37 protein-coding genes and 1 riboswitch (1 of these 38 running past the window's edge) are annotated in these 48,333 nt (G+C 71.4%); of the genes, 26 read left to right on the top strand and 11 right to left on the bottom strand.

Going from position 1 to position 48,333, the window contains the following annotated elements; translation table 11 throughout:
- Positions 1-229: 229 nt before the first annotated feature.
- Positions 230-366: riboswitch (guanidine-I (ykkC/yxkD leader) on the top strand.
- Between the two features lie 52 nt (positions 367-418).
- The 8 genes from D3A59_RS12300 to D3A59_RS12265 all read left to right on the top strand — a co-directional run bounded on the left by D3A59_RS12300 (position 419) and on the right by D3A59_RS12265 (position 11,183).
- Positions 419-1,420, top strand: coding sequence for an ABC transporter substrate-binding protein (locus D3A59_RS12300; RefSeq protein WP_119155228.1), 1,002 nt, complete (start codon positions 419-421; stop codon positions 1,418-1,420).
- A 7-nt stretch (positions 1,421-1,427) separates the two neighbouring features.
- A complete protein-coding gene (locus D3A59_RS12295) occupies positions 1,428-2,210 on the top strand; it encodes an ABC transporter permease (RefSeq protein WP_119155227.1) in 783 nt (260 codons plus the stop codon).
- Positions 2,211-2,217: 7 nt separating this feature from the next.
- Positions 2,218-3,108: an ABC transporter ATP-binding protein gene (locus D3A59_RS12290; RefSeq protein WP_205665178.1), complete on the top strand. Its 891-nt coding sequence runs from the start codon at positions 2,218-2,220 to the stop codon at positions 3,106-3,108.
- A gap of 130 nt (positions 3,109-3,238) precedes the next feature.
- On the top strand, positions 3,239-3,937 hold the full coding sequence (locus tag D3A59_RS12285) for an urea amidolyase associated protein UAAP1 (protein WP_205665181.1): 699 nt from the start codon (positions 3,239-3,241) through the stop codon (positions 3,935-3,937).
- Positions 3,938-3,969: 32 nt separating this feature from the next.
- Positions 3,970-4,614, top strand: coding sequence for an urea amidolyase associated protein UAAP2 (locus D3A59_RS12280; protein ID WP_205665180.1), 645 nt, complete (start codon positions 3,970-3,972; stop codon positions 4,612-4,614).
- A 108-nt stretch (positions 4,615-4,722) separates the two neighbouring features.
- Complete coding sequence (uca, locus tag D3A59_RS12275; RefSeq protein ID WP_119155223.1) at positions 4,723-8,370, top strand: urea carboxylase; 3,648 nt, start codon at positions 4,723-4,725, stop codon at positions 8,368-8,370.
- The gene (atzF, locus tag D3A59_RS12270) at positions 8,367-10,196 is read left to right on the top strand and encodes an allophanate hydrolase (protein ID WP_119155222.1); all 1,830 of its coding nucleotides are present in this window, start codon (positions 8,367-8,369) and stop codon (positions 10,194-10,196) included. The genes uca and atzF overlap by 4 nt, the downstream gene beginning before the upstream one ends.
- Before the next feature lie 111 nt (positions 10,197-10,307).
- A complete protein-coding gene (locus D3A59_RS12265; RefSeq protein ID WP_119155221.1) occupies positions 10,308-11,183 on the top strand; it encodes a TorF family putative porin in 876 nt (291 codons plus the stop codon).
- A gap of 31 nt (positions 11,184-11,214) precedes the next feature.
- Here D3A59_RS12265 and D3A59_RS12260 read toward each other — a convergent pair whose 3' ends face one another.
- The 5 genes from D3A59_RS12260 to D3A59_RS12240 all read right to left on the bottom strand — a co-directional run bounded on the left by D3A59_RS12260 (position 11,215) and on the right by D3A59_RS12240 (position 14,877).
- Positions 11,215-11,433 carry a hypothetical protein gene (locus D3A59_RS12260; RefSeq protein ID WP_119155220.1) on the bottom strand — a complete coding sequence of 73 codons (219 nt, stop codon included), beginning with the start codon at positions 11,431-11,433 and terminating at the stop codon, positions 11,215-11,217.
- A 129-nt stretch (positions 11,434-11,562) separates the two neighbouring features.
- Positions 11,563-12,987 carry an NAD(P)(+) transhydrogenase (Re/Si-specific) subunit beta gene (locus D3A59_RS12255; protein ID WP_119155219.1) on the bottom strand — a complete coding sequence of 475 codons (1,425 nt, stop codon included), beginning with the start codon at positions 12,985-12,987 and terminating at the stop codon, positions 11,563-11,565.
- A complete protein-coding gene (locus D3A59_RS12250; protein WP_119155218.1) occupies positions 12,988-13,332 on the bottom strand; it encodes an NAD(P) transhydrogenase subunit alpha part 2 in 345 nt (114 codons plus the stop codon). It lies immediately after the preceding gene.
- Positions 13,333-13,387: 55 nt separating this feature from the next.
- A complete protein-coding gene (gene panD / locus D3A59_RS12245; protein ID WP_119155217.1) occupies positions 13,388-13,750 on the bottom strand; it encodes an aspartate 1-decarboxylase in 363 nt (120 codons plus the stop codon).
- A gap of 11 nt (positions 13,751-13,761) precedes the next feature.
- Complete coding sequence (locus D3A59_RS12240) at positions 13,762-14,877, bottom strand: Re/Si-specific NAD(P)(+) transhydrogenase subunit alpha (protein WP_119155216.1); 1,116 nt, start codon at positions 14,875-14,877, stop codon at positions 13,762-13,764.
- 174 nt (positions 14,878-15,051) lie between these two features.
- Here D3A59_RS12240 and D3A59_RS12235 point away from each other — a divergent pair, with 174 nt between their 5' ends.
- The 4 genes from D3A59_RS12235 to D3A59_RS12220 all read left to right on the top strand — a co-directional run bounded on the left by D3A59_RS12235 (position 15,052) and on the right by D3A59_RS12220 (position 21,025).
- Positions 15,052-15,543: an NUDIX hydrolase gene (locus D3A59_RS12235; protein ID WP_119155215.1), complete on the top strand. Its 492-nt coding sequence runs from the start codon at positions 15,052-15,054 to the stop codon at positions 15,541-15,543.
- 16 nt (positions 15,544-15,559) lie between these two features.
- Positions 15,560-16,657: a tRNA 2-thiouridine(34) synthase MnmA gene (mnmA, locus tag D3A59_RS12230; RefSeq protein ID WP_119155214.1), complete on the top strand. Its 1,098-nt coding sequence runs from the start codon at positions 15,560-15,562 to the stop codon at positions 16,655-16,657.
- Positions 16,658-16,802: 145 nt separating this feature from the next.
- On the top strand, positions 16,803-17,882 hold the full coding sequence (locus D3A59_RS12225) for an efflux RND transporter periplasmic adaptor subunit (RefSeq protein ID WP_157991510.1): 1,080 nt from the start codon (positions 16,803-16,805) through the stop codon (positions 17,880-17,882).
- The gene (locus tag D3A59_RS12220; protein WP_119155212.1) at positions 17,879-21,025 is read left to right on the top strand and encodes an efflux RND transporter permease subunit; all 3,147 of its coding nucleotides are present in this window, start codon (positions 17,879-17,881) and stop codon (positions 21,023-21,025) included. Before D3A59_RS12225 ends, D3A59_RS12220 begins: the two co-directional genes overlap by 4 nt.
- A 15-nt stretch (positions 21,026-21,040) precedes the next feature.
- Here D3A59_RS12220 and D3A59_RS12215 read toward each other — a convergent pair whose 3' ends face one another.
- From D3A59_RS12215 to D3A59_RS12210, 3 genes are all read right to left on the bottom strand, one after another.
- On the bottom strand, positions 21,041-21,859 hold the full coding sequence (locus D3A59_RS12215) for a carbon-nitrogen hydrolase family protein (RefSeq protein ID WP_119155211.1): 819 nt from the start codon (positions 21,857-21,859) through the stop codon (positions 21,041-21,043).
- A 104-nt stretch (positions 21,860-21,963) separates the two neighbouring features.
- A complete protein-coding gene (locus tag D3A59_RS25390; RefSeq protein WP_157991509.1) occupies positions 21,964-22,134 on the bottom strand; it encodes a hypothetical protein in 171 nt (56 codons plus the stop codon).
- 90 nt (positions 22,135-22,224) lie between these two features.
- A complete protein-coding gene (locus D3A59_RS12210) occupies positions 22,225-26,334 on the bottom strand; it encodes a YhdP family protein (protein ID WP_272868071.1) in 4,110 nt (1,369 codons plus the stop codon).
- Between the two features lie 166 nt (positions 26,335-26,500).
- On the opposite strand from D3A59_RS12210, the gene glnE reads away from it, so the two are divergent.
- The gene (gene glnE, locus D3A59_RS12205; RefSeq protein WP_119155233.1) at positions 26,501-29,260 is read left to right on the top strand and encodes a bifunctional [glutamate--ammonia ligase]-adenylyl-L-tyrosine phosphorylase/[glutamate--ammonia-ligase] adenylyltransferase; all 2,760 of its coding nucleotides are present in this window, start codon (positions 26,501-26,503) and stop codon (positions 29,258-29,260) included.
- A complete protein-coding gene (gene rrtA, locus D3A59_RS25385) occupies positions 29,257-29,916 on the top strand; it encodes a rhombosortase (protein ID WP_157991507.1) in 660 nt (219 codons plus the stop codon). Before glnE ends, rrtA begins: the two co-directional genes overlap by 4 nt.
- 6 nt (positions 29,917-29,922) lie before the next feature.
- On the opposite strand, the gene D3A59_RS12195 is transcribed toward rrtA, so the two are convergent.
- The 3 genes from D3A59_RS12195 to corA all read right to left on the bottom strand — a co-directional run bounded on the left by D3A59_RS12195 (position 29,923) and on the right by corA (position 32,917).
- Positions 29,923-30,327, bottom strand: coding sequence for a VOC family protein (locus D3A59_RS12195; RefSeq protein ID WP_119155208.1), 405 nt, complete (start codon positions 30,325-30,327; stop codon positions 29,923-29,925).
- 49 nt (positions 30,328-30,376) lie between these two features.
- Positions 30,377-31,246, bottom strand: coding sequence for a ferritin family protein (locus D3A59_RS12190; protein WP_119155207.1), 870 nt, complete (start codon positions 31,244-31,246; stop codon positions 30,377-30,379).
- Positions 31,247-31,954: 708 nt separating this feature from the next.
- On the bottom strand, positions 31,955-32,917 hold the full coding sequence (gene corA / locus D3A59_RS12185; RefSeq protein WP_119155206.1) for a magnesium/cobalt transporter CorA: 963 nt from the start codon (positions 32,915-32,917) through the stop codon (positions 31,955-31,957).
- A 319-nt stretch (positions 32,918-33,236) separates the two neighbouring features.
- On the opposite strand from corA, the gene D3A59_RS12180 reads away from it, so the two are divergent.
- The 12 genes from D3A59_RS12180 to D3A59_RS12125 form a co-directional block, all read left to right on the top strand.
- On the top strand, positions 33,237-35,162 hold the full coding sequence (locus D3A59_RS12180; RefSeq protein ID WP_119155205.1) for a type IV pili methyl-accepting chemotaxis transducer N-terminal domain-containing protein: 1,926 nt from the start codon (positions 33,237-33,239) through the stop codon (positions 35,160-35,162).
- Between the two features lie 41 nt (positions 35,163-35,203).
- Entirely contained in the window at positions 35,204-35,884 is a 681-nt protein-coding gene (locus D3A59_RS12175) for a response regulator (RefSeq protein WP_119155204.1), read from the top strand.
- A gap of 174 nt (positions 35,885-36,058) precedes the next feature.
- Complete coding sequence (locus D3A59_RS12170) at positions 36,059-37,348, top strand: MFS transporter (RefSeq protein ID WP_119155203.1); 1,290 nt, start codon at positions 36,059-36,061, stop codon at positions 37,346-37,348.
- 39 nt (positions 37,349-37,387) lie between these two features.
- Entirely contained in the window at positions 37,388-38,770 is a 1,383-nt protein-coding gene (locus D3A59_RS12165; RefSeq protein ID WP_119155202.1) for a NarK family nitrate/nitrite MFS transporter, read from the top strand.
- Between the two features lie 98 nt (positions 38,771-38,868).
- Positions 38,869-41,022: a molybdopterin oxidoreductase family protein gene (locus D3A59_RS12160; RefSeq protein WP_205665177.1), complete on the top strand. Its 2,154-nt coding sequence runs from the start codon at positions 38,869-38,871 to the stop codon at positions 41,020-41,022.
- Positions 41,023-41,052: 30 nt separating this feature from the next.
- Positions 41,053-42,966 (top strand): DmsC/YnfH family molybdoenzyme membrane anchor subunit, encoded by a 1,914-nt coding sequence (locus tag D3A59_RS12155; protein WP_119155200.1) that lies wholly within the window; start codon positions 41,053-41,055, stop codon positions 42,964-42,966.
- A gap of 128 nt (positions 42,967-43,094) precedes the next feature.
- On the top strand, positions 43,095-44,030 hold the full coding sequence (locus D3A59_RS12150; protein ID WP_119155199.1) for a sodium-dependent bicarbonate transport family permease: 936 nt from the start codon (positions 43,095-43,097) through the stop codon (positions 44,028-44,030).
- Positions 44,031-44,034: 4 nt separating this feature from the next.
- A complete protein-coding gene (locus tag D3A59_RS12145; protein WP_119155198.1) occupies positions 44,035-44,337 on the top strand; it encodes a P-II family nitrogen regulator in 303 nt (100 codons plus the stop codon).
- Positions 44,338-44,482: 145 nt separating this feature from the next.
- The gene (locus D3A59_RS12140) at positions 44,483-45,169 is read left to right on the top strand and encodes a hypothetical protein (RefSeq protein WP_119155197.1); all 687 of its coding nucleotides are present in this window, start codon (positions 44,483-44,485) and stop codon (positions 45,167-45,169) included.
- Positions 45,169-45,735: a FlgO family outer membrane protein gene (locus D3A59_RS12135; protein WP_119155196.1), complete on the top strand. Its 567-nt coding sequence runs from the start codon at positions 45,169-45,171 to the stop codon at positions 45,733-45,735. The genes D3A59_RS12140 and D3A59_RS12135 overlap by 1 nt, the downstream gene beginning before the upstream one ends.
- Positions 45,736-45,966: 231 nt before the next feature.
- Positions 45,967-47,232 carry an NAD(P)H-dependent flavin oxidoreductase gene (locus D3A59_RS12130; RefSeq protein ID WP_119155195.1) on the top strand — a complete coding sequence of 422 codons (1,266 nt, stop codon included), beginning with the start codon at positions 45,967-45,969 and terminating at the stop codon, positions 47,230-47,232.
- Between the two features lie 120 nt (positions 47,233-47,352).
- Positions 47,353-48,333, top strand: the 5' portion of a protein-coding gene (locus D3A59_RS12125) for an aminopeptidase P family protein (RefSeq protein ID WP_119155194.1). The gene runs 840 nt beyond the window's last position; only the first 981 of its 1,821 coding nucleotides appear in the window; it begins with the start codon at positions 47,353-47,355; its stop codon lies off the right edge, out of view.

Raw genomic sequence — 48,333 nt, 5'->3', positions numbered from 1 at the left:
CTCGGCGCTATCCATTTGGCTGCCGCCGTCGTTTGGCTCAATTGATGACGGGCCTTAGTTCACCCCGTATGCGGATGCACCACGAAGAGGCCCGAGAAGGCACCAGGGACGCGTGAAACGCACCTTGCTGGTGCCGCAGCCGCGTCCCCGCTCCCGGAACGGCCTGCCCGGGCCCTGGCATCGGCCTTGCGATAAAGGTCGGCGAGAGGGACGGGCACGAACCGTTTCTTCGAAGGATGGCTAGGGTTCCGGTTCTGCGCGTCGTGCAATGAGCGACGACGGCAGGGCGACTGGTCCGAGAGCCATCGGCCTGCGGCGGCCGTTTCACCGGCGCAGGCTCCACGGCGGGACAAAAGCCCGGGAGGTCCGCTTCGACAGAAGTGCCCTCTCGCCTTTGTCCTCAGTTCTGGAGCCTGTCATGCGTCGAGTTCTGCAATCCCTCATCCGGAGCCTGTCCCCCCGCGCGGTGCTGGCCGGCACCGCCCTCGCCTTCGCCGCAGCGGCGCCGCTGCCGGCCGCGGCCGAAGTGCGCGTCGGCGTCTCCGACTGGCCGGGCTGGGTCGCCTGGTACGTCGCGCAGGAGAAGGGCTTCTTCAAGAAGCACGGCGCCGACGTCAAGCTCGTCTGGTTCGCCAACTACACCGACTCGATCGCGGCGCTGTCCTCGGGCCAGCTCGACGCGAACTCGCAGACCTGGTCCGACACGATGGGCCCGCTCGCCAAGGGCCTGCCGCTCAAGGCCGTGCTCGTCAACGACAACTCGGCCGGCAACGACGCGCTGATGGTGAGCCCGAAGATCAAGTCCTTCGCCGAGCTCAAGGGCAAGAGCGTCGCGCTCGAGCAGTACAGCATCTCGCACTTCGTGCTCGCGATGGCGCTGGCGCAGAACGGCATGAAGCCCGCCGACGTGAAGATCGTCAACCTGTCGGCCGGCGACGCGGCCGCCGCCTTCATGACCGGCCGCGTGGACGCCGCGGTGGTCTGGAACCCCTGGGTGCACCAGATCCAGCAGAGCGGCAAGGGCCGCGCGCTGTTCACGTCCAAGGACCTGCCCGGCCTGGTCCCCGACCTGCTCGTCGCGCAGGAGAAGGCGATCCAGACCAAGCGCCGCGATCTCGTCGGCATGATCCGCGCCTGGTTCGACACCGAGGAGTTCATCCGCAAGCAGCCCGACGAGGCGGCGAAGATCATGGCCAAGGTCGTGAGCCTGTCGCCCGCCGAGTACAAGGTCTTCCTGCCCGGCACCCGCTTCTTCGACGTCGCCGCCAACCGGGCCGCGTTCGACGCCAAGCAGCCCACCTCGCTCGCCGCCGTGGCGCCGACGATCAGCGACTTCCTGCTGCAGCACAAGCTCATCGACGCCCGGCCCGACGCGGCGCGCGGCCTCGACGGCTCGCTGCTGCTCGAAGCGCTGAAGTGAGGCCGTGATGCTGGCGATCCGCCAAGCCATTCCGCAGCGCCTGTACTGGGCGCTCGCGATCGCGGGCCTCCTGCTGCCGCTCCTCGCCTGGGCGCTGCTCGCCGCGCTCGGCCAGGTCGACCCGGTGTTCCTGCCGGGCCCGGGCAAGGTGCTCGAGCGCCTGCGCGGCTGGGCCTTCGACGACGACCTGCTCGGCGACACCGCGATCAGCGTGATGCGCGTCGTCTCGGGCTGGGCGTTGTCGGCACTGATCGCGCTGCCGCTGGGCCTCTTCATCGGCACCTGGCGCGCGGTGCAGGCGCTCTTGGAGCCGCTGACCGACTTCATCCGCTACATGCCGGCGGTGGCCTTCATCCCGCTCGTGATGCTGTGGGTCGGCATCGACGAGGGCGCGAAGGTGGCGATCATCTTCCTCGGCACCTTCTTCCAGATGGTGCTGATGGTGGCCGAGGACGTGCGGCGCGTGCCGATGGCGCAGATCGAGGCCGCGCAGACGATGGGCGCGACGCGCACCGAGATCGTCGAGCGCGTGATCGTGCCCTCGGCCAAGCCGGCGCTGCTCGACACGCTGCGCATCACGATGGGCTGGGCCTGGACCTACCTCGTCGTCGCCGAGCTGGTCGCGGCGAACTCGGGCCTCGGCTTCGCGATCCTGAAGGCGCAGCGCTTCCTGCAGACCGACAAGATCTTCGCCGGCATCCTGCTGATCGGCCTGATCGGCCTCGCGATCGACCAGGCGTTCCGCTTCGCGCACCGCCGCGCGTTCCCCTGGCTGAAAGGACGGCACTGAGATGGACATGAGCACATCGGCCGCGCTGCTGCAGCGCGATGGCGCGCCGGCCGCCGCCGGCTCCGCGCTGATCGAATGCAGCGGGCTGTGGAAGTTCTACCCCGGCTCGGACGCCCCGGCCCTGCAGGACGTGAACCTGCAGGTGCGCGGCAACGAGTTCGTCACGCTCGTCGGCGCCTCGGGCTGCGGCAAGTCCACGCTGCTGCGCACGATCGCGGGGCTGGAGACCTACAGCCGCGGCGGGCTGAACGTGGACGGCCGGCCGGTGAGCGGCCCCGGGCCCGATCGCGCGATGGTGTTCCAGCACTACAGCCTCTACCCCTGGCTCACCGTGCTCGACAACATCCGCTTCACGCGCCAGCTCAAGGCGCACACGCGGGACCGCACCAGCGCGGATGTGGAGGCCGCCGCCGGCCGCGCCGACGCGCTGCTGCGGCTGATGGGCCTGACCGCGGTCGCGAACGCCTACCCGAACCAGCTGAGCGGCGGCATGCAGCAGCGCGTGGCGATCGCGCGTGCGCTGATGAGCCGACCGCCGATCGTGCTGATGGACGAGCCCTTCGGCGCGCTCGACGCGCAGACGCGCGAGGTGATGCACGACCTGATCGCGCACGTGCACCGCCAGGAGAAGAGCACCATCGTCTTCGTCACGCACGACGTCGAGGAGGCGATCTACCTCGGCCACCGCGTCGTGCTGATGGCGCCGCGCCCGGGCCGCATCGACAGCATCCACGAGGTGCCGCTGCCCGCGCGCCGCACGCAGGACATGAAGCTCGCGCCCGAGTTCCTGGCCCTCAAGAAGACCATCCTCGACCGCATCCGCGACACCTCCGGCATGAAGACCGACCTGGAACTGCTGGAGAAGCTCAGCGCCCAGGCCGACGGCGCCGGCCTCTGACGCGCCACTCCCTGGAGTCCCCGACATGGAAACCTGGCTCGACACCCCCGACAACCCCTCCCCCGCCGAACCCGTGGACGCGGTGGCGCACTGGCAGCGCTTCGCGCCCGAGCTCGAGCCCGCGCGCGTGATGTGGAGCGAGATCGTGCCCGGCGGCGGCCACTGGTCGGCCGTGATGCCGCGCGGCAGCCGGCTGCGCATGGTCGCGCTCGAGGCCGGCGCGAACCTCGGCATGGTGCTCTATTCGGCGCGCGAGAAGCTCGAGCGCTACTGCATGCCCGACTCGCTCAAGGCGCAGCACACCGCGCACTACACGCGCGGCCACGTGCTGATGAGCGACATGGGGCGCGCGCTCGCGTCGATCACCCGCGACACGGTCGGCTGGCACGACCCGCTCGGGGGTCTGCTCGACGCCGAGCGGCTCGCGCAGCAGTACGGCACGCGGCCCTTCCAGACGCATCGCAATGCGATGTACCGCAGCGGCAAGGACGGCCTGCTGATCGAGATCGGCAAGCACGGCCTGAGCAAACGCGACCTGATCGCGCCGGTCAACTTCTTCTCCAAGGTCACGGTCGATGAGGAAGGGCGTTTTCATTTCGTGCCCGGCCACGCCGACGCCTTCAGCGAGGTCGAGTTGCGCTTCGAGATGGACACGCTGATCGCTTTCTCGACGGCCCCGCATCCGCTCGACCCCTCGCCGACCTACGCGCCGAAGAAGGTGGGGCTGGCCGCCTGGCGCTCGGGACCGGCGCCGGCCAACGACTTCTGCCGCCGCTTCCGTCCGGAGAACGCGCGCGCGATCCACAACGCCGACCTGCTCTACCTGTGATGGAGACGACCGCGATGACCACCGCCGCCGCCATGCGCCTGCACGAGAGCACGCTCGACCCGCTCGATGCCGTGCACGACCACACCCTGCCCGCCGGCGAGCCCTATCTGCTGGCAATCGAAAAAGGCCAGACGCTGCGCATCGTCGACCTGGAGGGCAACCAGGCCGTCGACGTGATCTTCTACAACCGCGACGAGCCGGCCGAGCACTACAGCGCCACCGACACGATGCTGCGCCAGGGCGGCATCTACCTGACCACCGGCTCGGTGCTGGTCTCCAGCGAGGGCCGCCCGATGCTGACCATCGTCGCCGACACCTGCGGGCGCCACGACACGCTCGGTGGCGCCTGCGCGGCCGAGAGCAACACGGTGCGCTACGCGCTGCAGAAGAAGTTCATGCACAGCTGCCGCGACAACTACCTGCTGGCCCTCCAGCACGCCGACATCGGCCTGGGCAAGCGCGACCTGGTGCCCAACGTCAACTTCTTCATGAACGTCCCGGTGACGCCCGAGGGCGGGCTGCAGTTCGCCGACGGCGTGTCGGCGCCGGGCAAGTACGTCGAGCTGCGCGCCGAGATGAACCTGTTGATGCTGGTGTCGAACTGCCCGCAGCTCAACAACCCCTGCAACGCCTACAACCCGACGCCCGCGCGCTTCCTGCTGTGGAACGCCGCCTGAAGAAGAAGGCCTCCTCACCCGGCACCTAAATGCCGGCCGGCCGGGACGACCCGGCCGCGATCGAACTCCCGGGCGGGACGACCCGCCAGCGCCCAACGAGGCCGCCCCATGTTCGACACCGTCCTGATCGCCAACCGCGGCGCCATCGCCTGCCGCATCATCCGCACGCTCCGCTCGCTCGGCCTGAAATCCGTGGCGGTCTATTCCGAGGCGGACGCCGACTCGCGCCACGTCGCCCTCGCCGACGAAGCCGTCTGCATCGGCCCGGCCCCGGCGGTGCAAAGCTACCTCGACGCCGAGCGCATCCTCGCCGCCGCCAAGGAGACCGGTGCCGGCGCGATCCATCCCGGCTACGGCTTTCTGTCGGAGAACCCCGGCTTCGCGCAGGCCTGCGAGGAGGCCGGCATCGCCTTCGTCGGCCCGACCCCGGCGCAGATGCGCGCCTTCGGCCTGAAGCACACCGCGCGCGAGCTCGCGCAGGCGCATGGCGTGCCGCTGCTGCCGGGCAGCGGCCTGCTCGCCGACGCGGCCGAGGCCCGGCGCGAGGCCACGCGCATCGGCTATCCGGTGATGCTCAAGAGCACCGCCGGCGGCGGCGGCATCGGCATGCGGCTGGTGAGGAGCGAGGCCGAGCTCGACGCCGCCTGGGAGGCGGTCGAGCGGCTTGCGCGCGCCAACTTCAAGGACGCGGGCCTGTTCCTCGAGAAGTTCGTCGAGCAGGCGCGCCACATCGAGGTGCAGCTCTTCGGCGACGGACGCGGCCAAGTGGTGGCCCTCGGCGAGCGCGACTGCTCCGCGCAGCGGCGCAACCAGAAGGTGATCGAGGAGACGCCCGCGCCGCATCTCGCTGCCGACACACGCCGCGCGCTGCTCGACGCTGCTGTCCGTCTCGGTCAGGCGGTGAGCTACCGCTCGGCCGGCACGGTGGAGTTCGTGCTCGATGCGGCGAGCGGCGCCTTCTACTTCCTGGAGGTGAACACGCGGCTGCAAGTGGAACACGGCGTGACCGAGCAGGTCACCGGCATCGACCTTGTGGAGTGGATGGTGCGCCTCGCGCGCGGCGACTGCTTCGAGCTGACTGCGCCCGTGCCGCGCGGCGCCTCGATCCAGGTGCGGCTCTACGCCGAGGACCCGGCGCGCAACTTCCAGCCCTGCGCCGGCCTGCTCACCGAGGTGGCGTTCCCGCAGGATGCGCGGATCGAAACCTGGGTCGAGACCGGCAGCGAGGTGCCGCCGCACTACGACCCGATGATCGCCAAGCTGATCGTCACCGCCGACACGCGCGAAGAGGCCGTCGCGAAGCTGCAGGCCGCGCTCGCCGCGACGCGCCTCGCCGGCATCGAGACCAACCTGCGCTACCTGCGCGCGCTCGCCGGCCACGAGAGCTTCAGGCTGGGCAAGGTCCTCACGAGCACGCTCGGCGGCATCCAATGGAAGCCGCGCGCGTTCGAGGTGCTGGAGGCGGGCGTGCAGACCACGGTGCAGGACTGGCCCGGCCGCATCGGCTACTGGGACGTGGGCGTGCCCCCCTCGGGCCCGATGGACGAGCTCGCGCACCGGCTCGCGAACCGGCTGGTGGGCAACGCCCTGGAGGCCGCGACGCTCGAATGCACGCTCAGCGGCCCGACGCTGCGTTTTCATTCCGACGCGGTGGTCGTGCTGACCGGCGCGCCGATGCTCGCGACGCTCGACGGGCGGCCCTTCCCGCTGTACGAAGCCCGGCAGATCGCGGCGGGCAGCACCTTGAAACTCGGCGCGGTCGGCGGCGCCGGCGCGCGCAGCTACCTCGCGGTGCGCGGCGGGCTCGACCTGCCGCACTACCTCGGCAGCCGCTCCACCTTCACGCTCGGCCAGTTCGGCGGCCATGCCGGCCGCACGCTGCGCTGCGGCGACCTGCTGCACTTCGCGAACGAGACGGCCGGCGAGCCGCAGGCCGCGCTCGCGCCCGCGCTGCGCCCGGAACTGAAGAAGCACTGGGACATCGCGGTGCTCTACGGCCCGCACGGCGCGCCCGACTTCTTCACGCCCGCGGACATCGAGTCGGTCTACGGCACCGACTGGGAGGTGCACTACAACTCCAGCCGCACGGGCGTGCGCCTGATCGGCCCGAAGCCGCAGTGGGCCCGCGCCGACGGCGGCGAGGCCGGGCTGCACCCCTCGAACATCCACGACAACGCCTACGCCATCGGCGCGATCGACTTCACCGGCGACATGCCGGTGATCCTCGGTCCCGACGGCCCGAGCCTCGGCGGCTTCGTCTGCCCGGGCGTGGTGGTCAGCGCCGAGCGCTGGAAGCTCGGCCAGCTGCGCCCCGGCGACACGCTGCGCTTCCGCTGCGTGAGCCTCGAGGAGGCACAGGCGCTGCAGGACGCGCAGGACGCGCTCGTGGGCTCGCTTGCCGAGCCGCTGCCGGCGCTTCCGGCCGGCGTCGCCCCGGCAGAAATCTCCTCGGCCCTGAGCCCGGTGGTCTACAGCGAGGAGGCCCAAGGCGAGCTGCCCGCGATGGCAATCCGCCAGGCCGGCGACCGCTACCTGCTGCTCGAGTACGGGCCGCTGGTGCTCGACCTGGAGCTGCGCTTCCGCGTGCACGCGCTGATGCAGGCGCTGCAGGCCGAGCGCGATGCGGGGCGGCTGGCCGGCATCGTCGACATGACGCCCGGCATCCGCTCGCTGCAACTGCATTTCGACCCCCGGCGCCTGCCCCGCGCGGAGCTGCTGAAGAAGCTGATCGCCGCCGAACACGCCTTGCCGGCGGTGGACCGGATCGAGGTGCCGACGCGCACCGTCTGGCTGCCGCTGTCCTGGGACGACCCCGCGACGAAACTCGCGATCGAGAAGTACATGCAGTCGGTGCGCCCGGACGCGCCCTGGTGCCCGAGCAACATCGAGTTCATCCGCCGCATCAACGGCCTGGACTCGATCGAGGAGGTCTACCGCACCGTCTTCGACGCGAGCTACCTGGTGATGGGCCTGGGCGACGTGTACCTCGGCGCGCCGGTCGCGACGCCGCTGGACCCGCGTCACCGGCTCGTGACGACCAAGTACAACCCGGCGAGGACCTGGACGCCGGAGAACGCGGTCGGCATCGGCGGCGCCTACATGTGCGTCTACGGCATGGAAGGCCCCGGCGGCTACCAGTTCGTCGGCCGCACGCTGCAGATGTGGAACCGCTGGCGCGACGCACGCCAGGGCGCGCTGGAGTTCGAGGCCGGCAAGCCGTGGCTGCTGCGCTTCTTCGACCAGGTGCGCTTCTTCCCGGTGTCGCAGGAGGAGTTGCAACGGATCCGCCGCGACTTCCCTGCCGGCCGTTATCGCCTGCGCATCGAGCCGGGCCGCTTCAGCCTCGGCGACTACCGCGCCTTCCTGGCGCGCGAGGCCGGGAGCATCGCCGGCTTCAAGGCGCGCCAGCAGGCCGCCTTCGACGCCGAGCGCGAGCGCTGGCGCGCCGCGGGCCATGCCGAGTACGTCGGCGAGGCCGAGGCGCCGGCTGCCGCCGAGGGCGGGGAGTTGCCGGAGGGCGCGCGCGCGGTCGCGAGCAGCGTGCCGGGCAGCGTTTGGAAGCTGCTGGTGGCCGAGGGCGACGAGGTGGCGGAGGGCCAGACGCTCGTCGTCGTCGAGTCGATGAAGATGGAATTCGCCATCACCGCGCCCTGCGCGGGACGGGTCTGGCGCGTGGCCTGCCGCGAGGGCGGCGCGGTCGGTGCCGGGCAGGACGTGGTGGTGCTGGAGACGCTGGAAGAAGAGGTGGCCGCATGAAGCCGAACGAACTGTCCTTCGACATCGCCACGCTGCGCGCGGCCTATCTCGCCGGCAGCGTGACGCCGGCCCAGGTGGTGAGCGAGGCGCTGCGCCGCATCGGCGACGACCCGCACCGTGCCTGGATCCGCGTGCTGCCCGCCGGGGAGCTGCAGGCGCGCGCCGCGGCGCTCGCGGACCGCGACCCGGCGACGCTGCCGCTCTACGGCATCCCGTTCGCGGTCAAGGACAACATCGACCTCGCGGGCGTCTCCACCACCGCCGCCTGCCCGGACTACGCCTACGTGCCGGAAAAGAGCGCCTTCGTCGTGCAGCGCCTGATCGACGCCGGCGCGATCCCCGTCGGCAAGACCAACCTCGACCAGTTCGCCACCGGCCTCAACGGCACGCGCTCGCCCTACGGCGCCTGCCGCAACGCCTTCGATCCCGGATACGTGTCCGGCGGGTCCAGCTCCGGCTCGGCGGTGAGCGTCTCGCTCGGGCAGGTCGCCTTCAGCCTCGGCACCGACACCGCCGGCTCGGGCCGCGTGCCCGCCGCCTTCAACCACCTCGTCGGATTGAAACCCAGCCTCGGGCTGCTGTCGGCGAGCGGCGTCGTGCCCGCCTGCCGCACGCTCGACACCATTTCCATCTTCGCGCTCACCGCCGACGATGCGCACCGCGTCTTCTCGGTCGCCCAGGGCTTCGACGCGGCGGACGCCTACGCGCGCCCTGCCGAGCCGCACGGCTTCGACTTCGGTCGCGCGGCCGCTTTCCGGCTCGGCGTGCCGCGCCGCGATCAGCTGGAGTTCCTCGGCGACGCCGCCTATGCCGAGGCCTTCGACGCGGCACTCGGGCATGCGCGCGCCCTCGGTGCCGAACTCGTCGAGATCGACTTCGCCCCCTTCCTGGAAACCGCGCGGCTGCTCTACGGCGGCCCCTGGGTCGCCGAGCGCTACCAGGCGATCCGCGACTTCATCGACGCACGGCCCGAGGCCGTCTTCCCGGTCACGCGCGAGATCACGCTCGGCGGTGCCAGGCTGCTCGCGGCCGACGCCTTCGCGGCGCAGTACCGGCTGCGCGCGCTCAAACGCACCTGCGACGCGGTGTGGAACGAGGTCGATGCGGTGCTGACGCCCACCGCGCCGACGCACCCGACCATCGAGGCGATGCTCGCCGAGCCGGTGCTGCGCAACACCGAGCTCGGGCTCTACACCAACTTCATGAACCTGCTGGACTACGCCGCAATCGCGGTGCCGGCCGGCTTCACGCCCGGCGGCCTGCCCTTCGGCGTGACCCTCTTCGCGCCGGCGCACCAGGACGTGCCGCTGCTGCATGCGGCCTCGCGCTGGCAGCGGGCGCTGTCGGGCCGCGCCGCGACGCTCGGCGCCACGGGCGTGCCGCTGCCGGCGGCGGCCGAGGTGGCGCCCGCGCTGCCCTCGGGCCAGGTGCGCGTCGCGGTCTGCGGCGCGCATCTCGAAGGCCAGCCGCTGAACTGGCAGCTGACGCAGCGCGGCGCGCGCCTGGTCGCGCGCACGCACACCGCGCCGGTCTACCGCTTCCACGCGCTCGCCGGCGGCCCGCCGCTGCGGCCCGGCCTCGTGCGCGCGGCCGAGGGCGGCGCGGCGATCGAGGTCGAGGTCTGGGAGCTGCCGGCGCGGCACTTCGGCAGTTTCGTCGCCGGCATCCCGGCGCCGCTGGGCATCGGCAAGACGCTGCTCGCCGACGGCAGCAGCGTTCCGGGCTTCATCTGCGAGCCGGCCGGCCTCGACGGCGCGCAGGAGATCACGCAGCACGGCGGCTGGCGCGCCTTCCTCGCGGCGCGAGCAGCCGCCCCCCACTCATGAGCTGACGCGCCCTCGCGGCGCCCTCCTTCCCCGATCCGACGCGCCTGCACGAGCGGGCGCGGCGGAGCGGCTCGCCCCGGTTTTTCCCATCGTCCCCACGGAGCATCCACCATGAAGAAGACTTCCGCACTGTGCCTGACCCTGCTCGCCGCCTGCGGCGCGGCCCGTGCCGCCGACGGGCAGGCGCCCTACACCCTGAGCGGCCACGTCGACCTCGTGTCGCGCTACGACCTGCGCGGCGTGACGACGACCTACGGCAACGGCGCGCCGCTCGGCAACGCGCTGGCCGACGCGCCCGAGTCCGACAAGCCGGTGCTGCAGTGGGGCGCGGACTTCGCGCACGACAGCGGCTTCTACGCCGGCTACTGGGGCTCGCAGATCAACTACTCGTACAAGCAGCTCGGCCGCTCCTACCGGGACGCCACGATCACCGACTTCCAGACCGACAAGTCGATCGAGAACGACTTCTACGCCGGCTACGGCGGCAGCCTCGGCGGCCTCGGCTACACCGCCGGGCTGACCTACTACCACTACATCAACGGCGTGGCGAGCAATGCGCCGGAGACCAAGCTGGGCCTGTCCTGGGGGCCGCTGGCGCTCTCGGCGCAGACGCTGCTGCGCGACACGGTGTGGGGCAACAAGGGCGACACCTACTGGTCGGCGCTCTACACCCGCGAGCTGCCGTGGAGCCTGAAGTTCACCGCCAGCCTCGGCTTCTACAGCTACGAGAAGGAGGGCCGCTACCTCGGCACGACCGACACGCGCGACGGCAGTGCCTGCGCTGCCGGCGAGGCCTTCGTCGTCAACGACTGCTACGCGGGCAACGCACCGGTGTCGAGCGGCTTCCGCCACCTGATCCTCGGCGTCTCGCAGCCGATCGCCTCGACGCCGCTGACGTGGGGCGCGCAGGCGATCGTCGGCGGCAAGAACCGCTTCGGCATCTCGCAGAAGGACAGGTTCGTGCTGTCGCTCGCCTACGGCTTCTGAAGCGCGCGGGTGCTACGGCCTGCCGCCGCGCTCAGGCGTCCCCGACGTTCACGGTGACGCGGCCGCTGCCGGCGCAGTCCGGGCAGACGCCGGCATCGAGCCAGCCGCGGCCGGCGCAGCGCCCGCAGACGTCCTCGGCGCTCTGCGGCGTGCCCGGCGGCACCTCGTCGCCGGGATGGCCGCCGGGGTTCGCGGCGGGCGCCTCGATGGGCTGCGGGGCTTGCGGATCGGGAAGAGTGGCTTGTGGCATCGTCGGACCTCCTCGCCGCTTGCGGCAAGCCCCATGCCCCGGACCCCGGCTGCGGGCCCGGGAAAACCCGCAAGAAAAAAAGCCGCGGCGGCATCGCTGCCCCGCGGCTTCGTGCGGACGGCCTGCGCCTCAGTCGAGCGCCTTGACCATGTCCTCGACGACCTTCTTCGCGTCGCCGAACACCATCATCGTCTTGTCCATGTAGAACAGCTCGTTGTCGAGGCCGGCGTAGCCGGCGGCCATCGAGCGCTTGTTGACGATCACCGTCTTGGCCTTGTAGGCCTCGAGGATCGGCATGCCGTAGATCGGGCTGCCCTTGGTCTGCGCAGCCGGGTTCACCACGTCGTTGGCGCCGAGGATGATCGCGACGTCGGCCTGGCCGAACTCGCCGTTGATGTCCTCCATCTCGAAGACCTGGTCGTAGGGCACCTCGGCCTCGGCCAGCAGCACGTTCATGTGCCCCGGCATGCGGCCCGCGACCGGGTGGATCGCGTACTTCACGGTGATGCCCTTGTGGGTCAGCTTCTCGGCCAGCTCCTTTACCGCGTGCTGCGCGCGGGCGACGGCCAGGCCGTAGCCCGGGACGATCACCACCGTCTCGGCGTTGCCGAGGATAAAGGCCGCATCATCCGCGCTGCCGCTCTTGACGGGACGCTGCTCCTGCGCGCCGCCGGTGGCCGCCGCCGTGTCCCCGCCGAAGCCGCCGAGGATCACGTTGAAGAAGGAGCGGTTCATCGCCTTGCACATGATGTAGCTCAGGATCGCGCCCGAACTACCCACGAGCGAGCCCGCGATGATCAGCATCGAGTTGTTCAGCGAGAAGCCGATGCCGGCGGCCGCCCAGCCCGAGTAGCTGTTGAGCATCGAGACCACCACCGGCATGTCCGCGCCGCCGATCGGGATGATGATCAGCACGCCGAGGACGAAGGCCAGCGCCAGCATCAGGAAGAACGCGGGCCAGCTCTCGGTGAACATGAACACCAGGCCCAGCGCGACGGTCGCGAGACCGAGCACCAGGTTCAGCATGTGCTGCCCCGGGAACACCACCGGCGCGCCCTTGAACAGGCGGAACTTGTACTTGCCCGAGAGCTTGCCGAAGGCGATCACCGAGCCGCTGAAGGTGATCGCGCCGATCGCCGCGCCGAGGAAGAGCTCGAGCCGGTTGCCGGCCGGGATCGGCTCGCCGGTGCCGGTGATGCCGAAGGCCCAGGGCTCGGCCACCGCCGCGACCGCGATGAACACGGCCGCGAGGCCGATCATGCTGTGCATGAAGGCGACGAGCTCGGGCATCTTGGTCATCTCGACGCGCTGCGCCATCACCGTGCCGACGCCGCCGCCGACCACGAGGCCGGCGAGCACGTAGCCCGTGCCGAGCGCCTTCATGTCGCTGAGCTCGACGATCAGCGCGCCGGTGGTCAGCACGGCGATCGCCATGCCGGACATGCCGAAGATGTTGCCGCGGATCGAGGTGGTCGGGTGGCTCAGGCCCTTGAGGGCCTGGATGAAGCAGACGCTGGCCAGCAGGTAGAGCAGCGTGACGACGTTCATCGACATTTACGCACCCTCCTTCGCGGCCTGGGACGGCTTCGCCGCGGGCGCGGCGGCCTTCGGGGCCTTCTTCTTGAACATCTCGAGCATGCGGCGCGTCACGAGGAAGCCGCCGAACACGTTGACCGCGGCGAGCGCGACGGCGAGCGTGCCCATCGTCTTGCCGAGCGTCGTCTCGGTGAGCGCGGCGGCGAGCATCGCGCCGACGATGACGATCGCGGAGATCGCGTTGGTGACGGCCATCAGCGGCGTGTGCAGCGCCGGCGTGACGGTCCAAACCACGTGGTAGCCCACGTAGATCGCGAGCACGAAGATGATCAGGTTGACGATCACGGGACTGACGGCGTCCATCGCGTTTACTCCTCCGGTTGCGGTTGTTCTTCTGAAGCGGCCCGGGCTCGGGAAATCAGAGCTTGCGGACTTCCTTGATGCGGTTGCCCTCGTCGAGCAGCACCACCTTGGGCTTGTGGTCGCGCGCGAGGTCCTCGCTGATCGGCGCGTAGGTGCAGATGATCAGCAGGTCGCCGACCTGCGCCTTGCGGGCGGCCGCGCCGTTGAGCGAGATCGCGCCCGAGCCGCGCGCGGCCTTGATGATGTAGGTCGAGAAGCGCTCGCCGTTGTTGACGTTGTAGAGCTCGATCTGCTCGTACTCGCGCATGTCGGCCGCGTCCATCAGGTCCTCGTCGATGCCGCAGGAGCCCTCGTAGTGGAGGTCGGCCTCGGTCACGCTGGCGCGGTGCAGCTTCGCGCGCAGCATCACGCGGTTCATCGGGGAGTAGTTCATTTGCGGGTCACCTGTCCTTGTTGCGTCACCCTGCAGGCGGCGACGATGTCGTCCTGCAGGTCGATGTGGAGCCCACCCTCCTTGTTCAGGATGAGCTTGAGGAAGTCGAGCACGTTGCGCGCATAGAGGGCCGATGCGTCGGCCGCGACCAGTGCGGGCAGGTTCGTTTCCCCCACGAGGGTGACACCATACTTGACGGCGGTGCGGCCGGGCTCGGTCAGCGGGCAGTTGCCGCCCTGCGGTGCGGCAAGGTCCACGATCACCGAGCCGGGCTTCATGCTGCGGACCATCTCCTCGCTCACCAGCACCGGCGCCGGGCGGCCCGGGATCAGCGCGGTGGTGATGACGATGTCGGCCTGCGCGACGCGCTTGGCGACCTCGACCTTCTGGCGCTCGAGCCAGGAGGGCGGCATCGGCCGCGCGTAGCCGCCGACGCCCTCGGCGGCCTCGCGCTCCTCGGCGGTCTCGTAGGGCACGTCGATGAACTTCGCACCCAGCGACTCGACCTGCTCCTTCACCGAAGGGCGCACGTCCGAGGCCTCGATCACGGCGCCGAGCCGCTTGGCGGTCGCGATCGCCTGCAGGCCCGCGACGCCGACGCCGAGGATCACGACGCGCGCGGCCTTCACGGTGCCGGCGGCCGTCATCAGCATCGGCATGAAGCGCTGGTAGGCGTTGGCCGCGAGCATCACCGCCTTGTAGCCGGCGACGTTGGCCTGCGAGGACAGCACGTCCATGCTCTGCGCGCGCGTCGTGCGCGGCGCGGCCTCGAGCGCGAAGGCAGTCAGACCCGCCGCGGCCATGCGCTGCAGGCCCTCGGCGTCGAAGGGGTTGAGCATGCCGACGAGCACGCTGCCCGGCTTCATCAGCGCGAGCTCCTGCGGCTGGGGCGCGCGCACCTTGAGCACCAGCTCGCACGCCAGGGCGCCCGCCGCGTCGGTGATCTCGGCGCCGGCCGCCGCATAGGCCTCGTCGGTCACGCTGGCGGCGACGCCGGCGCCCGACTGCACGCGCAGCACATGGCCCTGCGCCTTGAGCTTCTTCACCGTCTCGGGCGTGACGGCCACGCGGGTTTCACCCGCCAGGGTTTCGAGCGGGATGCCGATCTGCATGGAGCCTCCTCCGCAATGTCCTTGTTTTTCGGAAAGTCTTTGTAATATGGTTACATGACGCGAAGCTGATTTTGTGTAACCAGGTCAAAAAAATTTCGGCCCGTGGCTCGCGGCAGACAAGGCGATCGCGAGCCCGCGCCGGCCCCGGCAGGCCACGCCGCCTAGAATTTGGCGATGTCTGAACGTTGGAAACCCAGTGTCACCGTCGCGGCGATCATCGAGCGCGACGGCCGCTTCCTGCTGGTGGAAGAAGAGACGGCCGAGGGCCTGCGGCTCAACAACCCGGCCGGCCACCTCGACCCGGGCGAGTCGCCCGAGCAGGGCGTGGTGCGCGAGGCGCTCGAGGAGACGGCCCGCGTCTTCACGCCCGAGGCGCTGCTCGGCGTCTACCTGTCGCGCTTCATCCGCCCGAGCACCGGCGAGGACGTCACCTACCTGCGCCTGGCCTACTGCGGCAGCGCGGGCGAGCCCGAGCCGGGCCGCGCGCTCGACGCCGGCATCGTGCGCACGCTGTGGATGACGCCCGAGGAGCTGCGCGCCTGCCCCGAGCGCCACCGCAGCCCGCTGCTGATGCGCTGCATCGACGACTTCCTCGCCGGCGTGCGCCATCCGCTGTCGCTGGTGACGGCGGACGCGAGCCTCTACAACCCCGAGACGAAACGCTGAAGAAGGAAGGTTCGCGATGCGAGTGGTGGTGGGCCTGAGCGGCGGCGTCGATTCCGCCGTCTCCGCATGGCTGCTCAAGCAGCAGGGGCACGATGTCATCGGCATCTTCATGAAGAACTGGGAGGATGACGACGACAGCGAATTCTGTTCCAGCCGCCAGGACTTCCTCGACGCGGCCAGCGTCGCCGACGTGATCGGCATCGAGATCGAGCACGTCAACTTCGCGGCCGAGTACAAGGACCGCGTCTTCGCCGAGTTCCTGCGCGAGTACCAGGCCGGGCGCACGCCGAACCCGGACGTGCTGTGCAACGCCGAGATCAAGTTCAAGGCCTTCCTCGACCACGCGATGCGGCTCGGCGCCGAGAAGATCGCCACCGGCCACTACGCCCGCGTGCGCGAGACCGACGCCGGTTTCCAGCTGCTCAAGGGGCTGGATGCGTCCAAGGACCAGAGCTATTTCCTGCACCGTCTCAATCAGGCACAACTGGCCAGGACACTGTTCCCAGTTGGAGAGCTGCACAAGACCGAGGTGCGCCGCATTGCAGCAGAGATCGGGCTGCCGAACGCGAAGAAGAAGGACTCGACCGGCATCTGCTTCATCGGCGAGCGCCCGTTCCGCGAGTTCCTCAACCGCTACCTGTCCAACACGCCGGGACCGATCCGGGACGAGCGCGATCGCAAGCTCGGCACCCACGTGGGCCTGAGCTTCTACACGCTCGGCCAGCGCCAGGGCCTGGGGATCGGCGGCGTCAAGGAAAAAGGCGCGCCGCGCGGCGGCGGCGAGCACGAGCCCTGGTTCGTCGCGCGCAAGGAGCTGGAGACCAACACGCTGCGCGTCGTGCAGGGCCACGACCATCCCTGGCTGCTGTCGCGCGCGCTGGTGGCCGGCGACACGAGCTGGTGCGCCGGCCGCCCGCCCGCGCCGGGGAAGCTCGCCGCGAAGACGCGCTACCGGCAGGCCGACGCCGCCTGCCGTTTCGAAGACGCCGGCGACGGCCGCTTCGCCCTGCACTTCGACGACGCGCAGTGGGCCGTGACGCCGGGGCAGTCGGCGGTGGTCTACGACGGCGAGGTCTGCCTCGGCGGCGGCGTGATCGAGCAGGCGGGGGACTGAGCCCCGCCGCGCACGGGGTTTCCCGTCCCCGCGCGGCCCCGGCAGCAAGAGGGCTGTCATGCGCCCGGCCGATAATGCCCCGCCGGCTCGCGCCGCCGCGCAGTACCGAGGCGAGCGGCATCCCCGCAGCTCCGTCCCGCCTCGCATGAACACTACCCTGCCGGCCGCGCTGGCCTGTGCCGCCCTCCTCTTCTGCACCGCCCCGGGGGCCGCCGAGCAGCCGCCGGCCGACGCCGCGCCGGCCGGCTCCGCAACGGCCGCCGCACCAGCCGTGCGGGTCGCGCGCTTCGCCGAGATCGCGATCCGCCCCGAGCGCAGCGCCCCGGCCACCGTGGTGGCGCGCAACCAGGCGCGCGTCGCCGCCGAGGTCGCGGGCCGCATCGAGCGCTGGACGGTGGATGCCGGCGGGCGCGTCGCGCGCGGCGCGCTGCTGGCCGAGATCGACGCGGGCGACTACCGGATCGCGCGCGAACGCGCCGCGACCGCGGTGCAGGCCGGCCGCGCCCGGCTCGCGCTCGCCGAGTCGCAGCACGAGCGCGCGCGAGAGCTCGTCGCGCAGGGCTTCCTGTCCAAGGAGGCGCTGAACCAGCGCGACACCGAGCTGCAGCTCGCGCGCAGCGAGCTCGCCGCCAGCCGCAGCCAGCTCGCCAGCGCCGAGCGCGCGCTCGCGCGCACCCGCGTCACCGCCCCGTTCGCGGCGAGCGTCAGCGAGCGGCTCGCGCAGGCCGGCGAGTACGTCGCGCCCGGCACGGTGCTGTTCGTGCTGACCGAGACCGAGGGCGCCGAGCTCAGCGCGCGGCTGCCGCCCGAGGAGGTCGCGAGCCTGCGCGCCGCGCCCGAGCCGGTGTTCGAGTCGCCGGGCGGGCGCACGCCGGCCCGGCTGCTGCGCGTGGCTGGCAGCGTCAGCGCGCCGGCGCGCACCATCGAGGCGCGGCTCGCGCCGCGGCAGCCGCTGCTGCCCGGCACCGAGGGCCGGCTGCTGTGGAAGGAGGACCGGCCGCACCTGCCGGCGGCGCTGCTGGTGCGCCGCGACGGGCGGCTCGGCGTCTTCGCCGTGCAGGACGGCCGCGCGCGCTTCGTGCCGCTGCCGCAGGCCCAGGAGGGGCGCGCCGCGCCCGCGCCCGGACTCGCGCCGGACACGCCGCTCGTCGTCGACGGGCAGGCCCGGCTGCGCGACGGCCAGCCCCTCACGGTGGCGCGCTGGCGCGCCGGAGGCTCCGCATGAAGCTGCTGCAGGCGCTGCTGCGCAACCATCCGCTGGCCAACGTGGCCTTCGTCGTCGTGATCCTGCTCGGCGCGATGAGCTACCTGACGATGCCGCGCGCGCAGGACCCGGAGGTCAACTTCAACTGGGTCAACATCAGCACGGTGCTGCCCGGCGCGTCGGCCGAGGACATCGAGCGTCTCGTCACGAACCCGCTGGAGGACGGCATCCAGCGCGTCTCGGACGTGCGCTTCGTCGTCTCCAACAGCCGCGAGAACATCTCGAGCATCCTGGTGCGCTTCCGCCAGATCGACGCGCGCACCTTCGACAAGCGCCTGTCGGACCTGCGCCGCGAGGTGCAGAACAAGGCCAACATCGAGCTGCCCGCCGAGGCCGAGGACCCGGTGATCCTGGAGATCACGTCGAGCAACGGATTCCCCACCGCGCAGCTGATGCTGCTCGGCCAGGCCGACGACGAGACGCTGCGCGCCGCGGGCCGGCAGATCCGGCTCGACCTCGAGCGCCTCGCCGGCGTCGACCAGGTCTACGCCTCGGGCCTGCGCGACCCGGAGCTGCTCGTGACGCCGGACGGCGCGGCGCTCGCCGCGCGCGGCCTCTCCGCCACCGACGTCGCCGACGCGATCCGCGGCTTCTGGCGCGACACCTCCGCCGGCACGCTGGAGACGCGCGGCGGCGCCTGGTCCGTCACCGCGCAGGGCGTCTCGGTGCGCCCGGAGGACCTCGCCGCGCTGCCGGTGACGAGCCGCGTGCGGCCGGGCGCCTCGGCGCGGCTCGGCGACGTCGCGCGCATCGAGCGCGCCCGCGCGCCCGCGGCGCAGTACGCGAGCATGGACGGCGCGCCGGCGATCAGCCTCGCGGTGACGAAGAAGGCCGGCGCGCACACGCTGGAGCTCGTCGGGCGGCTGCGCGGCTACATCGAGACCCACAACCCGACGCTGTCGGAGAGCGGGTTGCAGCTGGTGCTGAGCGACGACCAGACGGTGCCCACGCGCGAGGCGATCGGCGTGATGGAGTCGAACGCGCTGGTGGGCCTGGCGACGGTGCTCGCGATCTGCTGGGCCTTCCTCGGCTGGCGCGTCGGCGTGCTGATCGCGCTGGGCATCCCGTTCTCGCTCGCCGGCACCGTGGCGGTGCTGTCGGCGCTCGGCTACACGCTCAACATCTCGGTGCTGCTCGGCATCGTCATCGCGCTGGGCATGCTGGTGGACGACGCGGTGGTGGTGGTCGAGGCGATCTACTACCGCATCGAGCGCGGCGCGCGCGCGCTCGACGCCGCGGTGGACGGCCTGCGCGAGGTGTTCGCGCCGGTGCTCGCGTCGGTGGCGACGACGATGGCGGCCTTCCTGCCGCTGATGCTGCTGCCGGGCCTGGTCGGCGCCTTCATGTTCGTGATCCCCTTCGTCGTCACGCTGGCGCTGCTGATCAGCCTCGCCGAGGCCTTCTGGATGCTGCCGACGCACGTCGCGGCGCTGAACCTCCGGCTCGACGCCCGCACGCCGAGCCAGCGCCGGCGCAACGCCTTCAACCGCCGCGTGCGGCTCTGGTACGGCCGCACGCTCGCGATGGTGCTGCGCCGGCCGAAGCGCTCGCTGCTCGTTGCCGCGCTGCTGCCGCTGGCCGCCGGCGCGCTCTTCGCGGCGGGGCTGGTGAAGGTCCAGTTCTTCGCCTTCGACCCGCTGCGGCTCTTCTACGTCAACGTCGACATGCCCTCCTCGGCGACGCTGGAGGAGACGCTCGCCGAGACGCAGGCGGTCGAGCAACGGGTGCGCGGCCACCTCCAGGGGGTCGGCGGGGACGGCGAGGCGCGCTCGGTGGTGTCGGTGGCGGGACTGAAGTTCACGCAGACCGAGCCGGTCTACGGCGACCCCTACGGGCAGGTGGCGGTGTCGCTGAACCCGCGCGGCGCCGGGGGGCGCGAGGTCGGCGAGGTGATCGAGGCGATGCGCCGCGACATCGAGTCGATGCCGGGGCCCGGCCGCAAGAGCTTCACCGAGCTGTCGGGCGGCCCGCCCAAGGGCAGCCCGATCAACATCAAGGTGCGCGGCGACGACTACCCGCGGCTGCGCGCCGCCACCGACGCGGTCATGGACATCGTGCGCGGCGTGCCGGGCGCGCGCGACGTCGGCGACGACGACGTGCCCGGGCGGCCCAAGCTGGTGCTGCGCTTCGACCACGAGGCGGTGCGCCGCGCCGGGCTCGACGCGCAGACGCTCGCGCGCCTCGTGCGCATCCAGGTCGACGGCGAGATCGTCGCCTTCACGCGCGAGGGGGGCGACCGCATCGAGGTGCGCGTGCGCGCGGGCGACGCAATGCGTCCCGACCCGGCGGCGTTGCTCGACGCGCCGCTGACCCTGCCCGACGGCCAGGTGACGCGGCTCGGCGCGCTGATGCAGGCCGAGGTGCAGGAGGGCAAGGGCTTCATCCGCCACTACAACCTGCGCCGCACGATCACCGTGGAGGCCGGCCTCGACGACCCCCAGGCCAACCCCGCGGCGCTCAACACCGCGCAGGCCAACGCGCGCGTGCAGCAGGCCTGGGAAGGGATGCGCACGCGCTACCCCGGCGTGGACCTGGAGTTCACCGGCGAGCTCGAGGACATCCAGGAGAGCCTGGACGCGATGGGCATGCTGTTCGCGCTCGGCGTCGGCCTGATCTACCTGATCCTCGCGACGCAGTTCGTCAGCTACTGGCAGCCGCTGATGATCCTCGTGACGGTGCCGCTGGCCTTCACCGGCGTGAGCTTCGGCCTGGCGCTCACCGGTAACCCGCTGTCGCTCTACACGCTCTACGGCGTGATCGCGCTGAGCGGCATCGCGGTGAACTCGGCGATCGTGCTGATCGACGCCGCCAACGAGCGGCTGCAGCGGGGCATGGGCACCTTGCACGCGGTGGTGTGGGCCTCGCGGCGGCGCGTGGTGCCGATCCTGATCACCTCGGCGACGACGATCGGCGGCCTGTTCTCGCTCGCGGTCGGGCTCGGCGGCAAGAGCCTGCTGTGGGGGCCGGTGGCGGCGAGCATCGTCTGGGGGCTGGCCTTCTCGACCGTGCTGACGCTGTACGTGGTGCCGCTGCTCTACCTGCTGTTCATGCGGCGCAACGGCCGGCGCGCGCCCGGCACGCCGCAGCCAGCGCAGGCCGCCTAGCGGCCCTGTCGCCGCTCAAAGCCGCCGGTGCTCCAGCGCCGGCAGCTGCCGGCGCACCTCGGCGAGGCGCGCCGGGTCGAGCTCGGCCATCACGACGCCCTCGCCGTCGGCCTCGCGCTGCGCGAGCAGCTCGCCCCAGGGCCCGGCGACGAGGCTGTGGCCCCAGGTGCGGCGCCCGCTGTCGTGCACGCCGCCCTGCGCCGGCGCGAGCACGTAGCACTGGTTCTCGACCGCGCGGGCGCGCAGCAGCAGCTCCCAGTGCGCCTGGCCGGTGCCGTGCGTGAAGGCCGAGGGCAGCACCAGCAGGTCGCAGGGCGGGCGCATCAGCGCGCGGAACAGCTCCGGGAAGCGCAGGTCGTAGCAGACCGCGAGGCCGATGCGCAGCCGCTGCCCCGCCACCTCCGCGTCGAAGGCCACCGGCTCGGCGCCGGCCTCCAGCACCCGGCCCTCGTCGTAGCGCTCGCTGCCCTGGTCGTAGCGGAACAGGTGGATCTTGTCGTAGCGCGCGACCTGCGCACCCTGAGGGTCGAACACCAGCGTGCTGTTGCGCACCCGCGCCGGGTCGTCGGTGGCCAGCGGCAGCGTGCCGCCGATCACCCAGACGCCATGGCGCCGCGCGGCGTCGGCGAGCCGGCGCTGGATCGGTCCGGGCGCCTCGAGCCGCTCGGCGAGCGCGAGCTTGTCGGTGTCGCGCCGGCCCATGAAGCAGAAGTACTCGGGCAGCGCGACCAGCGCCGCCCCTGCGGCAGCGGCCTCGGCGACGAGGCGCTCGGCGGTGTCGAGGTTGTGCTCGGGCGAGCTGCCCGAGACCATCTGCAGCGCGGCGATCTTCATCGGTTCGACTCCGGGGAGGGGATGCCCGGAAGTCTATGCCGGGGAACGCGCAGGTGCAGCCCGCCGGCGGGCCGGCGCGGGCCCGCCCGGCGGCACCCCTCGGCTCAGCGCTTGCTGCCGCCCTTCTGCCGGCCCTCGCCGGATGCCTTGTGCATGTCCTGCGCCGGCCGGCCCTTGACGCCCTGCTCCTGGACCTGCTGCTTCGCCTGCGCCTGCGCGCGCCCCATCTTCTCGTCCTTCAGCCGGTTCTCGATCCGCTTTTCCTCGCTCTTCATGATGACGTCTCCTGTGTCGTGCTCGCGGGGCCGGAATGCCCCGCGACTCCCGGGCGGCAATCGGCATGCCGCCGCACGCGGGCACGCCGTTCAGCCGCCGTCCGCAGGCGGCTCGCGGCCGGCGCTCGGCGGCGGCTCGGTCCCGGGCAGTTGCGGCAGCGGCGTTCCCGGCCGGCGCCGCACCGCCTCGACCTGCGGGTCGGCCCAGGAGCCGCTGATGTGGAACTCGCGCGTGCTCGCCTGCATCAGCGGCTTGCGCAGGAACATCTGCGCGAGGAAGGTGCCCAGGCCCACCGCCGGGTTGATCGCCGCGTAGGCGAGCGAGGCGGTGCCGGCGTTGATCTCCGGCACCACGACGACGCGCAGGTCCTGCGTCTCGCGCGCGAGGTCGGCGCGCCCCTCCATCAGCACCGCGGCCTGCACGCCGCGCATCACCAGGTTGTTGGTGTGCGCGACGCCGCTGCCGATGCGCACGTCGCCGCGGATCGCGTCGAAGGCGAAGCCCTCCTGGAACACGTCGCGGAAGTCGAGCGCGAGCCGCCGCGGCAGCGCCTGCAGGCTCAGCACGCCGAGCAGCTTGGCCAGCCCCGGCTCGGCCTTCAGGAAGCGGCCGCTGCCGAGCTCGACCTCGAGCTGGCCGCCGAGCGTCGGGTAGTCCGGGCTCAGCGGCGAGCCGACCCAACTCAGCCGTCCGCCGATGTGGCCGCGGCCGCCGCGCAGCACGTCCGGCTGGCCGAAGCGCTCGAGCAGCGCGCCGCTGTCGTCCACGTCGAGCCGGAAGTCCATCGCCGCGCGGCGCCGCGCGACCCCGCCGCTGCGCACGCCGAGCCAGTTGCCGCTCGCCTCGAGCCGCGCCTCGGGCGTCGTGACCGCGAAGCGGTTGAGCCGCCACTCGCGGATCTCGCCGGTGGTGCGGTTGATCGCGTCGACCTCGACGCGCCCGAGCCGCACGCCCTCCAGGGTGAAGTCGTCGATCACGATGTCGAGCGCCGGCACGTTCGCCGGCTGCTGGTCGAGCAGCACCTCGACGCCGCCCTGCTCGCCCTCGGGCAGCGACAGCCGCGCCAGCCGCGCGTAGAGCTTGCCGGCGAGCCCGCCCCCGGCGGCGCGCGGCGGGCGGTATTCGGCATAGCCGGCGAGCTGCTCGGCCTCGAAGCTGCTGCGCCACAGGCCCTTGTCCGACGACAGGCCCGCCACCACGCGCGACAGGCGCCGGCCCTCGACCAGCAGCACGTCGCTGCGCAGCGAGATCCGCGAGGGCAGGTAGCCGCCCTCCTCCTGCGCGTCGCCGCCACCGCCCGGCGCGCCGCTGCCGGCCGGCGAGGACAGCTCGTCGGGCAGGCCCTGCCCGGCGCGCTGCCAGGCGTCGAGGTCGAGCGACGGGACCTGCACCGCCGCGGCCACGCCGGCGCCGGGCTGCGGCATCGGCGCGCCGTTGACCGCGATGCCGCCGCGCAGTACCCGCGCGCCCCCGGCCTCGAGCTCGCGCAGGTAGTCCGCGCGCAGCAGGCCGCCGAGCTCGAGCTGCAGCCGGTCGCGCGGTGCGCGGCCGGGCTGCGGCTCGGGCTCGAGCGCCATCTGCAGCCGCAGCGGCAGCACCGCGGCGGCGGGCTTGGCGAACGGCGCCGGCAGCTCGACCGCCATCCCGGCGAGCGTGCTGCGGATGCCGAGCTCGAGCTCGCCCCCCACGATGCCGACCTGCGCCTGGTAGGCGGCCTGGCCGCTCAGGTGCTCGGCGAGGTAGGGCAGCCACGGCAGCTCGCGCGCCTGCCGCAGGCCCTCGGCGCTGGCGACGCCCTGGCCCTCGAAGCGCAGGCTGCCGTCGGGCTGCGAGCCGCCGCTGAACGCGGCCTCGCCGCCGTAGAGCCGGGCGCTGGCGCCGCGCACCGAGAAGCCGCTCTCGGAGAACTCGATCACGCCGCGCGCCGCGCTCATCTGCGGCGCGTCGGGCGTCAGGCGCAGCTCGTTGCCGAGCAGCGTGACGGCGCCGCGCACCGTGCTGTTCTCGAGGTGGTCGAGCGGCAGGTTCAGGGCCAGCCGCAGCCCCACCGCGCCGCTGCCGCTGACCTTCGCGAGCCCGCGGTTCGTCCATTCGCCCATCGGCGTCGCATCGACGAAGCGCAGCGCATCGGCGAGCGGCCCGCGGCCGCTGCCCTCGAGCCGCAGCACCGGGTGGTCGAGGTCGGCGATGCCGCCGCGCACCGCGCCGAGCTCGATGCCGTGCAGGCGCGCGCGCGCCTGGCGCACGTGCATCGCGCTGCCCTCGAACACCACCTCGCCGTTCACGTCGGTGAGCGCCGGCCAGGGCGAGGGCTCCTGCGGCGTGTCGGGCACGTAGGCGAGCCGCACGCCCTCGAGCCGCGCGGCGATGCGGAACTCGCCGCGCCGCGGGTCGCTGGACGGGAAGTCGCGCAGGTCGCCGCGCACGCGGAATTCCACCTGGCGCGAGTGCCCCGCCTGCACGGCACGGCGCACGTAGCTGCGCACGTCCTCGGGCAGCGCCTGCGGCAGGTAGCGCCAGACGCGCGTCGCGTCGGCGCGCAGCAGCCGTCCCTTCAGGTCGAGCTCGCCGGGGTAGCGCGGGGCGGCGCCCGTCCCGGTGCGCCAGACGGCCTGCAGCTCGCCTTCCGCGTCGGCGTTGGCGACGCGCAGGTCGCGCGCCTGCACTTCGAGCCGGCCCGGCGCGGCGCGGGTCGCCGGCTGGCGCGTCCAGTTCAGCCGCGTCGCGAAGCGCTGCAGTGGCAGCAGCGGCTCGTCGAACACGCCCGGCAGCTCCAGCGCGCCGTCGTGGATGCTCAGCACGCCCTCGCCGCCGCGCTCGGTGGCGGTGAGGTCGAAGGCGGCGCCGCGCACGCCGGGGCGCCCCGGGTGCCCGTGCCGCAGCCCGTCGCGCTGCGCCGCGAGCGTCACCCCCTCGGCGCGCACGCGGGCGCGGTAGCTCTCGGGCCGCTCGAACGCACCGGTCCAGCGCAGGTCCAGCGGCTCGACGATGCCCTGCGGCGCGAGTTCGGCGAGCATCTCGCGCACCGGGCTGCCGAGCGGCAGCCGCCCGGCGAGCTCGGCGAGGATCGCGAGGTCGAGCCGCTCGGCGAACAGCTCGCCGCCGCCCGGCGCCTCGCGACCCGGCTCGGTCCAGGCGAGGTTGATCGCCGAGGCCGGCCAGAGCCGGCCGTCGCCGCTGCGGAAGGACAGGCCCCGGGCCGCGAAGCGGTGGCTGCCGTCGCGCCTCTCGCCCGACAGCCGGCCCGTCACGTCCGCGAGCACCAGCGGCTCGAGCCCCGGCGCCAGGCGCAGCTGCACGCTGCGCAGCGCGAGGTCGGCGGTGGCGGCGAGCGGGCGGCCCTCGCGCCAGTCGCTCCACAGCCGCAGCGCGCCGTCGCCCTCGTGCAGCTCGAAGGGCAGCGTGACGTGGTGGCGCAGCCGGCCGAGGTCGGCGCGCGGCAGCTCGGCGTAGGCCTGGCCGCTCCAGCGCTGCAGCTCGCCGGGACGCGCGAACAGGGGGTGCGAGAAACGGCCGTGCAGGCTGAAGCGCTCGCCCCAGCCCGCGTCGGGCGTCGCGTCCAGCCGCAGCTCGTGGCGCCGCCGCGTCAGCCCGGCGTTGCGCACCACCAGGTCCACGTCCCGCAGCTCGAGCGGCGGCGCCTGGCGCTGCTCGTCGATCCAGCGCAGCGTGCCGTGGCGCAGCACGAACTCGGGCTGGCGGAAGAACCAGTCGGCCGCGGGGCTGGAGTCGCCGTCGCCGCCGGCGCGGCCGATCTCGAGGCCGGCCACGAACAGCCGCCCCTGCGCGTCGCGTCGTGCCTCCAGCGTCGGATGCTCGATTAGCAGCTGCTCGAAGCGGGGGTCCAGGTGCAGCAGCGAGCGGGGCGAGACCGTCGCGCGCACGCGCGGCAGGCGCAGCGCCGGGCGCCCGGCCGGGTCCGACAGCACCACCTCGCGCAGCTCGAAGGCCGGCGTCCAGCCGCCGGATTCCACGCGGATCTGCCCAATCTGCACGGGCAGCCCCAACACCCTGGAGGCCGTCTGCTCGATGCGCGGCCGCCACTCGTCGATGCGGGGGAGAATCCCCCAGTGGAGTACCAGCCAGGCGAAGAGCACGATACTCCACAGCACAAGCAACACCGCACCGAACACCCGCAGCACGGTTCGCGCGATACGCCGCCGGGGCACCCGGGCCGTCGGGGAGGGAGACGAGGACATGAAGACAGTGAAACGGCAAACGTCGCCGGGCAGCGACCTGCTGCCAGGAGCCCGGGCGGATTCGGGGACGGGGTCCCGCACGCACCGTACCCCGGCGCGGCGAGCCCGCACGCTAGCATAGAGCCAGGGACCGGACATGGGTTTCACCGAACCGTCGGCGGGCGCAATGAAACAGGATGTACGCAACGACGTCGCGGCAGCTGACGCGGCGCATTCGCGCTTCGTGCAGCGCATCCGCCGTCGCTACGAAGCCGAGCTGCCGCTGCTCGCCCCCGGCCTGCCGCGGCGCGAGGCGGTCGCGGCGCTGATCGACACGCTGCTGCAGCGCGGCAGCCCGCTCGCGTCGGCGCTGCGCGTGGCGCGCCAGCTCGCGCTCGAGCGGCTCGCGGTGCTCGACGTGGAGCAGGACGCGCCGATGGCCGAGGTCGCGATGTGCATGACCGAGCTCGCCGAGCTGACGCTCGAGCGGGCGCTGGCCGACGCCCAGGACGAGCTCGACGCGCTGCACGGCGCGCCGCTCAACGCGCAGGGGCAGCGTATCGAGTTCTGGGTCGTCGGCATGGGCAAGCTCGGCGGCCGCGAGCTCAACGTCTCCTCCGACATCGACCTGATCTACGTCTACGAGGAGGACGGCCAGACCATCGGCCGCGCCGACGGCACCGGATGCATTAGCGCGCACGAGTACTTCGCGCTGGTGGCCAAGCGCCTGTACGCGCTGATCGGCGACACGACCGAGGACGGCTTCGTGTTCCGCGTCGACCTGGCGCTGCGCCCGAACGGCAACTCCGGGCCGCCCGTGGTGAGCCTGTCGATGCTGGAGGAGTACTTCCTCGTGCAGGGCCGCGAGTGGGAGCGCTTCGCGTGGCTCAAGAGCCGCATCGTCGCGCCGGCCGCCGCGGTCGAATCCGGCCGCGCGCTGCAGTTGCGCGACGTGGTGGTGCCCTTCGTGTTCCGCCGCTACCTGGACTACGGCGTGTTCGAGGGCCTGCGCGCGCTGCACCGGCAGATCCGCGACCATGCGCAGAAGCGCGCCGCGGGCCGCCCCGAGCGTGCCAACGACGTCAAGCTCTCGCGCGGCGGCATCCGCGAGATCGAGTTCATCGTGCAGCTGCTGCAGGTGGTGCGCGGCGGCCAGTTCCCCGAGATCCGCACCCGCTCGACGCTGCAGGCGCTGCAGCGCCTGACCGCCGTCGGCGTCATGAAGCCCGAGACCGCCGCGAAGCTCGAGGCGGCCTACGTCTTCCTGCGCCGCCTCGAGCACCGCATCCAGTACCTCGACGACCAGCAGACGCACCTGCTGCCGACGCAGGACGGCGACCTGGGCTGGATCGCGCGCTCGATGGGGCTGAGCTGCAACGCCGACGCCTGCGAGCTGCTCGACCGGCTCGGCGAGACGCGCGAGTTCGTCGCGCTCGAGTTCGACGCGCTGCTGCACGACGGCCAGGCGCCGCAGCGCAGCGGCAACGGCAACGGCTGCCGCAACTGCGGCCAGCCGCCCGCGGCGCTCGACACCGAGGCCTTCCTGGAGCAACTGCCCGCGCCGCTGGCGGCCCGGCTGCGGCCGCTGACCGGGCAGCCGCGCATCCGCGCGCTGCGCGACGAGACCAAGATGCGCCTCGCCAAGCTCGTGATGCGCGCCGCGCACGCGGTGACGAGCGGCGGCTGCAGCATGGACGCGGCGCTGCGCTTCGTCGACTGGCTCGAGCCGCTCTTGCGCCGCGAGAGCTACATCGCGCTGCTGGTCGAGCGCCCCGAGGTGCACAAGCGCCTGCTCGGGCTGCTGGGCCTCGCGCGCTGGCCGGTGCGCTACCTGATGCAGCACCCGGGCGTGATCGACGAGCTCGCCGACCCGCGGTTGATCTACACCCGCTTCGACGCCGCCGCCTACGTGCAGGAGCTCGAGCAGCGCCACCAGGCCTGGGACCGCTCGGGCCAGGCCGACGAGGAGTCGCTGCTCGACACGCTGCGCCGCGCCCACCATGCCGAGGTGTTCCGCACGCTGGTGCGCGACGTCGAGGGCCACATCACCGTCGAGCAGGTCGCCGACGACCTGTCCTCGCTCGCCGACGCGACGCTCGAGTGCGCGCTGCGCTGGGGCTGGCTGCACCTGAAGAACCGCCACCGCGAGGCGCCCGCCTTCGCCGTGATCGCCTACGGCAAGCTCGGCGGCAAGGAGCTCGGCTACGGCAGCGACCTCGACGTGGTCTTCCTCTACGACGACGAGGACGAGCGCGCGCCCGAGGTCTACGCCGCCTTCGTGCGCAAGGTCATCACCTGGCTGACGCTGCGCACCGCCGCGGGCGAGCTGTTCGACATCGACACCGCGCTGCGGCCCAACGGCAACTCGGGCCTGCTCGTGACCTCGGTGCAGGCCTTCGGCAACTACCAGAAGGGCCGCGGCAGCAACACCGCGTGGACCTGGGAGCACCAGGCGATCACGCGGGCGCGCTGGTGCGCGGGCGACCCGGCCATCGAGGCCAAGTTCGAGGAGGTGCGCCGCGCGGTGATCGGCGCCGAGCGCGACCGCGACGCGCTGCGCCAGGAGATCCGCGCGATGCGCGACAAGGTGCGCCAGGCGCACCCGGTCAAGCCCGACCGCTTCGACGTCAAGCACAGCCCGGGCGCGATGATGGACATCGAGTTCGCGGTTCAGTACCTCGTGCTCGCGCACGGCGCCGAGCACCCGGGGCTGCAGGACAACAAGGGCAACATCGCGCTACTGCAGCGCGCCGAGGCCGCCGGGCTGTTGCCGGCCGGCATCGGCAGCGCCGCCGCCGACGCCTACCGCGAGCTGCGCCGCGCGCAGCACCGCGCGCGCCTCGACGAGCAGCCGACGCAGGTGCGCTGGGAGCAGGCGCCACCCGCGCTCGCCGGCTGGCGCGACGCCGGCCTGGCGCTGTGGCGCGCGGTGTTCGGGCCGGCTTGACCCGGCCCCGCGGCCTGGCGCGACCGCAGCGGCGGCTCGCCGCGTCGCTGCGGCGGCCGGGCCGGGCCTGGACCGCGCTGGCCGCGCTGCTGCTGCTCGGCGCGCTCGCCGTAGCGGCCTTCGGCTGGCGCCACGACGCGGGCCTGCCGCAGGCGCTGGCCTGGCGGCGCGACGCGCCGCTCGACGCCTGGCGGCTCTGGGGCGCGGCCTTCGTGCATTTCGACGCCCGCCACCTCGCCTTCAACGCGGCCGGCACGCTGCTGCTCGGCGCGCTCGGCGCCGCCGCTGCGCTGCCGGCGCGCGCCGCGCTCGCCTGGGCACTCGCCTGGCCGCTGACGCAGGCCGCGCTGTGGCTCGCTGCCGAGCCGGCCGTCTATGCCGGCTTGTCCGGCGTGCTGCATGCGGGGGCGGCGGTGGCCGCGGTGTTCACGGTGACGCAGGGCCGCGGCGCGCAGCGCCTGCTCGGCGCCGTGCTCGGCCTCGCGCTGCTGGCCAAGCTCCTGCGGGAGCAGGCCTGGGTGGAGCCGCTGCGCACGCAGGCCGGCTGGGATTTCCCGCTCGCGGTGGTCGCACACGCGAGCGGGGCGCTGTGCGGCACGCTGGCGGCGGCGGCGCTGCTGGCCTCGCAGCCCGCGGCAGCCGCACGCGGCCGCTGAGGGCCTTCAGCTCAGGTCCATGAAGGGGTTGTGGGCGACCTCCCACAGCACGCCGTCGGGATCGGCGAAGTAGCCGCTGTAGCCGCCCCAGGAAGTGGGCTGTCCCGGCTTCACCAGCGTCGCGCCGGCACGCACGGCGCCCGCGAGCGTCTCGTCCACCGCGGCGGGCGAGGCGACGTTGTGCGCGAGCGTGAAGCCTCGGAAGCCCTCGCCGTGCGCGGGCACGCCGGCGTCCTCCGCGAGCGCCTCGCGGCCGAACAGCGCCAGCAGCGCGCGCTCGCCGACGCCGAAGAAGGCGATGTGCTCGTTGCTGCCCTCCGCCGGCTGCCAGCCGAGGCCGTCGCGGTAGAAGGCGAGCGCGCGCGGCAGGTCGCGCACGCCGAGGGTCACGAGGCTGAGCTTCGGTTTCATGGCCGGCAGCTTAGCCGCAGCAGGCGGCGCGCGCCGGCCGGGGAAACGCTCAGGCCGGCTGGGCGCCCGCCTGCGCGGAGCCCGAGGCCGCGAGCTGCTGCGTCACTTCCTTGCGGAAGCGGTTGAGCTCCTGCACGCTCTTGAAGCTGCGCTCCATCAGCAGGCTGAGGTTGTGCAGGATGCGCTCGACCACCTTGCCTTCCCAGGAGGCATCGAACTGGATCTGCTTGTCGAGCCAGTGCTCCAGCCACTCGGGGTCGGGCAGGCGGCTCTGCACGGTGTCGCGGGGAAAGAGCTTCTCGTTGACGTGCAGGTTGGTCGGGTGCAGCGCCTGCGCGGTGCGGCGCGCCGAGGCCATCAGCACGCCGACCTTGGCGAAGGCGGCGCGCGCCTCGTCGCCGTGCTTGGCCAGCGCACGCTTCATGTAGCGCAGGTAGGCGCCGCCGTGGCGCGCCTCGTCCTTCGCGAGCGTCTCGTAGATCGCCTTGATGACCGGCTCGGTGTGCCATTCGGCAGCGCGGCGGTACCAGTGGTTGAGGCGGATCTCGCCGCAGAAGTGCAGCATCAGCGTCTCGAGCGCCGGGGCCGGGTCGAACTCGAAGCGCACCTCGTGCAGCTCCTGCTCGGTAGGCACCAGGTCGGGGCGGAAGCGGCGCAGGTACTCCATCAGCACCAGCGAGTGCTTCTGCTCCTCGAAGAACCAGACGCTCATGAAGGCCGAGAAGTCGCTGTCCTCGCGGTTGTCGCGCAGGAACATCTCGGTGGCCGGCAGCGCCGCCCACTCGGTGATCGCGTTCATCTTGATCGTCTGGGCCTGCTCCTCGCTGAGCCGGCTCGCGTCGAAGCGGTCCCAGGGGATGTCCGTGTCCATGTTCCAGCGGACGGCCTCGAGTTGCTTGAAAAGCTCGAAATAGAGCATCTGTCTTTTTCCTTCACACACCACACACACCACATACCGCTTGCACGGCCAACCCGTCATTCTATTTTTTCGGGGAAGCCGTCCTCCGCCGAAGGGTGCAATGCCTGTGCCGCGCCTGCGCGTGCAAGCGAGGACGCCGGCAGGCGCAGCCCGCGGCCCGGGCGCCCTCCTGCCGTCGCGGGCAGGCGCGCCGTGCCGGTGCCGGCCCTGCCTTTGTAGCCCTGGGTGGAGGATGGAAGGCTTTACTGCCCTTGCCGGGAAGGACCGGCCCCCTGTCTGGAGGGAGGGACTGGCGCCCGGGGCAGGCATCGCGTTTGCCCCACAGGTTCGAGACCGCGGAATACGGTGCGGCCGAAGACAGCGAAACCGCCCTCGGGCAGCCGGCAGGTGCCGTGCGAAGGGGGAAGCCGCTGCGGCAGCCGGACCGGAGACCGCCCCCTGAACCGTTTTATTGTTGCGGAGCCTGTCGAAGAGACTGAAATCCCAGGACGTTTCTCCTCCTCCTCCCTCCCTCCCTCCTTCGTCCTGGGGCGCTCCGCAACAACTTTCTTCCCGCCCCGGCCGCATGCAGCGGCCAGGGCTTTCGTCGTCGTGCAAGCGCGCAAGCCGGACTCGAAGGCCGCGTGCCGAGGCTGGAAGAAGCTGCCGCACCGGCGGCCGCGCGGATGGTAGCGCTTACCTACCCGGGAGGACAGGCGCGGCGGCGCCTCACTTCAGCCAGCCCTTGCGCCGGAAGTACCAGAACGGCGCGATCACGGTGGCGAGCATCAGCGCGATCGAGAACGGGTAGCCGTACTGCCACCTCAGCTCCGGCATGTGCTCGAAGTTCATGCCGTAGATGCTGGCGATCAGCGTCGGCGGCAGCAGCGCGACGCTGGCCACCGAGAAGATGCGGATGATCTTGTTCTGGTTGATGTTGATGAAGCCGACGGTGGCGTCCATCAGGAAGTTGATCTTGTCGAAGAGAAACGCCGTGTGCGAATCGAGCGAGTCGAGGTCGCGCATGATCTGGCGCGCGTCCTCGAACTGCTCGGCGTTGAGCATGCGGGTGCGCATCAGGAAGCTCACCGCGCGGCGCGTGTCCATCACGTTGCGGCGGATGCGCCCGTTCAGGTCCTCCGAGCGCGCGATCGCGGCCAGCGCCTCGCCGGCGTCGGTGTCGCTCACATCGGCCTTCAGCACCGAGGCGCTGACCTGCTCGAGCGCGTCGTAGATGCCCTCGAGCGAGTCGGCCGAGTACTCGGCGTCCATGTCGTAGAGCTTGAGCAGCACGTCCTTGGCCCCCTCGATCAGCCCCGGCATGCGCCGCCCGCGCAGGCGCAGCAGCCGGAACACCGGCAGGTCCTCGTCGTGCACCGAGAACAGCACGTTGTCGTGCAGGATGAAGGCCACGCGCACGTTGCGCGAGGTGTCGCCGTCCTCGATCAGGAAGTCCGAGCGGATGTGCAGCTCGCCGTTGTCGCCCTCGTAGAAGCGCGCCGATTCCTCGAGGTCCTCGTCGACCGCGTTCTGCGGGATGCTCACACCGAAGCGCCCGATCAGCCAGCTCTTCTCCTCGGGCGTCGGCTCCTCGAGGTCCACCCACACCGGCTGCACGCCGGCGAGCTCCTCGAAGTTCTCGATCTCTTCCTGAAACAGCCGGCCGTTGGCCAGCGTGAACACATTGAGCATGGAATCTCCAGCCGAAGCGGCAGCGGCGGCCGATTCGCCTGCTGCGCGGGTAGGTCGGGGGGAACGGGGAGGGGGAAACCGTCTCGCCCCGGAGCGGCTGCATCGCCACGTACGCTGGAGCGGACGGTCACCGAGGGTGACAGCTGTCCAAGATGACCTCGATCGGAATGAGGGCGCGATTATCGCATCGCGTCCCGGGGGGCATGGCCCGTACGGGAAAACACGCGTGGCATTGTTCGCGCCGCGCGCCCATGCGGCAAGGGCGGCCGGGAAGCCCGCAGCGGGGCGGGCGAGGACGGGCCTGGAGTAGAGTGCGGCCATGTTCTCCACCTCCCTGCGGCGTCCCTGGAGCCTCGCCGCCAAGCTCGCCGTCGTCGGCGCGGCGTTCCTGGTGCTGGCGCTGCTGTCGATCGGCCTGACGCTGCGCATCAGCTGGCACCTGGAGGGTGGCGCGGCCGCCGTCAACGAGGCGGGCCGCCTGCGCATGCAGAGCTACCGGCTCGCGCTGACGCTGCCGCAGGCGACGCGCGCGCAGCTCGAGCAGCAGGTGCAGGCCTTCGAGGCCGGACTGGCGCTGCTCGAGAGCGGCGACCCCTCGCGCCCGCTGTTCGTGCCCTGGGACCGGGAGGTGCGGGCGCAGTTCGACGCGATCGAGCAGCGCTGGCGCGAGCTGAGCGCCGGCTGGCTCGGCCCGGAGCCGCCCGAGGGCGCGGCTGCTGCGCAGCAGGCCGACGCCCTGGTGCGACTGGTGGACACCTTCGTCGGCTCGATCGAGGCGCGCCTGTCGGACTGGACCACCGTGCTGCACACGGTGCAGCTCGCGATGATGGCGATGGCGCTGGCGAGCGCCATCGCGCTGCTGTACGCCAGCCACCTGTTCGTGCTGGACCCGGTGCGGCGCCTGCACCGGGGGCTGCAGCGCATCGCGCAGAACGACTTCGGCGCGCGCGTCGAGATCGCGACGCGCGACGAGTTCGGCGAGCTCGCGCAGGGCTTCAACCGCATGGCCGAGCATCTGGGACGCGCCTACGAGAAGCTCGAGGACAAGGTGCGCGAGAAGACGCAGCGCCTGGAGACCAAGCGCGAGCGCCTCGCCGCGCTCTACGAGATCAGCAGCTTCGTGTCCGAGGCCACCGGCGTCGAGCCGCTGACGCAGGGCTTCGCCGCGCGCATGCGCCGCATCGCGCAGGCCGACGCCCTGGCGCTGCGCTGGTCCGACGCCGGGCAGGAACGCTACCTGATGCTCGCCAGCGACGGGCTGCCGGCCTCGATGGTCGAGGCCGAGCACTGCCTGCACGCCGCGCGCTGCCACTGCGGCGCGCCCGAGCCCGACGCGCCGGTGCGCGTGATCCCGATCCGCAGCGCGAGCGCGCCGCCGGCGCTGCCGCACTGCGAGCAGGCCGGCTACGCGACGCTCGTGACGGTGCCGCTGCGCTCGCAGCTGCGCACCGTCGGCGAGATCGACCTGTTCTACCGGACCGATATCCGGCCCGACGAGGACCTGCGCTCCTTCTACGAGACGCTGGGCCAGCACCTGGCCGCCGCGATGGAGGGCCTGCGCGGCGCGGCGATGGCGCGCGAGGCCGCGGTGGCGGAGGAGCGCGCCTTCATCGCGCGCGAGCTGCACGACTCGATCGCGCAGTCGCTCGCCTTCCTGAAGATGCAGGTGCCGCTGCTGCGCGGCGCGGTCGCCCGCGCCGACGCGCCCGCCATCGAACGCGTCACCGCCGAGATCGAGGAGGGCGTGCGCGAGAGCTACGGCGACGTGCGCGCGCTGCTGCTGCACTTCCGCACCCGCGCCAACGCCGACGACATCAGCGTCGCGCTGCGCACGACGCTGCAGAAGTTCGAGCACCAGGCGGGCATCAAGGCCGCCCTCTCGATGCAGGAGGGCATGGGCATGCCGCTCGATGCGGACGTGCAGATCCAGGTGCTGCACATGATCCAGGAGGCGCTGTCGAACGTGCGCAAGCACGCGCGGGCCTCGCAGGTCTGGCTCGACGTGCAGCAGTCGCCGCAATGGCGCTTCACGGTGCGCGACGACGGCCGCGGCTTCGATGCCGCCGGCGATGCGCCGGACAGCACGCACGTGGGCCAGTCGATCATGCGCGAGCGCGCCAGCCGCATCGGCGCGCAGGTGCAGATCCGCTCGCAGCCGGGCGAGGGCACCGAGGTCGTGCTGACGCTGCCGGCGGTGGCGCCGGGCCTGCCGCAAGCCCGGGAGACACTGACGCCCGCCTCGTGAAAGAATGCACGCGCCCCCGACCTTCCACGGACACGCACGCGATGAGCACTGCCACTTCGACGATCCGCCTGCTGCTGGTGGATGACCACAGCCTGTTCCGCCGCGGCCTGGCCGCACTGCTGGCCGACGAACCGGGGCTCGAGGTGGTGGCGCAGGCCGGCGACGCCGGCGAGGCGCAGCGCTGCGCGCAGCAGCTGCAGCCCGACCTGATCCTGCTCGACAACCACCTGCCCGGCGTGCGCGGCGTCGACGCGATCCCCGGCCTGCGCGAGGTGGCGCCCAAGGTGCGCATCATCGTGCTGACCGTCAGCGAGGACGGCGACGACCTCGCCGCGGCGCTGCGCGCCGGCGCCTCGGGCTACCTGCTCAAGACGGTCGAGCGCGAGGATCTCGTCTCGAGCCTGCGGCGCGCGATGCGCGGCGAGTCGGTAGTCAGTCCCGAGATGACCGAGAAGCTGATCGCCGCCTTCCGCTCCGCGGCCGCGCAGCCGGCCGCCGCCCCCGAGGCCGAGGAGGCGGCGCCCGACGACGAGCCGCTCACGCCGCGCGAGCTCGACACGCTGCGCGAGATCGCGCACGGCGCGAGCAACAAGGAGATCGCGCGCAAGCTCGGCATCGCCGAAACCACGGTCAAGATCCACGTGCAGCGCATCCTGCGCAAGCTCAACCTCAGCTCGCGCGTGCAGGCGGCGGTCTACGCCTCCGAGCGCGGTATCGGCTGACCCCTTCGCCGCGCCGCGCGCCGAGGCGCGGAACTACTCCCGCATAGTTCTTTCGGAGGATGGGGCCGCACGGCCCCGTCGTTCTTTCGCCGCGCCGGCATCGTCCGCGCGGCGAATGTTCGCGCGGGGCTCGAATTCCTACAGTGAGGGCATTCCCACTGGAAGGAAAAGAGCATGTCCTCCATCCCCGCCTCACCTGCCGCGCTCGCGGGTGCCGGCGCCTCCTCGCAACGGCAGGCGCTCTCGGTACTGATCGTCAGTACGCTCGCCTTCACCGTGTGCTTCATGGTGTGGATGATGTTCGGCGTCATCGGCATCCCGATCAAGAAGGCGCTCGATCTCAACGCGACGCAGTTCGGCCTGCTGATGGCCACCCCCGTGCTGACCGGCTCGCTGGTGCGGGTGCCGCTCGGCATCTGGACCGATCGCTTCGGCGGGCGCATCGTCTTCACGATCCTGATGGCGCTCACGGTGCCCGCGATCTGGATGATGAGCTACGCCACGCAGTTCTGGCACTTCATCGTCATCGGCCTGTTCGTCGGTCTGGCCGGCGGCTCGTTCTCGGTCGGCACGCCCTACGTCGCGCGCTGGTTCCCCAAGCACCGCCAGGGTTTCGCGATGGGCGTCTACGGCGCCGGCAACTCGGGCGCGGCGGTCAACAAGTTCATCGCGCCGCTGATCCTGGTGGCCTTCGGCTGGACCATGGTGCCGCAGGTCTACGCGGCCATCATGCTCGGCACCGTGGTGCTGTTCTGGCTCTTCAGCCACAGCAACCCGGCCCACCTCGCGCCGAGCAACGTCAGCTTCGCCGACCAGCTCAAGGCGCTGAAGGACCCCGCGGTGCTGAAGTACTGCCAGTACTACTCGATCGTCTTCGGCGGCTACGTGGCACTGGCGCTGTGGATGGTGCAGTACTACGTCGGCGAGTACGGCCTCGACATCCGCGTCGCGGCGCTGCTGGCGGCCTGCTTCTCGCTGCCCGGCGGCGTGCTGCGCGCGGTCGGCGGCTGGCTGTCGGACAAGTACGGCGCTCACGCCGTCACCTGGTGGGTGATGTGGGTGAGCTGGATCTGCCTGTTCCTGCTGAGCTACCCGCAGACCGACTTCACGATCACCACCGTCAACGGCCCGCAGACCTTCCACATCGGCCTGAACGTCTACGCCTTCACCGTACTGATGTTCATCCTCGGCATCGCCTGGGCCTTCGGCAAGGCGAGCGTCTTCAAGTACATCAGCGACGACTACCCGAAGAACATCGGTGCGATCAGCGGCATCGTCGGCCTCGCCGGCGGCCTCGGCGGCTTCGTCCTGCCGATCATGTTCGGCGCGCTGCTCGACCTCACCGGCATCCGCTCCAGCGCCTTCATGCTGCTCTACGGCGTCGTGTGGGTCTCGCTGATCTGGATGTACTTCACCGAGGTGCGCCGCACCCGCGTGATGGGCGAGGCCGCCGCCCGCACCTGACCCCCCGACACCCCCTCACATCCCTCAAGGAGCACCTCCATGGCTTCCTCGAACGTCATCACCCGCTGGACACCGGAGGACGCGACCTTCTGGCGTCAGTCCGGCCAGTCGATCGCGACCCGCAACCTCTGGCTGTCGATTCCCGCGCTCACCCTCGCCTTCGCTGTCTGGATGGTCTGGTCGGTGGTGGTCGTGAACCTGCCGTCCGTCGGCTTCAAGTTCTCGACCAACCAGCTCTTCTGGCTCGCCTCGCTGCCGGCGCTGTGCGGCGCGACGCTGCGCATCTTCTACTCCTTCGCGGTGCCGATCTTCGGCGGACGGCGCTGGACGGCGATCTCCACCGCCAGCCTGCTGCTGCCGGCCACCGGCATCGGCTTCGCCGTGCAGAACCCCGACACCTCCTACGAGGTCTTCGTGCTGCTGGCGATCCTGTGCGGCTTCGGCGGCGGCAACTTCGCCTCCTCGATGTCCAACATCAGCTTCTTCTTCCCCAAGGCGAAGAAGGGCACGGCGCTGGGCCTCAACGCGGGCCTGGGCAACCTGGGCGTGTCGCTGGTGCAGTTCGTCGTGCCGATGGTCATCACCGCGGGCGTGTTCGGCGCCCTCGGCGGCGAGCCGCAGATGGTCAGCAAGGGCGGCGCGCAGGTGCCGATGTGGCTGCAGAACGCGGGCTTCATCTGGGTGCCCTTCATCGCGATCAGCGCGCTGGCCGCCTGGTTCGGCATGCACGACCTCAGCGAGGCCAAGGCCTCCTTCGCCGACCAGGCCGTGATCTTCAAGAGAAAGCACAACTGGCTGATGTGCTGGCTCTACATCGGCACCTTCGGCAGCTTCATCGGCTACTCCGCGGGCTTTCCGCTGCTCATCAAGAGCCAGTTCCCCGGCATCAACGCGCTGCAGTACGCCTGGCTCGGCCCGCTGTGCGGCGCGCTCATCCGGCCCCTGGGCGGCTGGCTGTCGGACAAGCTCGGCGGCGCGCGCGTGACCTTCTGGACCTTCATCGTGATGGGCCTGGGCGTGCTGTCGGTGCTGCAGTTCCTGCCCCAGGGCGGCCAGGGCGGCAACTTCACCGGCTTCCTGGTCTCCTTCCTCGTGCTGTTCGCCGCGGCCGGCATCGGCAACGGCTCGACCTTCCGCATGATCCCGATCATCTTCCTGACCGAGCGCCAGCGTGCTGTGAACCGCGCCTACACGCAGGATCAGGCCGTGCGCGACGCCAACAAGGAAGCGGCCGCGGTGCTCGGCTTCTCCTCGGCCATCGGCGCCTACGGCGGCTTCTTCATCCCCAAGAGCTACGGCACCTCCATCTCCATGACCGGCTCGGTGGACGCGGCGCTCTACGCCTTCATCGCCTTCTACGTCACCTGCCTCGCCGTCACCTGGTGGTTCTACAGCCGCAAGAACGCACCCATGCCCTGCTGAACCCCGGCCAGCGCAGCACATACCCTCCGGTTGGCCAAGGAAACCTTATGTTGTTTGGTAGAAATCACAAGAGCCCGATCACCCTCGCAGACAAGGGCGTGGTCGAATGGAAATACGCGACCTGCGGCTACTGCTCGACCGGTTGCTCGATCGAGGTGGGCCTCAACGCCGCGGGCAAAGCCGTCGCCTCGCGAGGCGTCGCCGACGCCGACGTCAACCGCGGCAAGCTCTGCCTCAAGGGCCTGGCCGAGCACCAGATCTTCGCCGCACCCGGCCGCGGCACGCAGCCCCTGATGCGCACGCACTGGCACGACGCCTGGCAGCCCACCGACTGGAACGCCGCCACCGCGAAGCTGCACGACGAGTTCCGCCGCATCCAGGCGAAGTACGGCCGCGACTCGGTGGCGGTCATCTCCACCGGCCAGCTGCTGACCGAGGAGTTCTACACCCTCGGCAAGCTCACCCGCGGCCTGATCGGCACCAACAACTACGACGGCAACACCACGCTGTGCATGGCCTCGGCCGTCTCGGGCTACAAGCGATCCTTCGGCTCCGACGGCCCGCCCGGCAGCTACGAGGACTTCTCGCACACCGACTGCCTGATCGCCTGGGGCTCGAACCTGCCCGAGCAGCATCCGATCATCTACTACCGCCTGAAGGACGCGCAGGAGCAGCGCCGCTTCCCGCTGATCGTGGTGGACCCGCGCGTGACGATGCTCGCGCAGATGGCCGACATCCACCTGCCGCTGACGCCGGGGACGGACGTGGTGCTGCAGAACGCGATGATGCACGTCATCCTCAAGGAGGGCCTGGAGGACAAGCGCTACATCGAGGCCAACTGCAACGGCATCGAGGAGCTGCGCGCCGAGGTCGCCAAATGGGACCCGGCCACCGCCTCAAGGATCTGCGGCATCGACGAGGAGACCATCCGCGTCGTGGCGCGCCTCTTTGCCAAGGCGCCGGCGGCGATGCAGATCTGGACCATGGGCATCAACCAGTCCACCCACGGCTCCGACGGCGTGGTCGGCATCAACAACCTCGCGCTGATCACCGGCAACGTCGGCAAGCCCGGCGGCACGCCGCTCTCCATCACCGGCCAGTGCAACGCGATGGGCACGCGGGAATGGTCCTCGTGCGCGGGCCTGCCCAACCACCGGCTGCTCGAGAACGCCCAGCACCGCCAGGAGATGGGCGAGTTCTGGAACGTGGACCCGGAGTTCTTCCCCAAGCAGCTCGGCCTGAAGCAGACCGACATCTTCAAGGTCATGGAGACCGGGAAGATCAAGGGCCTGTGGATCATCGCGACCAACCCGATGAGCTCGCTGCCCGACACCGCCCGCGTGCGCAAGGCCATGGAGCAGCTCGAGTTCTGCTGCGTCCAGGACTGCTACCAGGACACCGAGTGCAACCAGTACGCGCACCTCTACCTGCCGGCAGGCACCTGGGCCGAGAAGCACGGCGTGATGACCAACACCGAGCGGCGCGTCAACCTCGTGACGCCCGTGGCCACGCCACCGGGCGAGGCCCAGCCCGACCTGTGGATCTTCAACCGCGTGGCCGAGAAGTTCAACGAGGGCGGCCGGGTGAAGTTCCCGGAGAACGCCGCGGACATCTTCCTCGAGATGCGCGAGCTCTCCAAAGGCCGGCTGTGCGACATCACCGGCATGGATCATGATCTGATCCACAAGCACCGTGGCGTGCAGTGGCCCTACACCGCCGAGCAGGCGGCGCGGGGCGAGGCGCCCGCGACCGGCGGCGTGCGGCTCTATACCGAGGACGCGACCTTCCGCTTCCCCGACGGCCGCGCGAAGCTCATCCCGCTGCCCTTCACCGTCAACTACGAGGGGCCCGACGAGCAGTACCCCTTCTGGCTCAACACCGGGCGGCTGGTCGAGCACTGGCACACCCGCACCAAGACCGGCAAGGTTGGCAACAACAACAAGTTCAGCCCCATCCCCTTCGTCGAGATGAATCCCGACACGGCGGCGGAGCTGGGCATCCGGCGCGGCGAGTACATCCGCCTGGTCTCGCGCCGCTCCGACGCGGTGGTGATGGCGCAGCTCACGCAGCGGGTGCGCCGCAACATGGTGTTCCTGCCCTTCCATTTCCACGACTGCGCCAACCGCCTGACCATCGCCCTGCTCGACCCCTATTCCCGGCAGCCCGCCTTCAAGCAGTCCGGGGTTCGAATCGAGAAGATCGCCAACCAGCACGAGGCCGCCATGCTCAGCATGGAAATGCGCCAGTTCTGAGATCCCGAGAACCGACGGGAGCACGACACCATGTACCAACGCAGAGAAAACGAGCCCGACTACGCCTGCCTGCGCGGCGAGCCGGGCAAGAGCCACAACCAGTGGGGCACGAGCATCGAGACCGTCCCCGAGGGCGATCCGCAGCGCGGCCAGAGCCTGCTGATCAACGGCGACGACTTCGTCAGCGACAACCCCAACCGCTACAAGCAGCACGGCTTCTTCTTCAACGCCGACAACTGCATCGCCTGCCACGCCTGCGAGACGGCCTGCTCGGAGAAGAACGACAACCCGGCGCACCAGGCCTTCCGCTCGGTGGGCTTCGTGGAGGGCGGCAGCTTCCCGAACGTGGCGCGGCTGAACATTTCCCTCGCCTGCAACCACTGCGACGACCCGGTCTGCCTCAAGGGCTGCCCGACCCGCGCCTACACCAAGTACGCCGAGTACGGCGCGGTGCTGCAGAACCCGGACATCTGCTTCGGCTGCGGCTACTGCACCTGGGTCTGCCCGTACAACGCGCCGCAGCTCGACCAGGTCAAGGGCGTGGTCAGCAAGTGCAACATGTGCGTGGACCGGCTGGAGGTCGGCCTCAAGCCCGCCTGCGTCTCGGCCTGCGTCGGCAAGGCGCTGGATTTCGGCGTGGTCGAGAGCATCCCGGAGGACCGCGTCCAGGCCAAGCTCGAGATCCCGGGTTTCCCGTCGCCGGAGATCACCCACCCCAACACCCGCTTCCAGCAGACGCGCACGCTGCCGCGCGACATGCACCGCGCCGACAGTGTGCCGATCAAGTTCCATCGCAAGAACGAGGACGGCAGCTACGAGCCGGTGCTCGACCCGAAGCACGGCTTCGAGCGCCAGTGGAACCTTCAAAAATTGCTCGGCTCGCACGAGAACTCGCACATCGCCTTCACGCTCACCGCGCAGCTCGCCGCCGGCGCCTTCGCGGTGCTCACCGCGGGCGCGCTGCTGCTCGAGCCGCTGCAGGTGTTCCAGCGCGGCGCGGCATGGCTGCCGAGCCTCGTGGCGATGATGGCGCTGCTGGTCTTCGGCATGTTCAAGCTCAACATGCACCTGGGCCGGCCGCACCGCTTCTACCGCGGCTACTACAACCTGCAGTACTCGCCCGTCTCCCGTGAGATCGCCGGCGTGACGGTCTTCACCGCGGGACTGGGCGGCTACCTCGCGCTGGAAGCGGCCGAGCGCTTCGTTCCCGGCCTGGGCGGCCCGGCGCTGCTCGGCACGCTGCAGCAGGCGAGCGCGGCCGTCGCCGGGCTCGGCATCGCGGTGGGCGGCTTCTACATGATCAAGCTCTACCGGATCAAGGCGCGCCCGTTCTGGAACCACTGGCACACCGACGCGAGCTTCGTGGCCTCGGCCCTGTCGCTCGGCGCGCTGCTGCCGGCGCTGATCGCGCTGCCCTTCGGTTTGGCCTCGGCGGAGCTGGTGCGCGTCCTCGCCGCCGTGGCCGCGGCCGGCCTGGCGCTCGAAGGTGCCGCCGTGCTGGCCCATGCCCGCGACCTGCGTGACCAGAAGAGCGAAGGTGCGGCCTCGTTCTACATCCAGAGCACCACCTTCGGCCGCTCCTACGGCCTGCGCAACGGGCTGTTGGCCGCGGCGCTGGTGACGGCGCTGGCGCTGGTCGCCGCCCCGGGCGCTGCCCTCGTGCTGCTGCCGCTGCTGGCCGCTCTGGCGGTGAGCCAGTCGGTCCTCGGCCGCGCGCTGTTCTTCGCGGCGGTCGTGCCGACCACGATGCCCGGCGCCTTCTTCTGGCGCAACCCCGGCTTCGTCGAGCATGCCCGCAAGGTGGGCCTGGCCGACATGCCGCAGGTGGGTGTGGTCCACGAAGGGCACCACCCCTTCAAGGTCGGCGAGCTGCTGCAGACGATCGTGAAGACGCCGCTGCGCGAGAAGCTGGCCCAGGCCAAGCGGGTGTTCACCGGCGCCTGAGCGAACGGCCCGTCCCCCGGGCCCCGGGGAGCGGGGCGGCAGCCGGGATCCCGGCCGCCGCCCCGCCCCCGACTTCCTGACCGGCGCCGCGCTCCACCCGCGCGGCGCCTTCCTGCTGGAGAAAGATCGTGAGCCTCGACCCGGTCGTCGGCTTCTTCATCCTCGGCCTTGCGGCCGGCTTCCTGCGTTCCGACCTCAAGCTCTCCGGCGGCCTGTCGGACACGCTGAGCATCTACCTGCTGATCGCCATCGGCCTCAAGGGCGGCATCGAGCTCTCGCATGCCTCGGCCGCCGAGCTCGCGCTGCCGATCCTCGTCGCGGTGCTGATGAGCGCCGGCACCCCGCTCGTCGCCTTCCCCGTGCTGCGCCGCTTCGGCCGGCTCGCGCGGCCCGACGCCGCCTCGATCGCCGCGCACTACGGCTCCGTCTCGGTCGTGACCTTCGCAGTCGGCACCTCCTACCTCGCGCGCGTGGGCGTCGAGTACGAGGGCTACATGTCGGTCTTCCTCGTCTTCCTCGAGTTCCCGGCGCTGATGATCGGCATCCTGCTCGCCAAGGGCCTCGGCGGCGACACGCGCTGGCGCGTGCTCGGCCACGAGGTGCTCGCGGGCAAGGCGATCGTGCTGCTGGTCGGCGCGCTGCTGATCGGCTGGATCTGGGGCGCCGAGGGCGCGAACTCGCTGACCAAGTTCTACGGCGACCTCTTCAAGGGGCTGCTGTCGCTCTTCATGCTCGGCATGGGGCTGCTGACCGCCTCGCGCTTCGAGGACCTGCGTCGCGCCGGCCCCTTCCTCGTGGGCTTCGGCATCGTGCTGCCGGTCGTCTCGGCGGTGGGCGGCGTGCTGATCGGCTCGTGGCTCGGCATGTCGCTCGGCGGCGCGACGCTGCTCGCGGTGCTCTATGCCAGCGCCTCCTACATCGCGGCACCCGCGGCGATGCGCATCGCGGTCCCCGAGGCCAACCCGGCGCTGTCGATCGGCGCCTCGCTCGGCGTGACCTTCCCCTTCAACGTGGTGGTGGGCGTGCCGCTCTACCACCAGATGGCCAAGTTCCTCTATGCCTGAACCGATGAACACCGAACCCACCCAACTGGTGGTGATCGTCTGCGAGCAGGCGCTGGAGGCGCTGCTCGCACCCGAGCTGCTCGCCGCCGGCGCCAAGGGCTACACCGTGTGCGAGGCGCGCGGGCGCGGCAACCGCGGCGTGCGCGACGCGCGCTGGCTGCTGTCGTCGAACCTGCGCATCGAGATCCTGTGCCGGGAGTCGGTGGCCCGGCGCATCATGGAGATGGTGGACGCGAAGTACTGCGAGAACTTCGGGCTGGTGATGTACCGGCACGACGTGCAGGCGAGCCGCGCCGAGAAGTTCTAGCCGGCCGGGCCCCTTGTAAAAAATTGTTTCCATCAGCACACTAGCGCGCGCATGCACACGCAGCAGGCGCACTGTCCTCTCGCGCGACGGCTTGGCGCTCTCTGCCGGGAATTGCGTGCCCCTCGTGGCTTCCAGAGAGAACGAAATGAAAACCAGACTGACAGGGATGCTTGCTGTCGCCGCACTGGCGGCAGGCTGCGCGGCACCGTATTCGGAAACGCCGATCGCCACCAACTTCGGCACCACCAAGCAGCAGAAGCTGCAGGCCGCGGCGCACTGGAACGTGATCGCGAAGGACCTTGCCCGGCAACTGACCGACAAGCTGCCGGCGAACTCGCGTCTGCACGTGCGCACTTCCGCACCGATCGAGGGCAGCGCGTTCGAGCGCGCCTTTGCCGTGCAGCTGACCACCGCGCTCGTGCAGTCCGGCCACCAGGTGCTGAAGGCGCCGGACGCCGGCGTGCTGCTGGTCGAGGTCGACACGCAGGCGGTGCCCTTCTCTCCTAGCCGGGCAAAGTACCACGCTGCGGGTCAACTGACCGCGCTCGGGACAGGGTTGTACGCGCTCTACGAAGTTGCGGAGCGGGCTTCCGCCGGCGTAGCGGCCGCCCTGGCCGTGCTCGTGCACGACTCGCTGCAGGCCTCCGGCTCCGAACTCGCCTCGGGCGACACGCCGCAAACCGAGATCATCGTCACCGCCAGCATCTCGGACACCAGCAAGTACCTCGCGCGCATCACCACGGCCTATTACGTCGCGGACAAGGACCGGACGCTCTACGAATCGCAGAGCCAGACCTCGGTCAAGACCTTCCAGGTGAAGGGGGCCCAGTGATGAACCGTGCCCGCCTGCCTGCCGCGGCGCTCGCCGCCGCGCTGACCCTGCTCGTTTCCGCCTGCGCCACCGAGACCTCCGCCACGCGCAGGATGCCCACCTACGAGGAAGCGGCCACCAACCCCTTCGTGCCGGCGAACTACCGCGCCGCCGAGGCCCTGCTGGCGCAGCTGCAAGGCAAGGTCCCGACCGGACACCCGCTCATCGTCGCCACGGTCGTGAACATCGATGCGCTCGAGCGCTCGTCCACCTTCGGCCGCCTCGTGTCCGAGCAGGTCTCGGCGCGCTTCGCGAAGGCCGGCCACCGCATGGTGGAGATGAAGTTCAGCAACAACGTCTACATGAAGCGCGACCAGGGGGAGATGATGCTGACGCGCGAGCTGCGCGACATCGCCGCGACGCACGACGCGCAGGCGGTCATCGTCGGCACCTACGGCGAGAGCAGCGACTTCATCTTCGTCAATCTGAAGGTGATCCAGCCCCACACCAACGTCGCGCTGGCGGTGCACGACTACGTGCTGCCGGTCGACGGCACCACCCGCACGCTGTTGCGCAACGCCCGCTGAGCGCCTCCGCGGGCAGCAGGGCCGCGCCGGCTCGACCTGGCGTGCGCCCCTGCCGTTCCCGGGTTCGGCGCCGCTTTCGCGGCAGCCGGGCAAGCCCTCCGCCGCCGGCTCCGCGGCGCCCCCCGCGATCCCGATCGGTCTTGATATCGCGCAAGCCCCCACCCTCCGCAGCCCGGTAGCTTCTCGCTCCGGCGGGCTCCCGGCCCGTTTTCCCATCGATCCGGATCCATCATGACTGCTGAAGCCTGCACCCCATCCTCCCACATCGCCCCGGACCTGGCCGCCGTGCTGGACCGCCACGGTCTGAAGGCCCTGTCGCTGGGCGAGCGGCGGCTGCTGCCGATCGTGCAGGGCGGCATGGGCGTGGGCGTCTCGGCGCACCGGCTGGCGGGCGCGGTGGCCGCGCTCGGCGGCGTGGGCACGCTGTCGTCGGTGGACCTGCGCCGCCATCACCCCGACCTGATGGAGCGCACCACCGGCCTCGGCATGGGCGAGGAGGCCAAGGAGAAGATCAATGCCGCCAACCTGGAGGCGCTCGAGCGCGAGATCCGTGCCGCGCGCGAACTGTCCCAGGGGCGCGGCCTGATCGCGATGAACGTGATGCGCGCGGTCAGCGACTACGCCAACTACGTCAGGCGCTCGCTCGAGGCGGGCATCGACGCGGTGGTGGTCGGCGCGGGCCTGCCGCTGGACCTGCCGGACCTCGCGGTGGACCACCCGAAGGCGGCGCTGATCCCGATCCTGTCGGACGCGCGCGGCGTGCAGCTGATCGTCAAGAAGTGGGAGCGCAAGAAGCGCCTGCCCGATGCCATCGTGATCGAGCACCCGCGCCTGGCGGGCGGTCACCTCGGGGCCGCGAAGATCGCCGACCTGAGCGACCCGCGCTTCGACTTCGAGCGGGTGCTGCCGGAGACGCAGGACTTCCTGCGCAAGGCCGGCTATGAGAAGGAGATCCCGCTGATCCCAGCCGGCGGCATCCGCAGCTTCGAGGAGATCCGCAAGCTGCAGGACCTGGGTGCGGCCGCGGTGCAGCTCGGCACGCCCTTCGCGGTCACGGTCGAGGGCGACGCTCACCCCGAGTTCAAGCGGGTGCTCGCCGAGGCGCGCGACGAGGACATGGTCGAGTTCACCAGCGTCGCGGGCCTGCCCGCGCGCGCCGTCGCGACGCCCTGGCTGAAGGCCTACATGAAGGCGGAAGAACGGCTGCAGGCGGTCGCACATGCGAAGTCGAGCTGCACCAAGGCCTTCGACTGCCTCGCGCAGTGCGGCCTGCGCGACGGGCTGCCCGGCTGGGGCCAGTTCTGCATCGACAACCAGCTCGCCGCCGCGATGCGCGGCGACGTCAAGAAGGGCCTGTTCTTCCGCGGCGCGGGCAGCCTCCCCTTCGGCGCGCAGATCCGCAGCGTGCGCGAACTGGTCGAGCGACTGCTGCAGCCGACGCCGGCCGTGCAGCAGGTGCTGCAGCCGTTCTCCCCGGCGGTCGCGCAGGCGGCCTGAGCCCCGGGAACCGGCCCTCCCCGGCGCCGGCGCGGCACGCCGCCGCTGTCTAGAATCGATCGGCCCCGCCCGCGCCGCCGGCATCCGGCGCGCGGGCTTTCTCGTTGCCGGAGAACCGCCATGGACAGCACCGCCGCCCCGCCGGCCGACATCCGCCACCGCATCGCCGCATTGCGGGCCGCGATGCAGCGCCACGGGCTCGCCGCCTGGATCGCGCCGAGCGCGGACCCGCACCTGAGCGAATACCTGCCCGAGCGCTGGAAGGCGCGCGAGTGGCTGTCGGGCTTCACCGGCTCGATGGGCACGCTCGTCGTCACGCACGAGCACGCGGGCCTGTGGGCCGACAGCCGCTACTGGGTGCAGGCCGAGGCCGAGCTGGACGGCACCGGCATCGAATTGATGAAGATCAGCGCCGGCGGCAGCCTGCAGCACATCGAATGGCTGGCCGGACGCATGGGGCCGGGCGACGCGGTCGGCGCCGACGGCCGGGTGCTGGGCCTTGCCGGCGCACGCCAGCTGCAGTCCGCGCTGGCGGCGCGCGGCGCGACGCTGCGCACCGAACTCGACCTGCTCGACGAGGTCTGGCCCGCGCGCCCCGGGCTGCCGGCGCCCCCCGTCTACGAGCATCTGCCCCCCCACGCGACGCAGCCGCGCGCCGCACGGCTGGCCGGGCTGCGCGTGCAGATGCAGCACCACGGCGCGCAGTGGCACCTGATCTCGACGCTCGACGACCTCGCGTGGCTGCTGAACCTGCGCGGCTCGGACGTGCCGTACAACCCGGTCTTCGTCGCGCACGCGCTCGTCGGGCTGGACGGGGCGACGCTGTTCATCGACGCCGCGAAGGTGCCGCCGCCGCTGCGCGAGGCGCTCGCGGCCGACGGCGTGCGGCTCGCCCCCTATGGCGAGGCGGCGGCGCGGCTCGCGGCGCTGCCGCAGGGCGACACGCTGCTGCTCGATCCGCGCCGCGTCACGCTGGGACTGCGCGAGGCCGTGCCCGAGGGCATGCGCGTGGTCGAGGCCGTCAACCCGACGACGCTGGCCAAGTCGCGGAAGTCCGCGGCCGAGGCCGAGCACCTGCGCGAGACGATGGCCGAGGACGGC

The sequence above is a fragment of the Caldimonas tepidiphila genome, assembly GCF_003569765.1.
GTDB classification, from domain to species: domain Bacteria; phylum Pseudomonadota; class Gammaproteobacteria; order Burkholderiales; family Burkholderiaceae_C; genus Caldimonas; species Caldimonas tepidiphila.
This window is presented reverse-complemented; position numbering and strand designations above follow the sequence as displayed.

What these genes read in the sequence shown, in the direction of transcription:
- D3A59_RS12300 (WP_119155228.1), top strand. Translation starts at nt 419, where the DNA reads ATGCGTCGAGTTCTGCAATCCCTCATCCGGAGCCTGTCCCCCCGCGCG.
- D3A59_RS12295 (WP_119155227.1), top strand. Translation starts at nt 1,428, where the DNA reads ATGCTGGCGATCCGCCAAGCCATTCCGCAGCGCCTGTACTGGGCGCTC.
- D3A59_RS12290 (WP_205665178.1), top strand. Translation starts at nt 2,218, where the DNA reads ATGAGCACATCGGCCGCGCTGCTGCAGCGCGATGGCGCGCCGGCCGCC.
- D3A59_RS12285 (WP_205665181.1), top strand. Translation starts at nt 3,239, where the DNA reads ATGTGGAGCGAGATCGTGCCCGGCGGCGGCCACTGGTCGGCCGTGATG.
- D3A59_RS12280 (WP_205665180.1), top strand. Translation starts at nt 3,970, where the DNA reads ATGCGCCTGCACGAGAGCACGCTCGACCCGCTCGATGCCGTGCACGAC.
- uca (WP_119155223.1), top strand. Translation starts at nt 4,723, where the DNA reads ATGTTCGACACCGTCCTGATCGCCAACCGCGGCGCCATCGCCTGCCGC.
- atzF (WP_119155222.1), top strand. Translation starts at nt 8,367, where the DNA reads ATGAAGCCGAACGAACTGTCCTTCGACATCGCCACGCTGCGCGCGGCC.
- D3A59_RS12265 (WP_119155221.1), top strand. Translation starts at nt 10,308, where the DNA reads ATGAAGAAGACTTCCGCACTGTGCCTGACCCTGCTCGCCGCCTGCGGC.
- D3A59_RS12260 (WP_119155220.1), bottom strand. Translation starts at nt 11,433, where the DNA reads ATGCCACAAGCCACTCTTCCCGATCCGCAAGCCCCGCAGCCCATCGAG.
- D3A59_RS12255 (WP_119155219.1), bottom strand. Translation starts at nt 12,987, where the DNA reads ATGTCGATGAACGTCGTCACGCTGCTCTACCTGCTGGCCAGCGTCTGC.
- D3A59_RS12250 (WP_119155218.1), bottom strand. Translation starts at nt 13,332, where the DNA reads ATGGACGCCGTCAGTCCCGTGATCGTCAACCTGATCATCTTCGTGCTC.
- panD (WP_119155217.1), bottom strand. Translation starts at nt 13,750, where the DNA reads ATGAACCGCGTGATGCTGCGCGCGAAGCTGCACCGCGCCAGCGTGACC.
- D3A59_RS12240 (WP_119155216.1), bottom strand. Translation starts at nt 14,877, where the DNA reads ATGCAGATCGGCATCCCGCTCGAAACCCTGGCGGGTGAAACCCGCGTG.
- D3A59_RS12235 (WP_119155215.1), top strand. Translation starts at nt 15,052, where the DNA reads ATGTCTGAACGTTGGAAACCCAGTGTCACCGTCGCGGCGATCATCGAG.
- mnmA (WP_119155214.1), top strand. Translation starts at nt 15,560, where the DNA reads ATGCGAGTGGTGGTGGGCCTGAGCGGCGGCGTCGATTCCGCCGTCTCC.
- D3A59_RS12225 (WP_157991510.1), top strand. Translation starts at nt 16,803, where the DNA reads ATGAACACTACCCTGCCGGCCGCGCTGGCCTGTGCCGCCCTCCTCTTC.
- D3A59_RS12220 (WP_119155212.1), top strand. Translation starts at nt 17,879, where the DNA reads ATGAAGCTGCTGCAGGCGCTGCTGCGCAACCATCCGCTGGCCAACGTG.
- D3A59_RS12215 (WP_119155211.1), bottom strand. Translation starts at nt 21,859, where the DNA reads ATGAAGATCGCCGCGCTGCAGATGGTCTCGGGCAGCTCGCCCGAGCAC.
- D3A59_RS25390 (WP_157991509.1), bottom strand. Translation starts at nt 22,134, where the DNA reads ATGAAGAGCGAGGAAAAGCGGATCGAGAACCGGCTGAAGGACGAGAAG.
- D3A59_RS12210 (WP_272868071.1), bottom strand. Translation starts at nt 26,334, where the DNA reads ATGTCCTCGTCTCCCTCCCCGACGGCCCGGGTGCCCCGGCGGCGTATC.
- glnE (WP_119155233.1), top strand. Translation starts at nt 26,501, where the DNA reads ATGAAACAGGATGTACGCAACGACGTCGCGGCAGCTGACGCGGCGCAT.
- D3A59_RS12195 (WP_119155208.1), bottom strand. Translation starts at nt 30,327, where the DNA reads ATGAAACCGAAGCTCAGCCTCGTGACCCTCGGCGTGCGCGACCTGCCG.
- D3A59_RS12190 (WP_119155207.1), bottom strand. Translation starts at nt 31,246, where the DNA reads ATGCTCTATTTCGAGCTTTTCAAGCAACTCGAGGCCGTCCGCTGGAAC.
- corA (WP_119155206.1), bottom strand. Translation starts at nt 32,917, where the DNA reads ATGCTCAATGTGTTCACGCTGGCCAACGGCCGGCTGTTTCAGGAAGAG.
- D3A59_RS12180 (WP_119155205.1), top strand. Translation starts at nt 33,237, where the DNA reads ATGTTCTCCACCTCCCTGCGGCGTCCCTGGAGCCTCGCCGCCAAGCTC.
- D3A59_RS12175 (WP_119155204.1), top strand. Translation starts at nt 35,204, where the DNA reads ATGAGCACTGCCACTTCGACGATCCGCCTGCTGCTGGTGGATGACCAC.
- D3A59_RS12170 (WP_119155203.1), top strand. Translation starts at nt 36,059, where the DNA reads ATGTCCTCCATCCCCGCCTCACCTGCCGCGCTCGCGGGTGCCGGCGCC.
- D3A59_RS12165 (WP_119155202.1), top strand. Translation starts at nt 37,388, where the DNA reads ATGGCTTCCTCGAACGTCATCACCCGCTGGACACCGGAGGACGCGACC.
- D3A59_RS12155 (WP_119155200.1), top strand. Translation starts at nt 41,053, where the DNA reads ATGTACCAACGCAGAGAAAACGAGCCCGACTACGCCTGCCTGCGCGGC.
- D3A59_RS12145 (WP_119155198.1), top strand. Translation starts at nt 44,035, where the DNA reads ATGAACACCGAACCCACCCAACTGGTGGTGATCGTCTGCGAGCAGGCG.
- D3A59_RS12140 (WP_119155197.1), top strand. Translation starts at nt 44,483, where the DNA reads ATGAAAACCAGACTGACAGGGATGCTTGCTGTCGCCGCACTGGCGGCA.
- D3A59_RS12135 (WP_119155196.1), top strand. Translation starts at nt 45,169, where the DNA reads ATGAACCGTGCCCGCCTGCCTGCCGCGGCGCTCGCCGCCGCGCTGACC.
- D3A59_RS12130 (WP_119155195.1), top strand. Translation starts at nt 45,967, where the DNA reads ATGACTGCTGAAGCCTGCACCCCATCCTCCCACATCGCCCCGGACCTG.